This window comes from Paenibacillus solanacearum (assembly GCF_910593845.1).
Classification (GTDB): Bacteria; Bacillota; Bacilli; order Paenibacillales; family NBRC-103111; genus Paenibacillus_G; species Paenibacillus_G solanacearum.
The window spans coordinates 1-41316 of the sequence record NZ_CAJVAS010000053.1 but is presented as its reverse complement, the minus strand read 5'-3'; the positions used below and the strand labels follow the sequence as shown (position 1 = coordinate 41316).

General features: G+C 53.3%; 39 protein-coding genes and 1 pseudogene. 23 read left to right on the top strand and 17 right to left on the bottom strand.

What is annotated here, in order from left to right:
- Positions 1–116 precede the first annotated feature (116 nt).
- Positions 117–698: an HAD-IA family hydrolase gene (locus KXG62_RS30360; protein ID WP_218095765.1), complete on the top strand. Its 582-nt coding sequence runs from the start codon at positions 117–119 to the stop codon at positions 696–698.
- A 45-nt stretch (positions 699–743) separates the two neighbouring features.
- Here the strand turns inward: KXG62_RS30360 and KXG62_RS30355 are convergent, their stop codons facing one another.
- From KXG62_RS30355 to KXG62_RS30345, 3 genes are read right to left on the bottom strand one after another with little or no spacing between them, the layout of a single operon-like run.
- Entirely contained in the window at positions 744–1892 is a 1149-nt protein-coding gene (locus KXG62_RS30355) for a Ger(x)C family spore germination protein (RefSeq protein WP_246627714.1), read from the bottom strand.
- Entirely contained in the window at positions 1889–3373 is a 1485-nt protein-coding gene (locus KXG62_RS30350; protein ID WP_218095764.1) for a spore germination protein, read from the bottom strand. Before KXG62_RS30350 ends, KXG62_RS30355 begins: the two co-directional genes overlap by 4 nt.
- On the bottom strand, positions 3370–4464 hold the full coding sequence (locus KXG62_RS30345; RefSeq protein WP_246627713.1) for a GerAB/ArcD/ProY family transporter: 1095 nt from the start codon (positions 4462–4464) through the stop codon (positions 3370–3372). Before KXG62_RS30345 ends, KXG62_RS30350 begins: the two co-directional genes overlap by 4 nt.
- A gap of 233 nt (positions 4465–4697) precedes the next feature.
- Between KXG62_RS30345 and KXG62_RS30340 the strand changes: the two genes are divergently transcribed.
- Entirely contained in the window at positions 4698–5243 is a 546-nt protein-coding gene (locus tag KXG62_RS30340; RefSeq protein WP_218095763.1) for a GrpB family protein, read from the top strand.
- A gap of 22 nt (positions 5244–5265) precedes the next feature.
- Here the strand turns inward: KXG62_RS30340 and thpR are convergent, their stop codons facing one another.
- Positions 5266–5868: an RNA 2',3'-cyclic phosphodiesterase gene (gene thpR, locus KXG62_RS30335; protein WP_218095762.1), complete on the bottom strand. Its 603-nt coding sequence runs from the start codon at positions 5866–5868 to the stop codon at positions 5266–5268.
- A 169-nt stretch (positions 5869–6037) separates the two neighbouring features.
- Here thpR and serC point away from each other — a divergent pair, with 169 nt between their 5' ends.
- Entirely contained in the window at positions 6038–7126 is a 1089-nt protein-coding gene (gene serC / locus KXG62_RS30330; RefSeq protein WP_218095761.1) for a 3-phosphoserine/phosphohydroxythreonine transaminase, read from the top strand.
- Positions 7127–7183: 57 nt separating this feature from the next.
- Here serC and KXG62_RS30325 read toward each other — a convergent pair whose 3' ends face one another.
- Positions 7184–7897, bottom strand: a complete 714-nt coding sequence (locus tag KXG62_RS30325; RefSeq protein ID WP_281427040.1) for a response regulator — start codon at positions 7895–7897, stop codon at positions 7184–7186.
- A 149-nt stretch (positions 7898–8046) separates the two neighbouring features.
- On the opposite strand from KXG62_RS30325, the gene KXG62_RS30320 reads away from it, so the two are divergent.
- Positions 8047–8511 carry a tRNA (cytidine(34)-2'-O)-methyltransferase gene (locus KXG62_RS30320; RefSeq protein ID WP_218095759.1) on the top strand — a complete coding sequence of 155 codons (465 nt, stop codon included), beginning with the start codon at positions 8047–8049 and terminating at the stop codon, positions 8509–8511.
- A 123-nt stretch (positions 8512–8634) separates the two neighbouring features.
- The gene (locus KXG62_RS30315; RefSeq protein WP_218095758.1) at positions 8635–8889 is read left to right on the top strand and encodes an AbrB/MazE/SpoVT family DNA-binding domain-containing protein; all 255 of its coding nucleotides are present in this window, start codon (positions 8635–8637) and stop codon (positions 8887–8889) included.
- Between the two features lie 408 nt (positions 8890–9297).
- Here the strand turns inward: KXG62_RS30315 and KXG62_RS30310 are convergent, their stop codons facing one another.
- The gene (locus KXG62_RS30310) at positions 9298–10374 is read right to left on the bottom strand and encodes a phosphodiester glycosidase family protein (protein ID WP_218095757.1); all 1077 of its coding nucleotides are present in this window, start codon (positions 10372–10374) and stop codon (positions 9298–9300) included.
- Positions 10375–10399: 25 nt separating this feature from the next.
- The gene (locus KXG62_RS30305) at positions 10400–10831 is read right to left on the bottom strand and encodes a hypothetical protein (protein WP_218095755.1); all 432 of its coding nucleotides are present in this window, start codon (positions 10829–10831) and stop codon (positions 10400–10402) included.
- 326 nt (positions 10832–11157) lie between these two features.
- Here KXG62_RS30305 and KXG62_RS30300 point away from each other — a divergent pair, with 326 nt between their 5' ends.
- Both KXG62_RS30300 and KXG62_RS30295 read left to right on the top strand, forming a co-directional pair.
- A complete protein-coding gene (locus KXG62_RS30300; RefSeq protein WP_218095754.1) occupies positions 11158–12039 on the top strand; it encodes a carbohydrate ABC transporter permease in 882 nt (293 codons plus the stop codon).
- Positions 12039–12875: a carbohydrate ABC transporter permease gene (locus KXG62_RS30295; protein ID WP_218095752.1), complete on the top strand. Its 837-nt coding sequence runs from the start codon at positions 12039–12041 to the stop codon at positions 12873–12875. The genes KXG62_RS30300 and KXG62_RS30295 overlap by 1 nt, the downstream gene beginning before the upstream one ends.
- A gap of 217 nt (positions 12876–13092) precedes the next feature.
- Here the strand turns inward: KXG62_RS30295 and KXG62_RS30290 are convergent, their stop codons facing one another.
- Entirely contained in the window at positions 13093–13449 is a 357-nt protein-coding gene (locus KXG62_RS30290) for a DUF2512 family protein (RefSeq protein WP_218095751.1), read from the bottom strand.
- Between the two features lie 118 nt (positions 13450–13567).
- Between KXG62_RS30290 and KXG62_RS30285 the strand changes: the two genes are divergently transcribed.
- Complete coding sequence (locus tag KXG62_RS30285) at positions 13568–14869, top strand: ABC transporter substrate-binding protein (RefSeq protein WP_218095750.1); 1302 nt, start codon at positions 13568–13570, stop codon at positions 14867–14869.
- Positions 14870–15091: 222 nt separating this feature from the next.
- Complete coding sequence (locus KXG62_RS30280) at positions 15092–16012, top strand: NAD(P)/FAD-dependent oxidoreductase (protein WP_218095749.1); 921 nt, start codon at positions 15092–15094, stop codon at positions 16010–16012.
- Between the two features lie 25 nt (positions 16013–16037).
- On the opposite strand, the gene KXG62_RS30275 is transcribed toward KXG62_RS30280, so the two are convergent.
- Both KXG62_RS30275 and KXG62_RS30270 read right to left on the bottom strand, forming a co-directional pair.
- On the bottom strand, positions 16038–16805 hold the full coding sequence (locus KXG62_RS30275; RefSeq protein WP_246627712.1) for a polysaccharide deacetylase family protein: 768 nt from the start codon (positions 16803–16805) through the stop codon (positions 16038–16040).
- A 73-nt stretch (positions 16806–16878) separates the two neighbouring features.
- Positions 16879–17628: a DUF2161 domain-containing phosphodiesterase gene (locus KXG62_RS30270; protein ID WP_218095748.1), complete on the bottom strand. Its 750-nt coding sequence runs from the start codon at positions 17626–17628 to the stop codon at positions 16879–16881.
- An 84-nt stretch (positions 17629–17712) separates the two neighbouring features.
- On the opposite strand from KXG62_RS30270, the gene KXG62_RS30265 reads away from it, so the two are divergent.
- The 4 genes from KXG62_RS30265 to KXG62_RS30250 all read left to right on the top strand — a co-directional run bounded on the left by KXG62_RS30265 (position 17713) and on the right by KXG62_RS30250 (position 23935).
- Entirely contained in the window at positions 17713–19113 is a 1401-nt protein-coding gene (locus KXG62_RS30265; RefSeq protein WP_246627711.1) for a sn-glycerol-1-phosphate dehydrogenase, read from the top strand.
- 634 nt (positions 19114–19747) lie between these two features.
- Positions 19748–21064 (top strand): ABC transporter substrate-binding protein, encoded by a 1317-nt coding sequence (locus KXG62_RS30260; RefSeq protein ID WP_218095747.1) that lies wholly within the window; start codon positions 19748–19750, stop codon positions 21062–21064.
- Between the two features lie 556 nt (positions 21065–21620).
- Entirely contained in the window at positions 21621–23516 is a 1896-nt protein-coding gene (locus KXG62_RS30255) for a PrkA family serine protein kinase (RefSeq protein WP_218095746.1), read from the top strand.
- A 149-nt stretch (positions 23517–23665) separates the two neighbouring features.
- Positions 23666–23935, top strand: a complete 270-nt coding sequence (locus tag KXG62_RS30250; protein ID WP_218095770.1) for a hypothetical protein — start codon at positions 23666–23668, stop codon at positions 23933–23935.
- A gap of 140 nt (positions 23936–24075) precedes the next feature.
- Here KXG62_RS30250 and KXG62_RS30245 read toward each other — a convergent pair whose 3' ends face one another.
- Together KXG62_RS30245 and KXG62_RS30240 are read right to left on the bottom strand one after the other, a co-directional pair.
- Positions 24076–25629, bottom strand: coding sequence for an ATP-binding protein (locus KXG62_RS30245; protein WP_218095745.1), 1554 nt, complete (start codon positions 25627–25629; stop codon positions 24076–24078).
- Positions 25630–25681: 52 nt separating this feature from the next.
- The gene (locus tag KXG62_RS30240) at positions 25682–26983 is read right to left on the bottom strand and encodes an arsenic transporter (protein ID WP_218095744.1); all 1302 of its coding nucleotides are present in this window, start codon (positions 26981–26983) and stop codon (positions 25682–25684) included.
- Between the two features lie 237 nt (positions 26984–27220).
- Between KXG62_RS30240 and KXG62_RS30235 the strand changes: the two genes are divergently transcribed.
- The 5 genes from KXG62_RS30235 to KXG62_RS30215 all read left to right on the top strand — a co-directional run bounded on the left by KXG62_RS30235 (position 27221) and on the right by KXG62_RS30215 (position 34923).
- The gene (locus tag KXG62_RS30235) at positions 27221–29140 is read left to right on the top strand and encodes a DUF2334 domain-containing protein (RefSeq protein ID WP_218095743.1); all 1920 of its coding nucleotides are present in this window, start codon (positions 27221–27223) and stop codon (positions 29138–29140) included.
- Positions 29141–29468: 328 nt separating this feature from the next.
- Positions 29469–30401: an N-acetylmuramoyl-L-alanine amidase family protein gene (locus KXG62_RS30230; protein ID WP_218095741.1), complete on the top strand. Its 933-nt coding sequence runs from the start codon at positions 29469–29471 to the stop codon at positions 30399–30401.
- On the top strand, positions 30379–32562 hold the full coding sequence (locus tag KXG62_RS30225) for an ATP-binding protein (protein WP_218095740.1): 2184 nt from the start codon (positions 30379–30381) through the stop codon (positions 32560–32562). Before KXG62_RS30230 ends, KXG62_RS30225 begins: the two co-directional genes overlap by 23 nt.
- A complete protein-coding gene (locus KXG62_RS30220; RefSeq protein ID WP_218095739.1) occupies positions 32559–33266 on the top strand; it encodes a response regulator transcription factor in 708 nt (235 codons plus the stop codon). Before KXG62_RS30225 ends, KXG62_RS30220 begins: the two co-directional genes overlap by 4 nt.
- A 304-nt stretch (positions 33267–33570) precedes the next feature.
- Positions 33571–34923 carry an ABC transporter substrate-binding protein gene (locus KXG62_RS30215; protein ID WP_218095738.1) on the top strand — a complete coding sequence of 451 codons (1353 nt, stop codon included), beginning with the start codon at positions 33571–33573 and terminating at the stop codon, positions 34921–34923.
- A 243-nt stretch (positions 34924–35166) separates the two neighbouring features.
- Here KXG62_RS30215 and KXG62_RS30210 read toward each other — a convergent pair whose 3' ends face one another.
- The 4 genes from KXG62_RS30210 to KXG62_RS30195 form a co-directional block, all read right to left on the bottom strand.
- On the bottom strand, positions 35167–35724 hold the full coding sequence (locus KXG62_RS30210; protein WP_218095737.1) for a helix-turn-helix domain-containing protein: 558 nt from the start codon (positions 35722–35724) through the stop codon (positions 35167–35169).
- 288 nt (positions 35725–36012) lie between these two features.
- Complete coding sequence (locus KXG62_RS30205) at positions 36013–36534, bottom strand: SpoVR family protein (protein WP_425517394.1); 522 nt, start codon at positions 36532–36534, stop codon at positions 36013–36015.
- A gap of 323 nt (positions 36535–36857) precedes the next feature.
- Complete coding sequence (locus tag KXG62_RS30200; protein ID WP_218095736.1) at positions 36858–37391, bottom strand: ImmA/IrrE family metallo-endopeptidase; 534 nt, start codon at positions 37389–37391, stop codon at positions 36858–36860.
- Positions 37388–37723: a helix-turn-helix domain-containing protein gene (locus KXG62_RS30195; protein ID WP_218095735.1), complete on the bottom strand. Its 336-nt coding sequence runs from the start codon at positions 37721–37723 to the stop codon at positions 37388–37390. The genes KXG62_RS30200 and KXG62_RS30195 overlap by 4 nt, the downstream gene beginning before the upstream one ends.
- 230 nt (positions 37724–37953) lie before the next feature.
- Between KXG62_RS30195 and KXG62_RS30190 the strand changes: the two genes are divergently transcribed.
- Positions 37954–38124 (top strand): hypothetical protein, encoded by a 171-nt coding sequence (locus KXG62_RS30190; protein WP_218095734.1) that lies wholly within the window; start codon positions 37954–37956, stop codon positions 38122–38124.
- A gap of 488 nt (positions 38125–38612) precedes the next feature.
- Positions 38613–39665 carry a beta family protein gene (locus KXG62_RS30185; RefSeq protein ID WP_218095733.1) on the top strand — a complete coding sequence of 351 codons (1053 nt, stop codon included), beginning with the start codon at positions 38613–38615 and terminating at the stop codon, positions 39663–39665.
- On the opposite strand, the gene KXG62_RS30180 is transcribed toward KXG62_RS30185, so the two are convergent.
- Complete coding sequence (locus KXG62_RS30180) at positions 39647–40213, bottom strand: sce7726 family protein (RefSeq protein ID WP_218095732.1); 567 nt, start codon at positions 40211–40213, stop codon at positions 39647–39649. The two genes, KXG62_RS30185 and KXG62_RS30180, sit on opposite strands and share 19 nt — an antisense overlap.
- A gap of 163 nt (positions 40214–40376) precedes the next feature.
- On the opposite strand from KXG62_RS30180, the gene KXG62_RS34270 reads away from it, so the two are divergent.
- The 3 genes and pseudogenes from KXG62_RS34270 to KXG62_RS30170 all read left to right on the top strand — a co-directional run.
- Positions 40377–40481 carry an ArsB/NhaD family transporter gene (locus tag KXG62_RS34270; RefSeq protein ID WP_246627715.1) on the top strand — a complete coding sequence of 35 codons (105 nt, stop codon included), beginning with the start codon at positions 40377–40379 and terminating at the stop codon, positions 40479–40481.
- A gap of 46 nt (positions 40482–40527) precedes the next feature.
- A pseudogene (locus KXG62_RS34740) lies at positions 40528–40898 on the top strand (arsenate reductase/protein-tyrosine-phosphatase family protein).
- A gap of 140 nt (positions 40899–41038) precedes the next feature.
- On the top strand, positions 41039–41316 hold a 278-nt coding region (locus KXG62_RS30170), incomplete at its 3' end, for a transposase (protein ID WP_218095731.1).

The following is a 41316-nucleotide window of genomic DNA, read 5'->3' as shown; positions in this document are numbered from 1 at the left end:
CGTGATTTGTAGTGTGCTGATATCTCTGTATCTCTAGAATACAAGAGAACCGCTCAAGGCGAACGGATTTCATTCCGTTTTGTGCCTTGAGCGAAGCGAAAGGAATGGAAATAATCATGAATATATTGTGGGATTTTGACGGCACGTTGTTTGATACATACCCTTCGTATACGAGCATGTTCAAGGAAATGTTGGGCGACGCTGTGTCGAAGCAGGAGATTTATTCTCAATTAAAAATTTCTATAACGCATGCCGTCAAACATTATGGATTGAGCGAAGAGCAGTTGAAGCAGCTGCGCGGCAAGGAGCATACCGTCGACCCGGCGGATACCCCGCCATTTCCTGGTGTGGAGTCAATTCTGAAGCAGGCGGACGTCAATGTGATCATGACGCATAAGCCCCGCAAAGAAGTTGCGAGAATATTGCAGCACTATGGCTGGGAGGGTTATTTCAGCGAAATGGTGGCCGGGGACGACGGCTATCCGAGAAAGCCCGATCCGGCATCGTATCAATATTTGCATGACAAATACAAGCTGGATTTGGCGATCGGAGACCGCGAGCTGGACATCATTCCGGCAAGGCTCATCGGGATCCAAACTTGTTTATTTCAGAACGAGACGCCCGGAGCCGATTTTTATTTAACGGCATATGATGAGTTTTTCAAGCAAGATATCCCCGGCGCGTTGAGCCGCGGCTAGTAGATAAACGAACAACAGAGCCGGTTGAACAGGCGCATGCGCTATTCAATCGACTCTGTCTTTGTATTTGCCCGTGTGCAGCAGCTTGACCTTGACATCGATCCGGTCAAGCGATTCGGGAGTCAGCGCGAACTCCCCGTCCGACTGCTGGCGCCATACCTTCGGATGGTTGCGGTACAACTGCTCGCCTAACTGCAGCACGTCCACGTTGATGCGCAGTCCTTTATTGTAGGTCTCCCGAATTTCGTTGCGAATCACTTGGGCTGCTTGCTCCTCGATTTCTTCTTTCTTCATGTCGCGGACCATTTCATCGACGTATGCTTTGATGCTCAGGTGAATATTGTAATAGATTTTGCCGTTTTTCAGGACCGGATAAATATGCGGCTTCGGTTTGATCATGACGAGCGCTGCGGCGGGATGTGCGTCGTTCGGAATATTGATCGGAGAACGCTCCAGTTTTTTTTGCAGCCATCGGTATCCTTCCAGGTCCTTCTCGGAAAGCCAGCCCACCATGGAATTGTGATTGAAGTAATAGGCCCCATCGATTTTGAACATACGCCTCGGCTTATGATCCTCTGTCCACGAGCCATTCTCCAGCGACAAGGAAGGCAGCATGGCCGATTGCCCAGGTTCTTTGATATGGGCGATAATTTTATATCCGTACACCGGCAAAATGTACGAACGCTGAGAATACATTTGGTTCGGGGTGGCGAGCAGCGATTCCAGCGGCGAAAGATTGAACAGCGACTTTTGAACGAATATATTGCGAAGCGGCTCTTTCGTCCCGTACATTAAAATGTTGTAACGGATTTCCCGGTACCGGTTCACCATATCGTATGCCTCTTGCATTCTCCCGCCTTGCTTAATAAACCTCTCCGTTAAAACGATCGATTTGACATGCCCCCAGAAGATGCGCAGCTGCGAAGTCGCATAGATGTTATTGAACGACTCGGTGACGGTCACGCCTTCGCCTTTGCCGATCCAGACCGGAACCGTGCTGCCGACTTTCGATGTCTCGGATTTAGCGATGTTGCTGAAGTTTAAAATTTGTGCGTAGGTCACGAATTTTCCGTCTTCGAAATCAAAGCCGATCGCCGTCACATACGCCATGTTTTGTATGTCCTTTGAGTTCCAGCAGCCGGGCAGCAGAAACAGCATTGCCAGCGCAGCCATTATTGTACTTAGAGTTTTCATGGGCCGCCATTTCCTTGATGATCCGGATCGGTCGGGTGAAGGACGCTCGGCCGGTTTCTCAATTTGTTCCATGGCACGCGTAAATAGGCGTCCGTCATATCCCTGAACGCGGGAGGGGATAACGGCGCAAAATACGGAATGCCGAACGACTTCAGCCGGGACATGTAGAACACGAGCAAGATCAAGCCAAGGATAAGCCCGTACATGCCAAGTATGGAAGAAACAAGAAAGATGGCGAACCGCATAATGCCAACGGCCGAGCTCATCGACTGATTGATCAGTGTGGCTCCCATCACCGCGGTGATCGCTCCGACGACGACGACCGAAGGGGAGACCAGTCCTGCCCGAATGGCCGCATCGCCGATGATCAGCCCGCCGATGACGGTTAGCGTTTGGCCGATCGAGCTCGGAAGGCGAATGCCCGCCTCCCGGAAAATTTCGAGCAGCACCAGCAGCAAGAACATTTCCACCTGAGCCGAAAACGGAATGCCGATTCGGGCGACCGATATGGTCGCCATCAGCTGAAACGGAATTTGATCCTGATGAAACGCAGTGAGCGATACCCAAAATCCCGGCAGCACGATCGATACCCAGAAGCTTGCGATGCGAAGCAGCCGGGAGAATGAAACGTATTGAAATCCGAAATGAATATCTTCCGGCGACTTTAGCGTGAGCGCGAAAGTCGCCGGACCGATCAGCACCATCGGATTGCCGTCCACAATAATGATGAAGCGCCCGGCCAGTAAGCTGGCGACGACGAAGTCGGGACGGCCGGTAAAATGGAGCAGCGGGAATAACGAGTACTTCACGTCGGAGAGCGCCTCTTCCAGCTGACCGATGCTGTAGATGCCGTCCACCTTGATGTTCTCGAGCCGCGATCGCACTTCATTCAAGATGCCGGGCGAAATGATGTCTCTAATATAGAGCAGCCCGACCCGGGTTCGCGTTCGGCTGCCGAGAATGACCGATTCGCAGCAGAGCGAGTTGCTGCGAATGCGTTTGCGGATGAGCGCGATATTGATCGTCACATCCTCGACGAATCCGTCCCGGGGGCCCTTAATGGAAATTTCCACGCTCGATTCATCCGGCGTTCTCGACGGCCGCTTGCAAATCGCGAGCTTGTACACCGTACCGGTTTCTACGAAAACGACCAGCAGATCGCCTTGGAACACGGCGTCTACAATCGATTGCTCGCAGGCATCTCCCTCGAACGCAATGAGCGGCAATGAACCGAAGACATGCCCTTTTTGCAGCGGGCCGAATCCGGTTTGCCGATACGCATGCGTTAGCTCCGGAAGTATGACCTTTCCGATTTGCGAGCTGTCGCACAGCCCCTCGGAATAAATCATCAGGAGATCGGAGGAGGAGCCGCCTTCGCCCAGACGGAACATTTGAATTTGAACGTCGGCGGATTGCTCGAACAACGTCCGAAGCTTTAGCTCGGTCCACCTCGTCGATGGTTCTCGCGTCGGTTGATTCATGCGGCTCGCTCCTTTGCAGATTTGGCAAACAAGGCAAAGACCGCCCATATGGACGTAAAGACCAGCGTCATGATTAAGGCAGCCGGGAAATATATGCGGAACATCTGCAAGTAGAATGTGTTCTCCTGGCTGACGATGATCGCAAGGACGAGATAGCTGACGGTTATAAACAGAATCGCGCGATTTCGCATCTTCGCGGCTCGCAGCGGCAGCAGCTCCGTGATCAGAAACTGCGATAAGCTGATGCGTACCGTCGCCCCGGCGAGCCACTGGTACACGGATAAAAAGTCGACATGCTCGATATAGTTTCCCAATTTGACAAGGCGCCACTGCTCATACGGCGATACCATTTGCTTTGCGGCTTCCTGCGGGCCAAATTCCGTGATCGCACCGCAGATCGGCCCCAGCGTAATGTAGACAAGGACGAGGCCGAGCAGCATCAACTGCCACGCTCTTACTTTGTTCTTTAACCGATGCTGCACCAGCATCAGCAGCATAATTTCCACAAAAGCCCCTCCGGCGTACAAGGATCCGCTTAAGGCAGGCTGCCAGCCATGTTCTAAAATAGGCCTGAGCAGGCTCCAGTCTTTTTCCGATTGATTGGCCGTCGCGACAAAATATCCGAGTATCACTACAGTCGGAAGCAAAATACCTGCGCCGATGGCGATCGTACGAATGCCGGATTTGGCTGCATAATGACAGACGAGAATGAGGGAGATGATCAATACATACTGCGGCGTCGCCGGCAAGTAGTTGCTGATCCCCCAGATCGTTGTGTGAATAATCGTTAATCCGCCGATCAAATAAAGCTGCAGGCAGAGAGGTGCCAGAAACAGCCAGACGATAAAGCGGTTCGTGCGCTGCTGCAGCCACTGCGCAATGTGTTGACCGCGCGTTCGTTTCATAATGAAGGCCAGCAGCGCGCACCACGGAATGTACACCGCGCCGGTAAGCAGGACGGATATCCATGCGTCTCTTCCGGAGGCGTCCAGCAGCAGCGGGTTGACGATCACATGGCTGGCGAGCCCGTTAAAAAGCATCATAATCATAAAGATTTGGATGAAGCTGATCGAATGGTTCGATTGGTCCACGTCGTTGTCCTCGGCCGTATTTTACTAAAAAGGGATGGTTTTCATAGTTTTCCAATTTGGCTCGCGAATATGCGCCCTTGGAGTACCTGCGTTACAGGTAAGCTGCCTCCCCAAAATAAAAAACGAGCGCTCAACTTAAGGCGCCCGTTCGATGGGGGGATGATCATAGATGACAGTTGTTTTTATGCATATTGTTCGCTATGTTGGATATGGAAATGAAAAGGAGTGATTTCATGAGCGATCCTGTCGTCATCGTTCCGTACAATGCGGAGTGGCCGCAGCTGTTTCGCGAGATCGGTGAGCGGCTCCGAACGTCATTGGGAGGAACGGCCATTCGAATCGATCATATCGGCTCCACTTCGATTCCGGGACTCGACGCCAAGCCGGTGATCGATATTCAAGTGTCGGTTGCGCAGCTGAAGCCTTTGGACAGTATCATAACGGCGATGGAAGCGACGGGCTACCGCTACCGCGCGGATAACCCGGATTTGACGAAGGCGTACTTCCGCGAAATGCCGGGCGGCCGAAGAACGCATATCCACGTGCGTAGAGCCGGAAGCTGGCCGGAGCAGACGGCGCTCATGTTCCGCGATTATTTGCGTCTTCATCCGGACGATGCGGCGGCGTATGCCGAGGAGAAGCGGCGGCTGGCTGAGCGGTATCGGGACAACCGCGGGGCCTATGTAGACGCGAAAGACCCCATCATCTGGACCATCATCCATAAGGCGGCGCTGTGGAGCCAGCGCACAGGTTGGCTGCCCGGACCGTCCGATGGCTAGCAGCGGAGCGGCCACGGCGTCGTCAGCGCCGTTCAAGCTCGCCTGCGGCCGTACCGCCAAGCGGATATGTTTTACAGGCTTCGTACATCGGCTTCCGGTTCAGGTGGCTTTGGTACAGCACGACATGTTCGGCCGTCCATGGGGTAGAAGGGAATGCGGGCGCAGTGGCCAGCGCCGCTTTGTCGAACGCCTCCGTTCCGTTATATCGCCTGGCGACGGTCAGATGCGGGCGGAAGGCGCGCGCTTCCTTGGCAAAGCCCAGCGGCTCCATTGCCGCTTCCACATCCGCCTGCAGCGACGCCAGAAGAGGAAGCTCGCCGTGTATGCCCATCCATAAGATGCTCGGGGCAGCAGGTTTGCCGAATGAGCCGACGCCTTGAATGGACAAGCCCATGGGGGGATGAGCGGATGCGACCCGCGCGAGCTCCGCTTGGACTTGCTCCGCCTTCTGCGGGGGCGTTTCTCCCAAAAATTGCAGCGTAATATGCAGATCGCCGGGATGAACCCATTTTTGAAAAGCGAACGCCGTCTTCAGCTTTTCCATGTGCTGCTCAAGCGCGTCCTTGACGGGCTGCGGGAGCGGAACGGCGATAAATAGCCGCACTGCGTTTGGGGTCGAATTCATAAGAGCGAATCACCTCTTGGACCGATGTAGACCATCAGCAGCGATATTGTTGCATGGTTCGACAAAAAGTTTTATTGAATCCGGTGAACTTGCCGAGAAACGCTTGAAGTTGCCCGGGCAACTTTGCTATCATTAGCCATATCCTATGTAAAGTGAAGGTGTGAGAACAGTGTCAAAGCGCGCATACAATTTTAACGCCGGGCCAGCCGCGCTCCCTTTGGAAGTACTCCAAAAGGCGCAGGAAGAGCTTGTGGAATACCGTGGCATCGGCATGTCCATTATGGAAATTTCCCACCGCAGCTCGCAGTATGAGGAGCTGAACGCCGAAACGCAGCAACTGCTCAAAGAATTGTTCGCGATTCCGGACGGCTACAAGGTTATGTTCATGCAGGGCGGCGCGAGCACGCAGTTCGCTACGATTCCGATGAATTTCCTGAAGTCCGGACAGACGGCGGGTTATGTGCTTACCGGCGCGTGGGCCGACAAGGCGCTGAAAGAAGCTAAGCTTTTCGGGGAAACGAAGATCGTTGCCAGCTCCGAAGCGGACAAGTTTACACGCATCCCGGATTTGAGCGGACTGCAGCTGGACCCGAACCTGGCTTACTTACATATTACCTCCAACGAAACGATCGAAGGCTCGCAATATCAAGCGTATCCCGGCACCGGCAGCATTCCGCTGATCGGCGACATGTCCAGCGATATTTTGTGCCGTCCTGTAGATGTTTCCAAATTTGCGATGATTTATGCGGGAGCCCAGAAAAATTTGGGGCCGTCCGGCGTTACGGTCGTCATTATGCGCGAGGATCTGCTGGCTGATTCGCCGAAACATATCGCGACGATGCTGCGCTACGATACGCATGCGAAGAACGACTCGCTCTACAACACGCCGCCGGTCTATTCCGTGTACATGGTCAATCTGGTCTTGAAGTGGATTAAGGAAAACGGCGGGCTGACCGCCATGGAGAAACGCAACCGGGAAAAAACCGATCTGATCTACCAGGCGATCGACGGCAGCGGAGGCTTCTACCGCGGCGTGATCGAGCCGGGCAGCCGTTCGATCATGAACATCACGTTCCGGATGCAAAACGAGGAGCTGGAGAAGAAGTTCGCCAAAGAATCCGAGCAGCACGGATTCGTCGGCTTGAAGGGACATCGCAGCGTGGGAGGCTTGCGGGCATCGACGTACAACGCCGTACCGTACGAAGCTTGCAAGGCGCTTGCCGAGTTCATGGCCGATTTCCAAAGACGCAACGGCTAACAACAACGAAGGTGTCGGGATTTCGTCTCCCGGCACCTTTTCTTTGCATCGATCGGTTCAGGCCAGCGACTCTTTGACGGCGGGCTCCATCAGTTTGTAACCGACATTGCGGATCGTCATGATGTACTCGGGATTGCGAGCGCTGCTTTCGATTTTATCCCGCAGATGGCTGATATGCACGTCGACGATGCGTGTATCGCCGAGGAAATGGTAGTCCCATACCCCATGCAGCAGCTGCTGGCGGCTGAGCACCTTGCCGCGATGCTTGCAGAGGAACAACAGCAGCTCGTACTCCTTCGGCGTAAGCTCGATCGGCTCGCCCTTGACCGTCACTACGCGCTCGTCGGGCTTGATCAGGATGTCGCCGATGGCAATCGGCGCTTGATCCACGGAAGGCAGCGCCTGCGTGCGGCGAAGAATGGCCTGAATGCGGGAGATCAGCTCCTGCGGACTGAACGGCTTCGTCATGTAATCGTCCGCGCCGTTATCGAGTCCGGCGATTTTATCACTCAGGTCCTGCATCGCGGTCAGCATGATGATCGGCACCATATTGCTCTGACTGCGCAGCTTGCGGCATACCTGCAGGCCGTCCATTTTCGGAAGCATCAGATCAAGAACGACGATATCGGGGCGAAAGTGCTGGATGGCGGGAAATACGGCTTCTCCGTCGAAGACGCAGTGCACCTCGAAGCCGATCAGCTTCAAATTGAATTCGATCAGCGTCGAGATGGAAGGCTCATCGTCCACGACAAGAATTTTTTTCTTCGGTATCATCCACATCATTCTCCTTATCTTGTGATCTATAGCTGCATTATACCGCCGCTGTATGATCGACATATGAAGATTGCGTAAACCGAATGTTAAAATTGCCTTGCGCTTTATGTATAATAGGGTAGGTAAAAGGAGTGAGAGACAAGCATATGGCATTTCATATCGTACTGGTAGAGCCGGAGATTCCGGCCAATACGGGCAATATTTCAAGAACATGCGCGGCAACGGGCACCTGGCTGCATCTGGTCAGACCGCTTGGCTTCCATACCGACGACCGGACGCTGAAGCGGGCTGGACTCGATTATTGGCATGCCGTCAAACTGGAGTATCACGATTCCTTTCAGGAAGTGAAGGATAAATACAAGCACGGGCGCTTCTTGCTGGCCACGACGAAAGCGGACAAGCTGTATACCGATGTTGCGTTCCAAGACGAAGATTTTCTCGTATTCGGAAAAGAAACGAAAGGCCTGTCTCCCGAAATATTGGCGCAGCATCCCGATACGCTGATGCGGCTTCCGATGACGGGCGACGTTCGCTCGCTTAACTTGTCGAATGCGGCAGCCATCGTGCTGTTCGAGGGCTTGCGGCAGACCGGATTCCAAGGGCTGTCCTGACGGTGCGGCCTGCAGGATAAGGGAATTAATGGATAAACGATCGGTTTTGGGAAGGAATTTTCATCTACGCGTCGAACATTATAGAGAACATATTTATTCGTATGAAGGCGAGGTGTATGATGGATGAAGCCGGCAGGAGTGGTCCGCAAGGTCGACCAACTGGGTAGAATCGTATTGCCCAAGTCACTTCGAAAGCGATATCAGATGAACGAGGGGGATCCTGTTGAAATATTGGTAAGCGGGGATCACATTATTTTGGAACGATATCGCCCGCGCTGCGTGTTCTGCGGATCGCTGGATCAAGTGAGCGATTTTAAGGAAAGACATATTTGCAATCAGTGTCTGGTCGAGATGAATCAGATCAAGGAAACGAAATAAGAAGCGCATGCCGGCTCAGAAGAACAGTTCCCGGTCGAAGCGTTTCGATGAAAGTAAAAAAAAAGTATCTGCTTGAGAGCGTTCAAGCGGATACTTTTTATCGTTTTATGGTGGGTAAACCGTATGTACATACAGCGCCGGAGCTGCACTCCCTATTCCGTTACAAGAAAAGCTTCCCGCAAGCGTGAAGGGATGATCGCCGCAAATGGCTTGAGCCGGAAGCTTTTCTCCGAATGGAATTAAAGACCTTTGGTCTTGTCATCATTGTATGATGCCGTAAGCATGGCGGTAATAAACATCAAGAAGACAACAATTGTAATCCAAAATGTAGCTGACATCGGGCTAGCACCTCCTGAAGCATATTATAACCAACCGAATCCCAAATGAAAACTTATAAATATGTGAACATTACTTGAAAAATAAAAAATGCGTCGCCAGCGGCCGCAGCCGTCCGTTATCCGAAGGGCGATTGATCACTTGTCCGTCAAAAATCAAGGTGGTGGAGCCGCCGCCGTCCAAATTGTAAGCATCCTTCACGCCGAGGGCCGCGAGCTTATCCTGCAGCTCCGGCAGCGAAGCGCCGGAATTGCCGCGCTCATCGTATCCGTCCGTCACCAGAAAGATCAGCTGGTCGTTCTTGAAATTGCCGACAACCGTCCGCGGCGCGCGGGCCGGAGAATTGATCCACAAGGACGGAATCGACTGTTTTTTGCCGCCCTGCAGCAAAATCGGTACGAAGGTGGCGCCGAACGACGGATTGAGCTTGTCCAAATCCTGCTGTCTCGCAAATTTCCCGCCGATCAGCTTGCGGTCCTTGCTTAACCCGATAAAGGCCAAATCCTCGAACGTCGGCTCAAAGCCGTATACGTATTTTCCTCCAAGCATCGTCGTGCTTAGCGGATACCGCTTGCCCGTTTTGTTGTCGTCGGCAAAGCCTCCGGCATTGACGCCGGCCACAGCGCCGTATCGGCGAACCGCTTCCAGCGTCGTCTCGCTGCCTCCGACCTTGTCTTTTCCCAGCACCATTTGCATCGCCTTATCCGATTTTAAGTCGATTTTCAAGGCGTACCCCTTATATTTCGAATCGCTGAACGTGTACAGCTTCAAATCGATATTGCCCGACGAGGCGGTGCGGGACAGCTTGCCGCCCAGACGGCTGGCTACGCGGCTGTCGAAGATGATCGTTGGCCGCTTGGACGCGGCTTCGGCAAGCTGCGTCATCCCGGCGACTTCGGTTGCGCTTTTGGCGTACAGCTCGAAATACTTCTCGACGGTTGTACGCGTCTGAGCTGCATCGCTGTTCATCTTGTCCAGCTTGCCAAGCGCCTGCTGAAGCTCGGCCTGGATGGAGAAGGTCGTATGCAGCGTATCGCCGAGCTCGGGCAGCACGATCGAAATTTGTGTGGAGAGCAAATAAATGAGAAGTCCGAGAAACGGCGCGAAGAAGAATAGCATCGTCCGGTTCAGTTGTTGAATTCCGTTCATTGCGATACATTCACCATCCTGTTGCTTACTGCAGTGCGTCCAGATTTTTTTTCAGCTCATCGAGCTTCTTTTTCACTTCGGCCAGCTGGGTGTACAGCTGGTTGCTGTTGTCAGTCTTGCTGTTCGCGCTGTCCTTCGTAAAGGCGAGCAGTTCATTCACCGAATCGATCTTCGCTTGCATTTGCGCCATATCGGCGGTCAAGCTTGTTCTCAGCTCGGACACCTGGCGCTCGTATTCCTGCTGGATGACGGCGAGCTGGTCGCCGGTTTGCTTCGCGATGTCCTGCGTAATTTGCATGCGGATATGGTCCGTGTACAGTTTTCCGCCCCATAGGCCGAGGCCGATCAAGACGGCCCAGATGAAGAACATAAGAACATAAGCGCGCGCATTCGATTTCTTTGGTTTGGCGGAACGAACCGCAGCCGGCGCGGAAGCCGGTTGAAGAGATGTACTCAAGGGGATTCACCTTCCTATGGTTTAAGGCGATATTGTCATATTCGGCAGTATCGTGTCGAGCGTTATCTTCTCTATGATACATTACTCCGGGCTTATATTCAAAGAGGTTCGGGTCACTGTTTTGCGTGTATAGACCCAACTTGCCGGAGGTATAGTAAGGAAACGAACGAGGGCGAATGCAGCAAGATTCCGGCATGTCCGGGTATGACAAAGCCATATCGTGGAAAAATGGCGGACATCGATGTAGACGACAAAACCGGGACAAGGGTTGCAGCATGCGTACCGGATATTTAAAAAAATAGCTCGAATGAAAGGGGAACCCGACGATGAATCGACGAAAATCGGCAGCGTGGGCGGAGCAGCTTGTATTTATCGGCCCGGCATTCATCTGCTTTGCGTTGATTATGATCATGCCTTTTTTCCTTGGCATGTATTATTCGTTCACCGACTGGAACGGCGTTTCGGGTCAAGTGACCTGGGTCGGATTGACCAACTTTGTGCAAATATTGACGCAGGATCCTGACTTTGCCCGATCGTTTTGGTTCACGACCCGGTTTGCCATAGCGGGCGTCGTGCTGACCAACGCACTCGCCTTTGCGATCGCCTTGCTGCTCACGCGGCCGCTGAAGACGCGCAATGTGCTGCGGACAATCTTTTTTTTGCCGAACGTAATCGGCGGGCTGCTGCTTGGCTTCATATGGCAGTTTATATTTGTCAAAGGATTTCCGGCGATCGGGGAGCTGACCAAGCTGGCGTTTTTTCAGCTGCCGTGGCTTGGCGACGAGATAACCGCCTTCTGGGGGATCGTCATTGTATTCGTATGGCAGACGGCCGGATATTTTATGGTCATCTATATTGCGGCGCTGATGAATTTGCCGCAGGACGTCATGGAGGCGGCCCAGATCGACGGGGCCAGGCCAGGCCAAATGCTGACACAAATCATTATTCCGCTGGTCATGCCGGCGGTGACGATTTGTTTGTTTTTGGCGATATCTAACTCGTTCAAAATGTTCGATCTGAACTTGTCGCTAACGAAGGGCGGTCCGTTCAAATCGACCGAATCCGTCGCCCTGAACATTTATACGGAAGCGTTCCAAAATAATCGTTTCGGCCTTGGTACCGCCAAAGCGTTTATCTTCTTCGTCATTGTTGCCGTCATTACGTCCATCCAGGTTCGGCTGACGAAAAGCAGGGAGGTCGAAGTCTAGTGGAAGCGAGCAAAACCTATTCGTCCCGCACCTTGATTCTCGAAGCCGCCGCCATCCTGGTCGCGCTGTTGTTTCTCGTTCCGTTCTATTTCGTAATCGTCAACTCGCTGAAAACGTTCGGCGAGCTGCTGAGCGATCCGACCAGCTTGCCGGTCAAGCTGCAATGGAACAACTATACGAGAGCGTGGACGATCATCAAATTTCCGCGCGTGTTCATGAACTCGCTTATCATTACAGTGATCAGCAACCTCGGGATTGCGCTGATCAGCGCGATGGCGGCGCACCGGATGGTACGGCGGCCGACGCGATGGAACAATATGCTGTTCGCCTTATTCGTGGCGGCCATGGTTATCCCGTTTCAGTCGATCATGATTCCGCTGGTCAAGGTAGCGAAGACAGCCGGATTGTTCGACAGCATCCCGGGACTGGTCGTTTGTTATTTGGGATTCGGAACGCCGATGTCGATCTTTCTGTTCCACGGCTTTATCAAGTCGATTCCGCTGGAAATCGAGGAGTCGGCCGTCGTCGACGGCACGAGCGCGTACGGTACTTTTTTTCGCATCGTGCTGCCCTTGCTGAAGCCGATTGCCGTGACGGTCATCCTGCTCAATAGCTTATGGATATGGAACGACTTCCTGCTGCCGTTCATCATCTTGCAAAGTCCGGACTTGAAGACGATTCCGCTGGCGACGAACTCGTTCTTCGGTCAATATACGAAGCAGTGGGATTTGGCGTTAGCCGCGCTCGTGCTCGGTGTCTTGCCAATTGTTATTTTTTTCCTTGCGATGCAGCGCCATATAATAGAAGGAATTACGGCAGGATCGGTCAAAGGCTGAGCACGAGGCGCGGAACGAAGCGGGACCCGCGCTCTCCGGACGTTGCTTCATAACACCGTTATGCCAGGAGCGTGCCGCCGCATTGCGGCGGCTTGTTTCTTGTGCGCAGCCCCAGCGGGAGGAAGAAAGAAAATAGACGGCAAACCACAACAAACAGCAGGCTCCCCAGACGGGAAGCCTGCTGTTTGTTTCACTTTGAAGGTAAATGCGAAACGCGCTAATCGGTTTCGGAGAAGGTGGTCTTTTTGTTATCCCATTCGGCCAACAGCCGATGATACATCGCTTCAACGGCCCCCAGCAGGACGACGAGCACGAACAGCTCCCCGTTGGATAGCCCCCAATGGAACAAGCGCGCTGCGATCCAAAAGTAAAGACCCGCCATCGCGGCATCGGCGATCGTGGCCACCGCGTTGTTGCTTCCGCGCAATATCCATTGGTCGCCGATCGCAAATGCGACGAGCGAGAAGACGATGGAGGTCGTAATGATTTCTGTAACCGAAGCCGACGTTTGAAGGTACAGGAGCGGGATCAATACGGCGTTCATCACGATTTTAACGCACACACGCTGAATCAACGGTTTTCGCATCCTTTCGCCTTATAGTTCATTTGTATATATTGCATAAGATGTCCACCCGTTAGTTATCTTATGTAGTGAGCTCACAGCGTTTATCCATTAGAGGGAGGTTCATCGCATGAAAAAAACGTTCAAATCCATTACGGCGCTATCCGTCGGCACGCTGCTGCTGGCGGGAGTGACGGCAGGGTGCGGAAATAAAGCGGCGCCGGGGAACAACCAGGGCGGCGGCGCGGCCGCAGGGACACCGGTAACGCTCAAAATTTTCCAATATAAAGTGGAAATTAGCGAAGCATTCAATCGGCTAAAGGATGAATATGAGAAATCGCATCCGGGCGTCAAGCTGCAAATCGAGACGGTCGGAGGCGGAGCGGATTACGGCGCCGCGCTGAAAACGAAGTTCGCTTCCAACGACAAGCCGGACATCTTCAATAACGGGGGCTTCCGCGAGGCCGATACGTGGATGGAGCATCTGGAGGACTTGTCGGACCAGCCTTGGGTGAAGGATGTGCTTCCGGTCGCCAAGGCGCCGATGACGAAGGAAGGCAAGCTGTACGGCATGCCGCTCGGTTTGGAAGGATACGGCTTTATTTATAATAAAGACTTGTTTGCCAAAGCGGGCATTACGGAAATTCCAAAGACGCTCAGCCAGCTGGAGGCAGCGGCCAAGAAGCTGCAGGCGGCCGGCATCACGCCGTTCTCTAACGGATATCAGGAATGGTGGGTGCTCGGCAATCATACGTTTAACGTCGCGATGGCACGGCAGCCGGACCCTGACAAATTCATCGCCGGCTTGTACGACGGATCGCAAAAAATGGGCGGCCCGGTCTTCGACGAATGGACCAAGCTGGTCGATATGACCTTAAAATACGGTCAGCCGAACCCGCTCACAACCGACTACAACACGCAGGTGACCAATTTTGCTACCGGCAAGGCGGCCATGATGCAGCAGGGGAACTGGACGCAGGTGCAGATTGACAAGATTACGCCGAACCTCAACATCGGTGTGCTGCCGATGCCGATCAACGAGGACGCGGAAGCAAACGACAAGCTGCTGGTCGGCGTGCCGAACAACTGGGTCATCAACAAAAACTCCGCGTTGAAGAAAGAGGCGAAGGACTTCCTGAACTGGCTCGTCACCTCCGACACCGGAAAGCAGTACATTACGAAGGAATTCAAGTTCATTCCGGCGCTCAGCACCATGAACGCCGATCCGAAGGACCTCGGTCTGATCGCGGCCGACATTATGACGTACAGCAAAAATAACAAGGTGCTCGGCTGGTATTTCCCGAAATATCCGGACGGCATGCCACAGGAAGTTGGCGCAACGATGCAAGCTTACATCGCGGGCAAAAATACGAAAGAACAAATGTATGCAGCCTTCCAAAAATCTTGGGATAACTTGAAGGCCAAAAAATAACGGCACACAAGACGCATCCGAACCGCCGCAAGCGACGGGCGGACAAGCAGGCCCCGGCGCAAGAGCGCCGGGGCTTTGCCGGCTCGCGGGAATGAGAAGCGGCGCTTGGCCGGCGCATGCGATGCGCGCGATGGGAGAAGCTAAGGAGCATGCGAATAGGGTTGAAACGAATCCCGTACGAAACATTCAATGGATTTTACGACAAAGGGGTGAATCAGCATCATGTACGATTGCATTATTGTCGGCGGCGGCATCGCCGGTCTTCAGGCATCGATCCAATTGGGACGGTACGGACATCGCGTGCTCGTCGTCGATAAAGGACGCGGGCGTTCCACGTTATGCCGCAGCTATCATAATATATTAGGCTGGCCGGAGGGCGTCTCCGGCCCGGAGCTTCGCCGTCTCGGACAGATGCAGGCCGGCCGTCACGGCGTGGAATTCCGAACGGACGAGGTCATTGCCGCGGCGAAGCGGGAGGACGGCTTCGAAGTGGCGTTCGCCGGCGGCGGCGTGCAGCCGGCGCGTACACTGCTCGCCGCAACGGGGATTATGGACCGGTTCCCGCCGCTTCCCGGGCTTGAGGCTTGCTTGGGCGGCACCGTCTATGTGTGCCCGGACTGCGACGGGTATGAGGTGAGCGGCAGGCAGACGATCGTGCTCGGCTCCGGCGAGCCGGGGGCCGGGATGGCGCTCACGCTGCGGCATTGGACGGACCGGATCGTCTATATTAACCATGAGCGGAAGGCGATCGGGAGCGGGCGGCTGGACAAGCTGAAGGAATGCGGCATCGTATACGAGGAAGCGGCCATAGCCGAGGTGCTGGCCGAAAGCGGCGGGTCGCTGCTCGGCGTCCGATTGGCGGACGGCCGTGTAATCGAAGGAGAGCGCGGGTTTATCGCGTTCGGCGGCAACGCCGTTCATTCGGACTGGCTTGCCGCGCTTGGCGTGGAACGGCTGGAGAACAAGCATATTGTAACGGATCCGAGAAGCAAACAAACGTCCGTACCGGGCGTATGGGCGGCGGGCGACGTCGGCATTCATTCGGAGCAGGCGACGATCGCGATGGGGGAAGGGGCGCAAGCGGCGATCTGGATTCACAAGTCGCTCGTCAAGTCCCCAGCCCCACAGCTCACGCACACCTAAGCGATTCGTATGGAGACAGCACGTCTTACCATTTTTCCAGCTTGAACTTCCATTTGTCGAGCGCCTCTTCGCCGTTGACGAAAATACGTTTCAGCTTCAGCGCGGATTGAGCGGGCGTCGTGACGCCTTGATCGATGGTAAAGGCATAGCGGAATCCGTGATCCTTCAAGATGGAAAGCGTCGTGTTATTAAATTCGCCATACGGGTAGCAAAAAATATCGGCGGTCGTACCGAGCTTCTGCTCGATCAGATGGCGAGCCTCCGTAATCTCGTGCAGTTGCTTCTCTTTATTCAGCCGGGGCAGGTGCGGATGCGTCATCCCGTGGGGCTGAATGTCCCATCCGGCTTCATGCATTTCCGCCACCTGTTCCCAGTTGAGGAAATAACCGTCCTCGACCATTCCTGGCGACATGAATAATGTTGCTCGGAAACCGAGCTTTTTGAGGAGGGGATACGCATGGGTGTAGTTATCGGCATACCCGTCGTCGAAGGTCAGCAGCACCGGCTTGTCCGGTGCGCTCTCTTTGCCTTCGAGCACATCGGTAAACTGCTGGAGGGATAACGTCGTATAACCGTTTTCGGCCAAATACATCATTTGCTCCTCGAATTTTTCCGGCGTAATCGTTGCGCGGTTGCCGGGATCGACGGTAATGCTGTGGTAGTTCAGGACGGGAATGCGAACTTTCTTGTCCGCGGCGGCTTGCGCCGCGGCGAATGCGGGGAGCATGGAGAGGAATAACATGATCGACAGCGGGACGGAGGCCAGGCGCAGGAATAAACGATAGCGCTTCATCAGGACAAGCAGCTCCTTCCATGGAAGTGTATTACTATATTTTTATCCTGTAGGGGGCCGGGTTATGCCTGTTTTATCCGCTGGTTGCCGCCTCTTGGGGTGAAGGCTCCTGGAAGCCGGCAACGACGTGGGCGAACGTTTGGAGCGCCTCTTCTCCGAGCGGCGTAAGCTTGTAAACGCCGCGTTCGACGCGTTGGAACCATAAATAGTAGTTTTTTTGCAGCATGCCGGCCGCGCCGGCGTTGCCGGTCATATCGCGCAGCTTGCGCGGGCTGGCCGGGCCGTGCTGCTGCAGTGCACTGGCGAGCTGCAGCGATTTCTCGCGGTAGGCGGTTACCAGCTTCCGCTTGGAGCTGCCGCCGACGTTATAGTCTGCCCGGCGCTCTTGAAATTCGCGAACGACCCGGGTTGTTGCGTATTTGTTCAGACGGGGCGCATGCGTCAGCAGCGACGGGTCATCCCCCGGGTGGCATTCCACCTCGACGCGCGGCTTGCGCGTTTTATAATATTGAACGGTGATCATCCCGATGCCGAGCATCCGGCATAAATTTCGCAGCTCCGGCCAGCTGGCGCTGTGCGGAGCGCGGCCCTTGGCCGGCCGCTCGAAGGCGACGTACACCGTGCGGCTGATCTTGAGCCGGTCGATGGCCTGCAGCAGCAAGGGGATCGAGAAGCTGCGCTTCAGCTCGACGATAATCGGCGGTTCGTCTTCGCGGATCGCGACAAGGTCGCAATGGCGCACTTCCCCCCGTACTTCATATCCGAGCGATTCCAGGTAAGTTTTGACGGGAGCGTAGAGCTCCGTTTCGCTTTTAATGGGCACAGCGGACGGTCTCCTTTGTCATTGGTAATGTAATTATAGCATAATTTTGGTACGATAAAGGGGTGCGAAGGGAGAGATCAACGGATGAATGAACAGCAACATCGCGATCAAGAACATGAGGAATTTGACTTAAGCTCTCGTGAGAGCCAGATGAAGCAAGCGCATCGGATCGAGCCTTGGCTCGGTCGCACGTTTACTTGCGGAAGCTGCGGGCAGGAGCATAGCGTGCCGCTGCGCAAGGTCGTGCTGGAGCGCGGGGCGATGGCGGCGCTGCCGTTTTACGCGCAGGAGCGGGGGTTGAGCAGCCTGCTGCTTGTCAGCGACGGGCGCACAGCGGAGGCCGCCGGCCGGAAGCTGCTGGAGCTGTGCGGAGAGGCCCAGCTCCAGGCGCGGCAGTGCGTGCTCCCAGATGACGAGCACGGGGAGCTCGCCGCGGACGAGCGCGCCGTCGTGCAGCTGCTGCTGCACGTGACGCCGGACACGCAGGCGATCGTCGCCGTGGGCGCGGGTACGCTCCATGATATCGTGCGCTTCGCGGCCCATCGAACCGGCCGCGCGTTTCTGAGCGTGCCGACGGCGCCTTCCGTCGACGGCTTCGCTTCGGTCGGCGCGCCGCTCATTATCGGCGGCTTCAAGCAGACGATCCCGGCCTGCTCGCCGGAGGCGATCTTCGGGGATCTCGAGGTGCTGGCGACGGCGCCGCGGCCGATGGTCGCCGCCGGCTTCGGCGACATGCTCGGCAAATACACGTCGCTCGCCGATTGGGAGCTCGGCCGCCTGCTGCTCGACGAGCCGCTCTGCGACCTGGCTGCCGACATGACGCGGCAAGGGCTCGAGCTGTGCATCCGGCATACCGCAGACATTGCCGCGGGCACGGAGGAAGGGCTGCGCAAGCTGCTGGAAGGCTTGCTGCTGTCCGGCATCTCCATGCTCCTCGTGGGCCATTCGCGCCCGGCCTCCGGCGGCGAGCATCACTTGTCCCACTACTGGGAGATGAAGTTTCTGCAAGCGGGCCGCCGCGCGCTGCTGCACGGGGCCAAGGTCGGCGTCGCCGCCGTCAAGATGGCGGCGCTGTACCGCGAAGCCGCTTCGCTTGACGCCGAAGCGGTCCGGGCATCGGCCTCGCAGCGGCTCGCCGACCCGGACTATGCCGCGCCAGATGCCGCCCGCGCGGACATCGCCGCCGGCTACGGCGCCATTGCCGGCCAAGCGCTGGCGGAGAACGCCGCCGAGCTTGACCCGGCGCGCCGGGTCGTGCTGCAGCGGCAGCTTGCCGAGCGGCTGTCCAGCCGCTGGGCCGCAGTGCAGGCGGTCTGCCGCGCCGTCCCGGCGCCCGAACGGCTGGCTGAGCTGCTCGCCGCGGCCGGCGGTCCGGTCACGGAAGCACAGCTTGGCGTCGAGCCGGAGCTGGTAGAAGAGAGCTTGCGCTACGCGAAGTATGTGCGCCACCGTTATACGATCATGCGTTTGCACGAATGGCTGTAGATAGACGCCTTCGATCGCCAAACCCGCAGCTGCCGCCGTCTTCGACGGGCGGCGTGAGTCACCCGTTGAAGTGTGGGTGATTCACATTTATACCCGTTGACAAATTTTTACTGATACTCTATATTTATTATTATTCAGATGGATTTACGGCATAGGCTTGAGTCCTGGAGAAAACCTTATCCGTAATCGTATCCTTCCATTTTATGTGGACGGGTATGTTTACAGGATAAGGTTTTTTTCATTATGAAATGCAAAATAGTTTACGGATCTTCGAGGGTTGCCGTATGAAGCATGATGTTTTGAAAGCGCACTCAATTTTATTTCTGTCATTGTCCGAGGGTGTGGGACTTTGAAGAAAGCAAGCAACGGGTGAAGTTGTCCGGATGAAGTTGGAGCAGCACGATCCATTGAGGAGTCAGCTTGTTATCGGGACTCTGCAGGTGTAGGGTATGCAGGTCTGGCCGACCGCAAACACGAAGTTAATGTGAACTTGCTTAAGGGGGTGGTAGCATCTTCTGAACGTCCTTGCGGAACGTGCGAGTCATGCTAAAGCGCTTAACTAAAGCTGGCTCCACGTATAGTGAAGTAATGATATTTGTAAGCCTTTTCACAATAGTCAAAGGGGAGATTCCGTATGACCAACCAGTTGAAGAAAATGACAATACCCGTTCTTATCGCCGCCATTGCATTATCAGGATGTTCATCCGCCGTGCCGGCAGCTTCAGGCGACACATCGAAAGCGGCGGAGCCCGAATTTAAAGTATCGACAGATCCCGTCACGATAAAGCTGTTTGCCAATACAAGCCTCACGGATGTCGAGTTTCAGAAGTTCTACGTCGAACCGATTAAAAAGAAGTATCCGCACATTACACTGGAAAAATTGAGCGGGAAATTGGAAAACCTGATTGTCGCCGGGGAAGTTCCTGATCTTATTCTTTCCGACAACGACTGGCATATGCCGCTGATTGCTCTGGATCTTCCCGCAGACTTAACGGATTTGTTGGCCAAATCCAAGCTTGACCTCAGCAAGTTTATCCCGGAAACGGTTCAAGCCATCCGGAATCTCGATCCGAAAGGGAAAGAACTGCAGGGCATTCCCGTTGGCAGAAACACAGGAGCTTTATTTTACAACAAAGACATTTTCGATAAGTTCGGGGTTCCTTATCCGAAGGATGACATGCTCTGGAGCGAAGTGCTGGATATGGCCCGCAAATTGACAAGGCTGCAGGACGGCGTCCAATATGTCGGATGGGATCCGCGCTTCCCTGACCATATCATGAGCCCGTATACGCAGGCGTTCGTCGATCCGAAGACGAATAAAGCGATTGTCGATATTCCGATGTACAGGAAGGTTCTGGAGCTGTTCCAGGCGAATTACGAAATTCCCGGCGTTGTCAACGGGAAATCGTATGCTTATGCTGCAGAAACGTTCATCAAGGACAAAAAATTGGCCATGATGGCGGATTGGGTTTCGAAAATACTGACACAGATTCTTGATGCCGATGATGATGCTGCGCCAAACTGGGATATGGTGACCAATCCAACCTTCGAGGATAGAAAAGGGAAGGGACGCCATACGCTTGCGAACATGCTCATCATTACGAAGGGCAGCAAGCATAAGGAGCAAGCGATGCAGGTCATTCAACACCTCGTCTCCAAAGAGTCTCAGCTGTATATGGCTAGATTTTCCCGGATTCCTGCGTTGAGCGATCCGGAGATCGAAAAAGTATTCGGTTCGGAGAACCCTAAGCTGAAGACCAAAAATACAGCAGCCTTATTCAAAAACCCTTCTTCCCCAACGCCGACGCCAAACAAATATGATAAAGAAGTGCAGGAGCTGATTCGCGGCATGCGGGCGGAACTGGCTCTTAAGAAAAAGGACATCAACACGGTGCTCAGAGAAACGCAGGAAGCGGCCGACAAGAAAGTTGCCGAATTGATGAAGCAATAATGAGATGTACATAAACTCGGTTCGCAGGATTTCAGCTTGCGACAAAGGAAGCAGTTGCACACAACTGCTTCCTTTTTTTTATCGGCATCCCTTGCCATTCCTGAGGTTTGGCCACCGGATCGAACCGCGGTCAACAGTTTTTCTTATTTGTCTAAAAATTTCGGTCAACTTAGTCGGCCTTGCCGCATAGGTATTTAATACACTTCGCATTGAAAAGAAGATGATTCCGATGACTTAAGGCGTTCTAATGGTATCAGGTGTCCCACGAAGCCCGATTCGCCGCGGAATCGCCTCTCTGGCGTCCGCGCATCGCAAGCTGACCTGTCAGTCAGCGCAGAAAGGCGACAGAGCCGCATCCGGCCAGCGCTACACTTCATGTAACCGGCAGCATTCGCATTTGAGCATCATCGGCGTTGCAGCGGCTATCCAGAAAGCACGTGGACCGCTTGCTTGCAGGCAAGGCGCGCCCTGACGAAGCCGGTTTTGCCCCGCGAAACCACAAGCCAAACCTGATGAAGCCGGTTTTGCTCCGCAAAACCCTAAGGAGGTAGAATCCATGAACTTGTTTAAGAAAATCGCCGATTACCGCACGGAAACCGAGAGACTGGCCTGGACCGGAACCTTCGCCGAATATATTCAGAAGCTCCGCGAAAATCCGCGACTGGCGATGACGGCGCACGCTCGGGTGTACGAGATGATCGCCTCCCAAGGCATTGTTGAGGAAAACGGTCGTCGTAAATACAATTTCTTCGAAAAGGAAATATTCGGACTGGATCTGGCGATCGAAAAGCTGGTAGAGGAATACTTTCATTCGGCGGCGCGCCGTCTGGACGTGCGCAAGCGCATCCTGCTGCTCATGGGGCCGGTCAGCGGGGGCAAATCGACCATCGTGACGATTCTCAAGCGCGGCCTGGAGCAGTTCTCCCGTACGGACAACGGAGCGGTATTCGCCATTAAGGGCTGCCCGATGCACGAGGAGCCGCTGCATTTGATTCCGATCGAGCTGCGGCCGGATGTAGAGCAAGAATTCGGGGTCAAGATTGAAGGGAACTTATGCCCGTCCTGCCAAATTCGGCTCAGAGAGGAATATAACGGCCGGATCGAGGAGGTGCTGGTCGAGCGGGTGCTGATCTCCGAAGATAACCGTGTCGGCATCGGTACGTTCAGTCCGTCCGACCCGAAATCGCAAGACATCGCCGACTTGACCGGCAGCATCGACTTCTCGACGATTACGCAGTACGGCTCCGAATCGGACCCGCGCGCCTACCGTTTCGACGGCGAGCTGAACAAAGCGAACCGCGGGCTGATGGAATTCCAGGAAATGCTCAAGTGCGACGAGAAGTTTCTATGGAACCTGCTGTCGCTGACGCAGGAAGGCAACTTCAAGGCCGGCCGGTTCGCGCTGATCAGCGCCGACGAGCTCATTATCGCGCACACGAACGAGTCGGAGTACAAATCGTTCATCGCCAACAAGAAGAACGAAGCGCTGCAATCGCGGATGATCGTTATGCCGATTCCGTACAACCTGAAAGTGTCGCAGGAAGAGAAAATTTATGAGAAGCTCATTCGCCAAAGCGATATGAAGCATGTACATATTGCGCCTCACAGTCTGCGCGCCGCGGCGATCTTCTCCATCCTGACCCGGCTCAAGGAGTCGAAGAAGCAGGGCATGGATCTGGTCAAAAAAATGCGCATGTACGACGGCGAGGAAGTGGAAGGTTATAAGGAAGCCGACTTGAAGGAAATGCAAAACGAATATTTGGAAGAAGGCATGACCGGCATCGATCCGCGCTATGTCATCAACCGGATATCCAGCGCCCTGATCCGGCAGGATCTGGAATTCATCAACGCGCTTGACGTGCTTCGCGCGCTCAAAGACGGATTGGATCAGCACCCTTCCATTACGAAGGAGGAGCGGGAGCGGTATCTCAACTTCATCTCTATCGCGCGCAAGGAGTACGACGAGCTGGCCAAGAAGGAAGTGCAGAAGGCGTTTGTGTACTCGTTCGACGAGTCGGCGAAGACGCTGTTCAACAATTATTTGGATAACATCGAGGCGTACTGCAACTGGCAAAAAATCAAGGACCCGCTGACCGGGGAAGAGATGGATCCGGATGAAAGACTGATGCGGTCGATCGAGGAGCAGATCGGCATATCGGAAAACGCGAAAAAAGCGTTCCGCGAAGAAATATTGATCCGGATGTCCTCGTATTCGCGCAAAAACAAGCGGTTCGACTACAGCAGCCACGAGCGGCTGCGCGAAGCGATCGAGAAAAAGCTGTTCACCGATTTGAAGGATATCGTGAAAATAACGACATCCACCAAGACGCCGGATGAGAACCAACTGAAGCGTATTAACGAAGTGATTAAACGGCTGGTGGAAGAGCACGGATATACGACCGCCTCGGCCAATGAACTGCTGCGCTATGTCGGCAGCCTGCTGAACCGCTGACTTTCGGCCTTGACCATCTGCCCTCTCCGTCCCGCTTGCGCCGGGCGGAAGGGATTTTTTGTTTTCCCTCCTTCCACGTACTCACCTCATGGGCATTCGCACATATACTGTGGTATCGATCATTCAACAACAAGAAGCGAGGGTTTGCGATGAAGGGACAACAAAAAGCAAGGAACGAGCAGCGCAGCAGCGGGCAAGCAGGAGAGACGAGCGCTTCCGGGCCGGTTGTATCCCGGCCCGCTCCGAGACCGAGGCCGCCCTATGGATATGGCTACGGGCATTGGCACGGTCACGGCTGGTACCCGCCGGTCATCGTTCCGCTTCCCGTTCCCGCGCCGTATCCGTATGGATACCCGTATGCAGGAACGCCATATCCTTATCCATACGGTTATCCGTATTCGCCTTACTATGCGTATTGATTCGCGCGAAGCAAAACAGCCTTTCGATCCGGAATCCGGACTGAAAGGCTGTTTTGTTTGTATAGGCGGGCTGAACCGGGCGGCGTCCATTGGAAGCATGCGGCTTGCTGTGCAGCGCCGTCGTTCCTTATACAAGCCGTTTACGCCTCGTTTGCTCCGGCTTCAGCAGGCGGCATCACGATTTCGACCGTCGTTCCTTTGCCGACTTCGCTGAAGATGCTCATCTTGCCCCCGTGGTTGTCGATAATTTTGTACGTTACCATCAGGCCGAGGCCCGTTCCTTTTTCTTTGGTTGTATAGAAAGGCTCCCCAAGTCTGGGAATGCGGTCCTCCGGGATACCGCAGCCTTGGTCGGTAAAGCGCATAAGCAATTTTCCGGTGTCCGTCTTGCGCATCTCGATGAGGATTTGTCCGCCCTCCGGCATCGATTCGATGGAGTTGTTCAATATATTGATGAATACTTGTTTGATCTGGTTTTCATCGCAGTTGATTTCAGGCAAATCGGGCGCCGTGTCCGTTACGATATCCACATTATGAATGAGGGCTTGCGAGCCGGTCAGCATAATGGTATTGTGCAGAATGGACGACGCGTCCTTTTGCTGGAAACGGACGGATTGCGGTTTGGCGATGACGAGAAATTCGCTGACGATGAAATTAATCCGGTCGAGCTCCTCGAGCATAATGCTGAAATAATTATCGAAGCCGCTGACCTTCGATTGCATCAATTGAACGAAACCTTTGAGCGAGGTGAGCGGGTTGCGGATTTCATGGGCGACGCCGGCGGCCATTTGCCCGACGACGGACAGCTTTTCGGAGCGAAGAATCATCTCTTCCGCCCGCTTGCGTTCGCTGATATCCTGCCCGATCATATACACGCCGGCAATTTGCTTGCCGACAAATATCGGGAAGTTTTTGACGCTCAGCTCTACGGCGCGGCCGTCTTTGCTGATGAACGTAATTTCGTAATGGGGAGTGCCGCCCTTGACCGTTTCGGCGAATTTCTTGGACCACAGCCCGCGGTGCTCCGGCAAAATCATGCCCTCGATCGTCTTCTGCAGCAAATCTTTCTCGGAGTAGCCCATAACGAAAAACATGGCGGGATTAACGCTGGTAATCGATCCATTCAAATTGAGCGAGCAGATCGGATCGGGGTTATGTTGAAACAACGATTTATATCTGAATTCGCTTTCTTCAAGCAGCAGCTCGGCTTTTTTCTTCTCGTACAGCGCTTTGATCATCGCGTAGGAACGGGCAAAACGGTGATCTTCTTCCTGCGCCAGGATTGTTTCGAATATATCGTCGTCGTCGTCGGTTTCGGAAACGCCGTAATCGAGGTTTTTCATCTTATTGAGCAAATGCATCACGTTGACGATGTGCTCTCCGTGAATCCATGCGGCGGAGGCGGTTTTGTACCGGGAGGTGCCGTCCGAACGGAGCGTGACGACGCCTTTGCGCGGATCGTACTCGGTGACATGGTTCATATTGACAACGTTCATCTGGTCGATGAGCCGAAAGCCTTCTTCATAGAGGAGCTCTTCGATCGCTTCCGTGGAATTCGCCCAATAATATTTATCCGAAATCGTATGGATGATATATTCTTTGTCCCGGATGCATTCGATTTTTACCACTTCGTCCGCGGGAATAATCTTGATGTCGGAACTTTTTTTATCGCGGATAACTGGAATTTTCTGCATATTTTGAAATCACCTGCCTGTCCGCATTCGCTTCATTATACCATGGATGCCGTTATTCTAACAGAAATAAAGTTTGGCTGAGGTAGAGCCCGAGCAGCGTAATCAGCAGGGTCGGGACGGTCAGCACGACGCCTGTTTTGAAATACGCGCCCCAGCCGATGCGCACATCTTTGCGCGCTAAAATGTGCAGCCAGATCAATGTGGCGAGCGATCCGATCGGCGTCATTTTCGGTCCGAGATCGCAGCCGATGACGTTGGCGTATATCAAGGTCTCCCGAATTGCGCCCTGCGCTTGCGAACCGTCGATGGCCAGCGCGCCGATCATGACCGACGGGAGGTTGTTCATGACGGAGGACAGCACGGCCGACAGCAGCCCCATTCCCATCGCGGCAGCAAGCATGCCGTATTGCGAGAACGTATCGATCCCGGCGGACAGCCACTCGGTGAAACCTGCATTCTTCAAGCCGTAGACGACCACGTACATGCCGATCGAGAACAGCACGATCGACCATGGCGCTTCTTTGAGCACCCGCCGCACATTCATTATACCGCTTCGATGAGCGGACCAGGCAAGCAGCAGGGCGGCGATGCCCGCGATCAGGCTGACCGGCACCCGAAGCGTCTCGCTAAGCAGGTAGCCGGCCAGCAGAAGCAGCAGGATCCCCCAGGCCATGCGGAACATCGGCACGTTTTTAATCGCCGAAGCGGGGCTCTGGGCGAGCGACAAATCGTAGCTGGCCGGAATATGCTTGCGGTAATACAAGTACAGCACGCCCAGACTGGCGAGCAGGGAGAAGGCGTTCGGCAGCAGCATGACGGATGCGTACTCGGTAAACGAGATACGGAAATAATCGGCCGAAACGATATTCACCAGGTTGCTGATGATCAGCGGTATGGACGTGGTATCGGCAATGAACCCGCTGGCCATGACAAAAGCGATCACCATCGGCGCAGGCAGCTTCAGCGCCCGTACCTGCGCAAGGACGATCGGGGTCAAGATGAGCGCGGCTCCGTCATTGGCGAAAAAGCAGGACACGAGGGCGCCCAGCAATATCGTATAGATATACAGCTTGATGCCGTGGCCGCCGGCCAAGCGCACCATATGAAGCGCAGACCATTCGAAGAAGCCGAGCTCGTCGAGCAGCAGCGAGATGACGATGAGTGCAACGAACGTAAGCGTCGCATTCCAGACGATGCCGGTTACCGACATGACGTCCGTCCACGTCACGACGCCCGACAGCAGCGCTGCGGCGGCTCCAAGCACGGCGGGCCAAGCGACGCTGATTCCGAAGGGCTGCCAAATGACGAGTGTAATCGTGATGAGAAACAAAATGACAGAAAGGATAGAAATCATGATGCGCCTCCGGACGTTAGAAAAAAGACATTCATATCATTATATCAGTCAAGGGAATTGCGCGTAAATGAGAACTGTAATAATAAAATGAGTTTAATAATTTCGCTAAAAATAAACCGTATTCGTTTTGTCGAATTTCTGCTAAAATAATTACATCATATCTTGTAAGCGCTTTATAATTCCTGGGGCACATCCGTTGGATATGTCTCCGCGATTGGACAGCCTGAGGGGAGCTCGATGACGGTGAAACGGATCCGCAAACAAACATGGCTGCGCTATGCGCTGTCCGCGCTGGCTGTCAGCATACTGGTCGCCGTTCAGATGATCATGACGGCCGAAGGGGAAGGGCGGGTGCCCAAGTTTGCGATGATGCGGCTGGAGGATATCGGTCCGGGCGGACAATACGGCTCGCCTGAGCAGCTTGGCAAGCTGAGAGCCGTGTTCGAATATCTTCGTGAGGAAGGCGTGACATATCATCTGGCGGTGATCCCCCGCTGGATCGATATTCCGAAGGACGGTCCGCGTTACGACCTGCGTCTCGACGATCCCGCCGATCCGTACGCCGTTTCCTTTCGCCAGGTGCTGCGCGAGGCGGTGGGCGGCGGAGCGACGCTCGGCATGCATGGCTATACGCACCAGGTGGGCGACGTCCGGCGCGACGACGGTCATCAGGAGTCCGGCATCGGCAACGAGTTCAATGTGGACGGTTTGAAAGAAACGAAGACTGCGGGGTTTGCGGAGCGTCGTATCAAGGAAGGGCTTGCGATCTTCACGAACATCGGATTGAAGCCCCAGTTCTGGGAGGCGCCGCATTATCATACGACCGCGGAGCAGGATCGGATGTTCCGGTCCTACTTCGGGCTCCATTACCAGGCGGACGTGCAGACGAACCGGAACGCCCCGGCAGTTCAATATACGAGCGGCCGCAATAACGGCTACGGCGCGTCGACGCTCGGCGCGGCTTATGTCCCTACGCCGCTGGACTACATTCCGTCCAACAAGGACGAGAAGATGATTTTGGACCGGATGGGGAAAAGCGGCATGGTCACTTCCTTTTTCTTTCATCCGTTTTTGGAATTCAAGTATATGGAGAAAGTAACGGACGCGGACGGCGAGCAGGCGATGCGGGACGGCATACCGGAGTACCGGTACGCGGGCTCCGGGAAGAGCCTGCTGCACAAGCTGGTGTCGGGGCTGAAAGCGAAAGGCTACACGTTCTATTCCATTCAGGATTACGTGCCGTTCACCCCGTCGGCCAGCGCCAGGCTGCCCGCCGTCTCCGGGGGAGCGAGGGAGAAGGGCTACCCGCTGCTGGCCGATGCGAACGGCGACGGTCAGCTTGACATCATCCACCTCGATGCGCGGAGCGGCACCGTCTACGTTACGGAGGGGCGGTACCGCGGACTGCGTAACGAAGCGGCGCCGCCTCCGGCCGAATGGGGGCGCGTCGGTTACGTGAAGGGCTCGGCCGCCACGGTCAGCGGGCGCGACGAAGCCGGCCCTTGCACCTTGTGGGTGGCGAACGCAGACGGCCAGCTGGAGCGCCTGGTCTCGGACGGCGGCCGATTCGTGAAGCAGGGCAGCTGGAAGATCGAAGCGAACCGCTGGAGCCGGCTGTTCGCGCTTCGCCAGCCGAACGGCGATATGGTCGTCGCCGGGTTGTCGCTTGACAAGCTGGAACTGTACGGCTGGCGGATTCGGCAGGGCGACATGCAGCCGCTGAAGCCGTACCGCTTCAGAAACGCGCTGAAGAGCGAAATACAGCCGCGCCAGGACGGGACGATCTTTGTCGCGCGGAACAGGGCGTCCTCCGGAATCCAGCTCCGGCCGGACACGTCTGCGCTGGAATGGAGCTTCGGGCGAACGGATACCGGGCTGCCGAACGAGGCCGGCTTGCTCAAGTTCGGCGATTTCAACGGCGACGGGCTGGAGGACGTGATTCGATTCGATCCGGCGACGATGAAATATGCGGTTTATTTGCGAAACAGCGAAGCGCAGTGGCGGCAGCTATCGACCTTCGGCCCATGGGGACGACCGGGGGCCGATGCGGAACTGGTGATTGCCGATTTCGACGGGAACGGGAAGAGCGACCTCGGCCTCATGAATCATGCGGACGGATATTTGGATACGGCCTTATCTTTTGTTCATCTACAATAATACGCAGGGAGAAAGCCCGGTCGATTGGAACCGGGCTTTCGCGCGTGCCAAGCAGGCGTCCGGCGCGGACTACAGCCCCATACAGCCTCGTGTTGAAGAGCTGCGGCTTGCCCCCCACAACCGCTCGAATATCCATAGGCGAAAAGAGAGAGGTTTATGTCGAAAAAGCAGGAATTTTTTGGGCTGCCGGCGAATTAACAACATACTTTTTTCAAGATTCAGAGCGATTCGTTATCAGCGGAGCGGAGCTGGAACATGTCGGCAGGCCTATTCGGGCGAAGCCGCATGACGTATTCGGCCCGCGATTCAAGAGGAGGAGGAGACCGGCTTGGAACCAAACGGAGCGTCCGGCGGCCGCAAGCGCCGTCCGCAGCGGATGATCAAGCTGAGCAGCACGGCGGCAGCCGTTGTGGCGGTGTTATGGCTGTTCTATTGGCTGCCGTACGGCGCGCATGCGCCCGCAGGAGAGGCGCCGGAAACGATGCAGCAGAGCCTGCCGGAGCCGGCCCCGGTGCAGACAGCGCTTCCCGCGTCCGAACGCACGGAACCGCAGCTAGCTGCATCGCCAGCCGCCGAGGAGCAGGCTGAAGCGTCGGCCGCCGAGCCGGAGCAGGCCGCCCGGCCGGCCCGGCTCATTGTGATCGATCCCGGCCATCAGCGCAAGGGCAACAACGAGCCGGAGCCGGTAGGGCCGGATACCCGCGCGACGAAGCCGAAGGTATCTTCCGGAACGGTCGGCGTGCAAACCCGCAAGCCGGAGTATGCGCTCAATCTGGAAGTATCCGTGCTGTTGAAGGAGGAACTGATGCGCCGGGGATTCGAGGTGCTCATGACCCGGGAGAGCCACGATGTCGATATCAGCAACAAGGAGCGGGCCGAGCTGGCCAACGAGGCCGGCGCCGCGCTGGCGATTCGGATTCATGCCGATGGCGACGCTTCTCCGAAGACCCGGGGCTTTTCCGTGCTGTATCCGTCCGCTGCGGCTTCCTTGGCGGGCCCAATTGCCGAGCCGAGCCGGGCTGCCGCCGCCGAAATCTTAACCGGACTCCGGGAAGCGACCGGCTCGAAGGGCAGAGGCTTGTCGGCACGCAGCGACTTATCCGGATTTAACTGGTCGGAAGTGCCGGTCGTGCTGGTCGAGCTCGGCTTTATGACGAACCCGGAGGAAGATACGCTGTTATCGGATCCGGATTATCAACAACAGCTGGCGAGCGGAATCGCGGAGGGAATCATGAAGTATGTTGAGGCGGAAGAGCTTTAGACAAGGATGGTTGGCGGGGAAGATTTACAAGCGGCTGGCCATTGCGCTGCTGCTCCTGCTGGCGCTGGGGATGACCGTGTTCGCCGCTGAACGCGTCTTTTGGCCGGACAAGGCGTACCCCCGGGCGGCGAACGGGACGCTGGATTTAACCGGCTGGAATTGGCAGAAGGACGGCACGCTGCCCTTGAACGGGGAGTGGTCCTTTTCCTGGAAGCAGCTGCTGCTTACGGATAGCGACGCGGGGAACGGGACTTCTCCGCCGCCGGAGCAAACGATCAAGGTGCCCGGGTCCTGGAACGGCACCGTTGTGGACGGGACGCCGCTCTCCGGCGAAGGCTACGCCACGTACCGGTTGACCGTCTTGCTGCCGGAGGGGGAAGAGGAGCTGGCGCTGCGCGTGCCGGCTGTCAGCACCTCCTACAAGCTGTGGGTGAACGGCAAGGCGATCGCTTCCACCGGGCAGCTTGGAACAACGGAAGAAACGGCGGTCCCGCAGTTTGCGCCGGAAGTCGCGGTAGCGCCCACGCTGCAATCGGAGATGGAGATCGTCATTGAGGTGGCTAACTTCAGCCATCAGCGGGGCGGGCTTCGGCAGCCGATCGAGCTCGGCGCCGCCAAAGACATTATCCGGACCAAGGAGCTGGCCGTCGGCTTCGACATGCTGCTTATCGGCTGTCTGCTGATCATGGGCTTGTACCACATGGGGCTGTTCGCCGTCAGGACCAAAGAAATGTCGATGCTGTACTTCGGCTTGTTTTGCCTGCTGTTCGGCATCCGGATGACGCTGCTCGGCGAGATCGTCATTACGAAAGCGATTCCGGGTTTTAACTGGACGCTGGAAATCAATTTGGAATATTTGAGCGCCGCTTTGAGTCTCCCGCTGTTCATTTTGTTTTTTTCCAGCTTGTATCCCAAAGAAAGCTCCCGGCTCATGAACGCCGCCTTTTGCATCCTGACCGTAAGCTATTCGGTCGTCATTGCCGTGCTGCCGACATTGATTTTCACGCAGGGGCTTGTCCCGCTGCAGCTGGTCGTGGTTGCGGCGATCGTATATGTGATGAGTATCGCCGTGTTCGCTTGCATCCGGAAGCGGGAGGGCAGCGGCATATTGCTCATATCCTGCCTTGTGCTCGGCACTTCGATCGTGAACGACATGCTCTATGCGCATCAGCTCGTTGCGACGACGGACCGGATGTCGGCGTTTGGACTGCTCATCTTCATTTTCTCGCAGGCGGCGATGCTGTCCATCAAGCTGTCGCGGGCGTTCGTCAGCGTGGAGAAGCTGTCGTCCGAGCTGACCGAGCTGAATAACGGGCTGCATGAAAAAATCGCCGAGCGCACCTACGATCTGGAGCAGGCGAACGAGGCGCTGATACGGTCGAACGACGAGTTGTCCCGACTGGAGACGTCACGAAGCCACTTGATCAGCAACATTTCGCATGATCTGGGAACGCCGATGACGACGATTCAGTGCTATATCGAGGCGATTCTGGACCGCATGGTTGACTCGGAGGAACAGCAGGAGCGCTATCTTCGCGTCATCCACAGCAAGGTCGTCGGGATGGACCGGCTGATCGAGGATTTGTTTCAGCTGTCTCAGCTGGAGGCAAGGCAAGTCGCTTTTAAACAGGAGCCGGTAACGACGGATCGGCTGATCGAGCGGCTGTTTGCCCGATACGAGCTGGATGCGAGGGGAGCGGGTATTGAGTACACGCTGACCGTGTTCCGGGACAAGGGCGGCGGAGAAGGCTTTTCCATGGTTGAAGTGGATACGGAGCGGCTCCATCAGGCTTATTCCAACCTTATTTTCAACGCGATCAAGTTTACGCCTTCGGGCGGGACGATCGCCGTCGAGATGCATGACAACGGAAGCGAGATGCGGGTGAGCGTCAGCGATTCCGGGTCGGGCATCCGGCCGGAGGACTTGCCCTACGTATTCGATCGTTTTTATACAAGCAACAAAGCGCGGAACGAATCCGTCGGGGGGAAGGGACTCGGCCTATCCATCTCGAAGGAAATCGTGGAGTATCACGGCGGGCGGATCTGGGTGGAACGGACCGGAAAGCAGCGAGGAACGGTCATCTGCTTCACGATCCCGACCCGGACGAGCCGCTCCGCTTCGAAAGCAGGCATATATCAGACGGTAGGTGACGGGACATGACGGGACAAAAAATTTTGGTGGCGGAGGACGATCCCGAAATTCGGGAAGTCATCCGATTGTATTTGCAAAAAAACGATTACGAGGTTGTACTGGCCGATAATGGAGACGATGCGGTCCGATTGGCCAGAACGGAGCTTCCGGATTTGGCGATCCTCGACGTGCTGCTTCCGGGCAAAGACGGATTCGACGTATGCAAAGATATTCGCGCGATGTCGTCGGCGCCGATCTTGTTTTTGAGCTGCCGGAAGGACGAGAGCGATAAAATTACCGGGCTGAACATGGGCGGCGACGATTACATTACGAAGCCCTTCAGCCCGAACGAGCTCATGGCGCGGGTGCGGGCCAATTTGCGCAGGCCGCATATGGCTGGCGGCGACTCGGACGCACAGAATTTGAAGCTGACGGCGGGCGCTGTTCAGATCGACCGTTTGAGTCGTGTCGTCAGGCTGAACGGGCAAGAGGTGGCGTTGTCGCGCAAGGAATTCGACCTGCTGTGCTACCTGGCTTCACGTCCGGATCAAACGTTTACGCACGAGCAGCTGTTCAAGGAGATTTGGGGCCAGGAATGCTTCAACGATACGAGAACGATCATTGTGCATGTCAGCAATTTGCGGAAAAAAATCGAGCCCGACCCGTCCAATCCCGTCTATATCATCAATGTACATGGAGTCGGCTATAAGTTTGCGAAGATCAGTCCGCAATAATGCGGTCTGCAGCAGCGGTATCACCCCCTTCCAGGGAAAAGGCGCTTTCAGCGAAGAAGCGCCTTTGACAGGGGGGGGGGGCGAGGGGAACAAGGTTGAAGGCGATTCACCTCTCTTACAGCGCAGGGGTTCGGATGCCGGGCAATACCGTGCGTCATAACGCACAAGATACACGTTGTCTTCGCGTGCGGATAAAAGTAGTTTTAGACAAATTTTGCTGAGGATTCGACATCGAATTTCGGGCAGCGTTCGAAGTATAATTATGTATGAAAGCGTATACATATACAAAAAGGGGAGGCTTATCATGTTGACAACAAAAGTTTCATCCGGCTTGCTGGCCGCAGCGATGATGGCGTCGGTTCTCGCCGGATGCGCGAGCAGCGGGGAGAAGAAGGCGGGAGAGACGGCGTCCAAACCAAACGAAGTCAATTATAACGAAGCCGTAACGCTGACGTTTGTTTCGCAATTCGCCGACAATCAGGAATATTTCAACAAGCTGTATGGCGACCGGATCAAGAAAAAATTTCCGAACGTCACCATTGACTTCATCCCCCGCGGCACCGGAACGGGGATCGCCGACCTGGTCGCATCCGGCAGAAATCCGGACATCATGTACGGCAATTTATCCGATATCGACGGCTTCCTTATCGATACGGGCCTTGCCTATGATATGTCCGATCTCGTGAAGAAAAACAATTATGACCTGAACCGGTTTGACCCGGTTCATATCGACAGCATCCGGAATACGAATCCCGACGGCGCGCTGTACGGCTTGCCGATGCCATCCTCGCAAGTGCAGGTGATGTTCTATAACAAAAGCCTGTTCGATAAATTCGGCGTGCCGTATCCGAAGGACGGGATGACGTGGGACGACACGTACGAGCTTGCCAAAAAAATGACGCGCGTGGATGCCGGCCAAGTATACCGCGGCTTTAGCTCCTTTATCGGCGCCGTGCTTCGGGATAATCAGTTGTCCATTCCGTATCTGGACCCGAAGGCCGATCAAATGAACAATTCCGAGCGCTGGAAGACGCTGATCGACAACCTGGGCCGCTTCTACTTGATTGAGAACAATAACCGCGATCCGAAGAAACGCTCGCAAACCGATGAATATACCGCATTCCAGAAAAATATGAACGTAGCGATGCAAGTCAACCAGCTGACCCGTTATTTGGAATTCCCGGAAGAGCTGAACTGGGATATGGTGACGATTCCGACGTTCAAGGAAGCGCCGAACGTAGGCTCCCAGCCGGGCGCGTATTATTGGTACATCTCGCAAACGAACAAGCATAAGGATATCTCGTTCGCCATTATTTCGTACATGCTCTCCGACGAAGTGCAGCTCGATATGGCGAAAACGCTGGGACTTGTCCCTTCGCTGAAAAACACGAGCGATATTTTCAAATCGATCGGTCAGGACGTGCCGCAACTGAAAGGGAAAAATATCCCCGCCGTGTACAAATACAAACCGGCTTCCGCGCCGCCGAAGCGGGATAAATCGCTGATCGGAGCGAACCCGAACGAGCTGAAGAAATCGATGGAGAAAGCGTTCGACCGTATTACTCTGGATAAAGTGGACCTCAATACCGCGCTGAGGGATGCGGCGGAAGAGATGGCGAAGGCCGTAGAGCAGAAGAAAGCGAATATGAAAAAGTAAACGAATCGAAGAACCCCCTTTCTCTTATGCCGAGAAAGGGGGGTTGCGCATGAGGCGCGCAAGGGGCCGAAGCGGCCCTCGTCCACTGAAGCCTCAAGAGAGGCACACAGGATTCGCGTGTCATATTCAGGACGGTAACGCCGCATTGCGCGTTATACGATGCACCGCTCGCACCACACAGCCATGCCTTCGTGCCTCGGACACATTGCTCCCCGCACGGCATGCTGCGGCTCGAACCATCGCTTAGTCCGGGTCCGTAGAAGAGGACGTATCCGCCTGCGGGCCCGGGATCAGGACGGTCGCCAAGCTGTATCGTCTGCGGCCCGGACCGGGCTCATTGGGCAAATAGTTGACGACGGCAGCCGATAAGTCCGTCACCATTTGCTTCCATTCCGCTTCGCTCAAGTAGACGGCGATTTGCCGGTAGCCCGCGCCGTCGCGTGCCATATCCATCGATTTCTGCCCGGCGTACTCGCCGAAGTCGCCGAGCAGCTGCGCCAGAAACATCATAAAATACCGGAGATGATCGTCCGAATCGAACGAGGCCAAATCCTCCTGCGTAATGTCCTTGCCCCGCTCGGCCAGCGCGTACGTTTTCTCGACCGCGCCGCGAATCCGCTTTTGTTCGACCACCTGCAGAATGCCGGCTTGCACAAGCTTCTGTAGCTGGCGATACAGCGTTGCCTGGGGAATATCGGGAAGCCACTCCTGCAACTGCTGCGTGCTGCGCCGCTGACCGATCATGGCCTGGATGATTCGCATGCGAACCGGATGCAGGAGGAGGTTGGCTTTTTCGTTCATGGAAGGTCCCTCATTTATCGATATGTTATACAAAATGATAATAAAACAATGCACGCCCAGAAGCAAATCTGCGCGTGCATGACAATCCGCGCAGGAGACGACCGACCGGTTCGCAGAGCGAAATGCGTGCCAGGATTCGTCATGTGTTGAGACACCGGCTTCGGCCGATCCGCGCTAGCTTGAACAACAAACGATACAGCCCCCGCGAAAATAAGAGGGCTGCGGGTCAATGCCGTGGGCAAAGAATAAGCCGCGACCGTAACCTTCGTTACGCCGCGGCTTTGTTTGCTACAGAAACTTGCGGTTATGCTTCTTCCCGTCGTACGAGAACAGCACGGGCTTCGCCTCAATGACCGATTCCAGATGGACCGTCTTGCCCCACAGCTGCTGGATGTACGGAATGGTGCGCTCCACATATTTGAGATCCAGCTCCATGCCTTCGTACATATGCTTGAGGTACAGCTCCCCGTTTCTTTCGAAGTCGCCGTTATCGACGACAATGTACGGGAAGCCGCCGTTCACGCGGGAGTAGACGAGCTGATCGCGGATGTGCTCCCATGATTTGTCGGTAATTTTCCACTCCGGCCCCTTTTTCTCGAAAATGTATAAATCGAGCTCGTCACACAGCTTTTTCGTCATGTAGTTGCGGATGAAGGAGAGGTCGGAGTCGTATTCGCGCACTTCGAATATTTTTTTGCGTCCTTCGCCGCCTTGGCGGCCGAATCGTTCGCGCTCCTCCTGGGTTGGTTGATCTCGAATATTTGCTCGACAGGTCATGGAGAACGCGAAGGCGTACATTCGCGGCTGGATCGGCTACTACTAAGCAGCCGACATGTAGCCGATATGTAATGGAAGAAGCCGAGGACGAAGGAAAGCTAGGGATACAAGAGTGGCAGGCTTACCAATGGGAAATACTCGGCAGGGCAGGTCTATTGGCGAATAGCCGGTAGTGCAGTACTGCATCGCTCTGTTACAAACGAAAGGCTCGCACCAGCAGGGTATTACGATTCCCTGTTCAGAACGAGCGCCTTCGTCAATTGCACGTAAAAAGCTGAACCGCCGTATACCGAAAGGTACGTAAGGTGGTGTGGAAGGTCGGTGTTCCTAGTAGGATGGCCTCCTATCCGATTAATTTAAATAACACCAATTTTACCTAAACGAATAAATAATGCTTGTTGACTTACTTTAAACTGTTCAGCTATTTCAGTGAACTGTTTCGATTCATTGTTAAGTAAATCAATTTCCCCATCTAACTTTTCTTGAACAGCTTCTATAAGAAATTGTTTTGGCATCAAAAGTGCAGCGGCAAAAGCATTCGCTTCAACCTCTTCAGGGTTAATTGCTTTCGAAGAATTTTCATCCCTAAAGTTTAACTTAAAGCCTCTGTCGACATGCATCTCGTTGCCTTTATGTAGTAGAAAATGACCCAATTCATGAGCAATTGTAAAACGTTGTCTATTTACAGAGTGAGAAGAGTTAACACCAATTATTACTTCACTCTCGTCTTCATTTCGAAAAAGCAGTCCAGATAGCTCACCTTCAAAAGGTTGGTATTGTACATGAATATTTAAGTTTTTTGCAATCTCTTCAACTGGAATTGGTACCTCATGAATATTTAATTTGTTTAGCAGTTGTTCTGCTTTTTTTTCTGCTTTATTAATATTCATGATTTATCCCCCAGTTTTTTAGTATTCATATACATTTTTTTGAAAAATTCAATTCCATCAGGGTCGAGCTTTTCCACATTCTCGGGTAAGTCAATATTTGTAATAAGCTCAGTTGGAGGAGGAAGCAAATCTAAAGGAGTAATGCCTAGAGTATCTGCAATTTCATATAGAGAATGGATTTGAAACCGTTGTTTTCCTTGCTCAATATTAGTTATTGAAGTTCTTGATCGATTAACACGATCGGCCAATTCTTCTTGTGTCCATTTTTTTTGTTCGCGGTAATTTCTAATTCTCTTTCCAATTTCCTGGTAAAGTAAATCTTCAATCATCATGTTTTAGCTCCAATTACAAAGTCTTTCTAACATTAATATTACCTTCAAAAATTTTAAAGTCAATGAGAGTAAAGTCTTGCATATATAAATGTTTGTGTAGTTGACAATTATATGTCAAAGATATTGACATTTTAAAATAAAAAGGTTTGTGTTGTTGACATCATCGTTTTAATAATGTTAATCTAGAAATGTGCTTTAGGGAAAAAATATCCAGGAGAGGAGGTGATAGCATGGCGACAAACGGTAAACCAGGTCCAGGAAGGGTTGGAGCTGTTCGCGATCGGAGTCAATTTCAAGCTCCAAACGGTAATTGGGTAAAGAGAGATGGCAATACCGGCAGATTTATGGATCAAAAAACAAGCAGCCCAACTCCATTTAAAGGTGTTCGTAAGGAGAAGTAATGTGGACTAGCCCCGTTACAAAAAAGGAAAAAAGCTTAACCAAAGTTAAGCTTTTTTCGCAGGATTTGGTAGAGCATGTTTGTTTTTGTTAACCTTCGCCAAAAGTCATTAACAAAAACCTGAATAGTCATTCTAACCTGATTCTACAACACGCGCCAAATTCCTGCTACTTCACTGAACTTGTAAAGTTTTATATGGCTAGTCCTTCACTATTTGAAAATCACTTGTGTTGCATCTTCTGCTTTGCTACTGTGCGGTTCAACAACGGTTGTTTCATTCCGAATGTCATATGCAGGAGACGACTTTGCAATGTGGTTACGAATTGTTTTGTGTTTGCTTGGCGTGTTATGTGTGATCGTCAGCTTTTACTTCCTTGTTTACTTCTCGTGGCTGTTGATTGTGTTTTGTATACTTGGATTATTCTCGTTGCTATGGCTAACAGTGACTCTCGTCCAAGACGACGCAGAGCATACTAAGGAGGAAGCAATTTGACAATCTACTACCCCGTGTTGCGAGTGTCACCAGCTGAGATGAACGCGTACGAAACATTAAAGGAAAGCACGAAACATCAGATCATTCCGGTTCTTGAAGCAAAGCGCATATCAAGGGATAGCAAGGAGACTTGGTGGAATACATACAATACACTGGGGAGCTACTTAAAGGGGAAATTGAATGATAATCTATTTATCTATGATTTCAAGCAGTCTTTCGATAAGTTAGGGGAAGTTGATGAACACTTGGTTGATGAGAATAGGATGAATGTTATTAAGCATTGCTCACGTAAGCTTGATGAATCAGAGATGAAGTTCATTCCATGTGTACACTTTGATTCTCCACAATGGTATATTCAGTCGGTAATTAACTTGCAAAAATCAAAGCTTGCTATTCGAGTGCGATGCAAAGATTTTAATGCAACAATGGATCAGATTGTGTTGCAGACAATTTACAATAATGTAATCGATAATTTGCAGCAGCCAACTCAACTTATTTTAATTTTGGATTTCGCGAACAAACCAACTTCGCCCGAACGTATTCAAAAAGCGATAGAAATGTTTTCGAAACTGGAACATGCTCAACTTGTCTTGTCGTTAACTACTTGCCCGGAAGATGCAAGTAATGTAGGGGCTATGAGTTTTGATGTAGCAGCAGAGAGGGAAGATTACAGAATATTCAGAGGGCTGGCAGAAAAATACCCCAATTTAGCATTTTCGGATTATACCGTAAGACCAACTGGGGAGCCGGACAAAGAAGCGCGGATTGATTATTACAACACATACATTAAAGTCTTCTACACGACTCATAATTCCTATATGATTGGTAAGTCGACATTAATAAAAGATAATGGAATTGATACTTTTCATGAAGTTTGTCAAGAAATCATTGATAGTGATGTGTATCAAGGAAGTGACTTTTCGGCTGGAAGTTATGCCATAAAGCAATGCGCGGATCGTATTGTTGTGGTTAGCAATCACTCTAAACCAATTGAATATGGTATAAACCACCACATTGAGCTAACGGCTTCTCAATTACGCCAAAATTGACGTGTCTTTAGTGCTTGATAAACATACGGTCTTATGGTCTCAATACAGGCAACTTGATTGAATAGATGAAGAAGTTGCTGTTTTTTTAGGCTCTTATACTTTTTGGGATAACCTAACACATCAACAAATCCTTCAAGTTCATCTTTCCAAAGTAATTTCAACAGAATACTTTTATCTTGGGACGATTTTTTTCGTCCTGTTCTTTTTGTAATTAGCCTGCTACCGTCTTGGCTAATGACTTGTATACCCCACCAGTCTGGGACCAGTTCTTTTGCATGTTCATAAAACTTCCGCGCGGTAACGACCGTCATTCGTTCAAATAGTTTATTATAACTTTGAATTTGTTGTGGTAAGCGATCTAACGTATCACAGTCACTTTTTATTTCGTATCCATGAATAATCCCGTTAACAACAGCAACATCAACTCGGTTGGATCCAAAATCAATGCCCAGCTCATGGATAATTCTTGTGTCTGGATCATTACCATGATTTTCAATTAATTCTTCAATTAGAAGTTCCCTGTAATATTTATCATTCAATTTTATCATAAAATCACCTAATTACTTTTAAGGTTTTGGTAATCATTCTAATAGTATTCTACATGTTATCTAAATAGTTGTAAAATTGGTAGATTAACTTAGCAGGAGAGGAGAGGGATTGTTCGTTGCAACGGTAGGACTGGGCTTCCTGTCAGCCGTGTTGTCATCCATCATGAATAACATGCCAACGTTCATGATCGATGTCCTTGCGATTAAGGGCATGAACACGGATCGCATTGTACGAGAAGCTCTGATTTATGAAATATTGTCTGGGTGATCTTGGTCCTTAAGATTACACCAGTTGAGCCTCTTGCCGCCCTCTTATGGTTTTATCCACGACAGTCGTGAATCAATACGTAGTACAAACCGCAGGTTTAGAAGCCCATGGACTAAATACGCGTGCCGTTGCAACGATGAAAGAAGAAGGAATCGATATTCTAATCACACATCTAATGTCATGATTCTAGGATTTTGAACCTCGCTGATTACGTCATTACGCTATGCGGACAATTGCCCTGTAATCTCCAATAAGAACGTTGTAAAGCTACTGGGGCTTTGGGGAATCGCTAAGGTAACAGGTACGGAAGAAGAATTTATAGCGAAATTTCGTGAGGTTCGCGACTCCATCAAAGACCGTATTGAGCTGTTTGTGAAAGAAGGAAAATTTATGCTGCATGCTCCTCATAAAAGTTAAAACCCAGCTGAATTACTCAGCTGAGTTTTTATTAGGTTGGAAAATACGGTGGTTGAGATGAACGACTCTCAGTTAATTTTTGGAGGACGTAAAAAGTTTTGTGTAAATGGTTAAACTTTCCATTAAGGAGATGATCATTTATGCAAGATCTAAAGGACAAGACGATCAAGGAGCTGGCAAAAGATTGCCGGACAGTTGAAGATGTACATGAAATGTTGAAGAATCTTTTCAAGGATACGATTCAGCAATTGTTTGAAGCTGAGATGGACGATCACTTGGGTTACAGTAAACATAGTTCGGATGGCGACAACACGGGAAATAGCCGCAACGGTTATACCAAAAAGACAATTAAAACGAAGTTTGGTAACACCGAACTGAACGTTCCACGTGATCGAAACAGCGAATTTGAGCCTCAAGT

Excerpts from the sequence above, each read along its gene's own strand:
- KXG62_RS30235 (WP_218095743.1), top strand. The coding sequence starts at position 27,221 with ATGACGGTGAAACGGATCCGCAAACAAACATGGCTGCGCTATGCGCTG.
- KXG62_RS30240 (WP_218095744.1), bottom strand. The coding sequence starts at position 26,983 with ATGATTTCTATCCTTTCTGTCATTTTGTTTCTCATCACGATTACACTC.
- KXG62_RS30300 (WP_218095754.1), top strand. The coding sequence starts at position 11,158 with ATGAATCGACGAAAATCGGCAGCGTGGGCGGAGCAGCTTGTATTTATC.
- KXG62_RS30200 (WP_218095736.1), bottom strand. The coding sequence starts at position 37,391 with ATGAATATTAATAAAGCAGAAAAAAAAGCAGAACAACTGCTAAACAAA.
- KXG62_RS34270 (WP_246627715.1), top strand. The coding sequence starts at position 40,377 with ATGAATAACATGCCAACGTTCATGATCGATGTCCTTGCGATTAAGGGC.
- KXG62_RS30265 (WP_246627711.1), top strand. The coding sequence starts at position 17,713 with ATGAATGAACAGCAACATCGCGATCAAGAACATGAGGAATTTGACTTA.
- KXG62_RS30275 (WP_246627712.1), bottom strand. The coding sequence starts at position 16,805 with ATGAAGCGCTATCGTTTATTCCTGCGCCTGGCCTCCGTCCCGCTGTCG.
- KXG62_RS30320 (WP_218095759.1), top strand. The coding sequence starts at position 8,047 with ATGGCATTTCATATCGTACTGGTAGAGCCGGAGATTCCGGCCAATACG.
- KXG62_RS30315 (WP_218095758.1), top strand. The coding sequence starts at position 8,635 with ATGAAGCCGGCAGGAGTGGTCCGCAAGGTCGACCAACTGGGTAGAATC.
- KXG62_RS30225 (WP_218095740.1), top strand. The coding sequence starts at position 30,379 with ATGTTGAGGCGGAAGAGCTTTAGACAAGGATGGTTGGCGGGGAAGATT.
- KXG62_RS30210 (WP_218095737.1), bottom strand. The coding sequence starts at position 35,724 with ATGAACGAAAAAGCCAACCTCCTCCTGCATCCGGTTCGCATGCGAATC.
- KXG62_RS30280 (WP_218095749.1), top strand. The coding sequence starts at position 15,092 with ATGTACGATTGCATTATTGTCGGCGGCGGCATCGCCGGTCTTCAGGCA.
- KXG62_RS30260 (WP_218095747.1), top strand. The coding sequence starts at position 19,748 with ATGACCAACCAGTTGAAGAAAATGACAATACCCGTTCTTATCGCCGCC.
- KXG62_RS30340 (WP_218095763.1), top strand. The coding sequence starts at position 4,698 with ATGAGCGATCCTGTCGTCATCGTTCCGTACAATGCGGAGTGGCCGCAG.
- thpR (WP_218095762.1), bottom strand. The coding sequence starts at position 5,868 with ATGAATTCGACCCCAAACGCAGTGCGGCTATTTATCGCCGTTCCGCTC.
- KXG62_RS30255 (WP_218095746.1), top strand. The coding sequence starts at position 21,621 with ATGAACTTGTTTAAGAAAATCGCCGATTACCGCACGGAAACCGAGAGA.
- KXG62_RS30285 (WP_218095750.1), top strand. The coding sequence starts at position 13,568 with ATGAAAAAAACGTTCAAATCCATTACGGCGCTATCCGTCGGCACGCTG.
- KXG62_RS30195 (WP_218095735.1), bottom strand. The coding sequence starts at position 37,723 with ATGATGATTGAAGATTTACTTTACCAGGAAATTGGAAAGAGAATTAGA.
- KXG62_RS30190 (WP_218095734.1), top strand. The coding sequence starts at position 37,954 with ATGGCGACAAACGGTAAACCAGGTCCAGGAAGGGTTGGAGCTGTTCGC.
- KXG62_RS30220 (WP_218095739.1), top strand. The coding sequence starts at position 32,559 with ATGACGGGACAAAAAATTTTGGTGGCGGAGGACGATCCCGAAATTCGG.
- KXG62_RS30215 (WP_218095738.1), top strand. The coding sequence starts at position 33,571 with ATGTTGACAACAAAAGTTTCATCCGGCTTGCTGGCCGCAGCGATGATG.
- KXG62_RS30360 (WP_218095765.1), top strand. The coding sequence starts at position 117 with ATGAATATATTGTGGGATTTTGACGGCACGTTGTTTGATACATACCCT.
- KXG62_RS30310 (WP_218095757.1), bottom strand. The coding sequence starts at position 10,374 with ATGAACGGAATTCAACAACTGAACCGGACGATGCTATTCTTCTTCGCG.
- KXG62_RS30180 (WP_218095732.1), bottom strand. The coding sequence starts at position 40,213 with ATGATAAAATTGAATGATAAATATTACAGGGAACTTCTAATTGAAGAA.
- KXG62_RS30350 (WP_218095764.1), bottom strand. The coding sequence starts at position 3,373 with ATGAATCAACCGACGCGAGAACCATCGACGAGGTGGACCGAGCTAAAG.
- KXG62_RS30245 (WP_218095745.1), bottom strand. The coding sequence starts at position 25,629 with ATGCAGAAAATTCCAGTTATCCGCGATAAAAAAAGTTCCGACATCAAG.
- KXG62_RS30250 (WP_218095770.1), top strand. The coding sequence starts at position 23,666 with ATGAAGGGACAACAAAAAGCAAGGAACGAGCAGCGCAGCAGCGGGCAA.
- KXG62_RS30355 (WP_246627714.1), bottom strand. The coding sequence starts at position 1,892 with ATGAAAACTCTAAGTACAATAATGGCTGCGCTGGCAATGCTGTTTCTG.